At 46.1% G+C, this 56,094-nt stretch carries 64 protein-coding genes, 1 tRNA gene, 2 riboswitches and 1 other annotated feature (1 of these 68 running past the window's edge); of the genes, 22 read left to right on the top strand and 43 right to left on the bottom strand.

All coding sequences use genetic code 11. From position 1 onward, the window contains the following. The first annotated feature begins 167 nt into the window (after window positions 1-167). Window positions 168-524 carry a tRNA-Val4 gene (locus tag J6600_RS06010; RefSeq protein WP_095272963.1) on the top strand — a complete coding sequence of 119 codons (357 nt, stop codon included), beginning with the start codon at window positions 168-170 and terminating at the stop codon, window positions 522-524. Between the two features lie 242 nt (window positions 525-766). Here J6600_RS06010 and J6600_RS06005 read toward each other — a convergent pair. The 3 genes from J6600_RS06005 to J6600_RS05995 form a co-directional block, all read right to left on the bottom strand. Beyond that, window positions 767-839 (bottom strand) — tRNA-Val (locus tag J6600_RS06005). A 137-nt stretch (window positions 840-976) separates the two neighbouring features. Continuing rightward, a complete protein-coding gene (metC, locus tag J6600_RS06000) occupies window positions 977-2,152 on the bottom strand; it encodes a cystathionine beta-lyase (RefSeq protein ID WP_209388109.1) in 1,176 nt (391 codons plus the stop codon). Further along, window positions 2,145-3,266 carry a methionine biosynthesis PLP-dependent protein gene (locus tag J6600_RS05995; RefSeq protein ID WP_021495000.1) on the bottom strand — a complete coding sequence of 374 codons (1,122 nt, stop codon included), beginning with the start codon at window positions 3,264-3,266 and terminating at the stop codon, window positions 2,145-2,147. Before J6600_RS05995 ends, metC begins: the two co-directional genes overlap by 8 nt. Window positions 3,267-3,335: 69 nt before the next feature. After that, window positions 3,336-3,461, bottom strand: a riboswitch (SAM riboswitch). A 174-nt stretch (window positions 3,462-3,635) separates the two neighbouring features. Between J6600_RS05995 and J6600_RS05990 the strand changes: the two genes are divergently transcribed. From J6600_RS05990 to J6600_RS05965, 6 genes are all read left to right on the top strand, one after another. Then, window positions 3,636-4,358, top strand: a complete 723-nt coding sequence (locus J6600_RS05990; protein WP_007409075.1) for an esterase family protein — start codon at window positions 3,636-3,638, stop codon at window positions 4,356-4,358. Window positions 4,359-4,383: 25 nt separating this feature from the next. After that, window positions 4,384-4,899: a YjcG family protein gene (locus J6600_RS05985; protein ID WP_209388108.1), complete on the top strand. Its 516-nt coding sequence runs from the start codon at window positions 4,384-4,386 to the stop codon at window positions 4,897-4,899. A 4-nt stretch (window positions 4,900-4,903) separates the two neighbouring features. Then, window positions 4,904-5,335: a GNAT family N-acetyltransferase gene (locus tag J6600_RS05980; protein WP_209388107.1), complete on the top strand. Its 432-nt coding sequence runs from the start codon at window positions 4,904-4,906 to the stop codon at window positions 5,333-5,335. A gap of 160 nt (window positions 5,336-5,495) precedes the next feature. Further along, window positions 5,496-5,729, top strand: coding sequence for an AbrB/MazE/SpoVT family DNA-binding domain-containing protein (locus J6600_RS05975; RefSeq protein ID WP_007409078.1), 234 nt, complete (start codon window positions 5,496-5,498; stop codon window positions 5,727-5,729). Further along, entirely contained in the window at window positions 5,730-6,467 is a 738-nt protein-coding gene (locus J6600_RS05970; RefSeq protein ID WP_209388106.1) for an ABC transporter ATP-binding protein, read from the top strand. Next, window positions 6,460-7,182, top strand: coding sequence for an ABC transporter permease (locus J6600_RS05965; RefSeq protein ID WP_022553543.1), 723 nt, complete (start codon window positions 6,460-6,462; stop codon window positions 7,180-7,182). The genes J6600_RS05970 and J6600_RS05965 overlap by 8 nt, the downstream gene beginning before the upstream one ends. A gap of 41 nt (window positions 7,183-7,223) precedes the next feature. Here J6600_RS05965 and bla read toward each other — a convergent pair whose 3' ends face one another. Together bla and J6600_RS05955 are read right to left on the bottom strand one after the other, a co-directional pair. Beyond that, window positions 7,224-7,973, bottom strand: a complete 750-nt coding sequence (bla, locus tag J6600_RS05960) for a subclass B1 metallo-beta-lactamase (protein ID WP_209388105.1) — start codon at window positions 7,971-7,973, stop codon at window positions 7,224-7,226. A 68-nt stretch (window positions 7,974-8,041) separates the two neighbouring features. Further along, a complete protein-coding gene (locus J6600_RS05955; RefSeq protein WP_014417440.1) occupies window positions 8,042-8,296 on the bottom strand; it encodes a hypothetical protein in 255 nt (84 codons plus the stop codon). Between the two features lie 120 nt (window positions 8,297-8,416). Here J6600_RS05955 and J6600_RS05950 point away from each other — a divergent pair, with 120 nt between their 5' ends. Beyond that, window positions 8,417-10,702 carry an ATP-dependent helicase gene (locus J6600_RS05950; RefSeq protein ID WP_209388104.1) on the top strand — a complete coding sequence of 762 codons (2,286 nt, stop codon included), beginning with the start codon at window positions 8,417-8,419 and terminating at the stop codon, window positions 10,700-10,702. Between the two features lie 68 nt (window positions 10,703-10,770). Here J6600_RS05950 and spoVIF read toward each other — a convergent pair whose 3' ends face one another. The 4 genes from spoVIF to J6600_RS05930 all read right to left on the bottom strand — a co-directional run bounded on the left by spoVIF (window position 10,771) and on the right by J6600_RS05930 (window position 12,285). Continuing rightward, window positions 10,771-11,025 (bottom strand): sporulation-specific transcription regulator SpoVIF, encoded by a 255-nt coding sequence (gene spoVIF, locus J6600_RS05945; RefSeq protein WP_003154986.1) that lies wholly within the window; start codon window positions 11,023-11,025, stop codon window positions 10,771-10,773. A 166-nt stretch (window positions 11,026-11,191) separates the two neighbouring features. Then, window positions 11,192-11,353 (bottom strand): YjcZ family sporulation protein, encoded by a 162-nt coding sequence (locus J6600_RS05940; RefSeq protein ID WP_007610678.1) that lies wholly within the window; start codon window positions 11,351-11,353, stop codon window positions 11,192-11,194. Window positions 11,354-11,444: 91 nt separating this feature from the next. Next, window positions 11,445-11,642: a hypothetical protein gene (locus tag J6600_RS05935; RefSeq protein ID WP_012117306.1), complete on the bottom strand. Its 198-nt coding sequence runs from the start codon at window positions 11,640-11,642 to the stop codon at window positions 11,445-11,447. Window positions 11,643-11,928: 286 nt separating this feature from the next. Next, entirely contained in the window at window positions 11,929-12,285 is a 357-nt protein-coding gene (locus J6600_RS05930) for a DUF1360 domain-containing protein (RefSeq protein ID WP_014417437.1), read from the bottom strand. 170 nt (window positions 12,286-12,455) lie between these two features. Here J6600_RS05930 and J6600_RS05925 point away from each other — a divergent pair, with 170 nt between their 5' ends. The 5 genes from J6600_RS05925 to cotZ all read left to right on the top strand — a co-directional run bounded on the left by J6600_RS05925 (window position 12,456) and on the right by cotZ (window position 15,009). Next, window positions 12,456-12,842 carry a spore coat protein gene (locus J6600_RS05925; protein ID WP_022553545.1) on the top strand — a complete coding sequence of 129 codons (387 nt, stop codon included), beginning with the start codon at window positions 12,456-12,458 and terminating at the stop codon, window positions 12,840-12,842. Between the two features lie 37 nt (window positions 12,843-12,879). After that, window positions 12,880-13,194 carry a hypothetical protein gene (locus J6600_RS05920; RefSeq protein ID WP_014417435.1) on the top strand — a complete coding sequence of 105 codons (315 nt, stop codon included), beginning with the start codon at window positions 12,880-12,882 and terminating at the stop codon, window positions 13,192-13,194. Between the two features lie 92 nt (window positions 13,195-13,286). Beyond that, window positions 13,287-13,787 (top strand): spore coat protein CotX, encoded by a 501-nt coding sequence (cotX, locus tag J6600_RS05915; protein ID WP_014417434.1) that lies wholly within the window; start codon window positions 13,287-13,289, stop codon window positions 13,785-13,787. A gap of 150 nt (window positions 13,788-13,937) precedes the next feature. Then, window positions 13,938-14,420, top strand: a complete 483-nt coding sequence (locus J6600_RS05910) for a CotY/CotZ family spore coat protein (RefSeq protein WP_003154995.1) — start codon at window positions 13,938-13,940, stop codon at window positions 14,418-14,420. Between the two features lie 145 nt (window positions 14,421-14,565). Continuing rightward, window positions 14,566-15,009 carry a spore coat protein CotZ gene (cotZ, locus tag J6600_RS05905; RefSeq protein WP_003154997.1) on the top strand — a complete coding sequence of 148 codons (444 nt, stop codon included), beginning with the start codon at window positions 14,566-14,568 and terminating at the stop codon, window positions 15,007-15,009. A gap of 56 nt (window positions 15,010-15,065) precedes the next feature. Here cotZ and J6600_RS05900 read toward each other — a convergent pair whose 3' ends face one another. From J6600_RS05900 to J6600_RS05855, 10 genes are all read right to left on the bottom strand, one after another. Then, window positions 15,066-15,674: a CotO family spore coat protein gene (locus J6600_RS05900; RefSeq protein ID WP_280879240.1), complete on the bottom strand. Its 609-nt coding sequence runs from the start codon at window positions 15,672-15,674 to the stop codon at window positions 15,066-15,068. Between the two features lie 97 nt (window positions 15,675-15,771). Then, window positions 15,772-16,548, bottom strand: a complete 777-nt coding sequence (fabI, locus tag J6600_RS05895) for an enoyl-ACP reductase FabI (protein WP_003155001.1) — start codon at window positions 16,546-16,548, stop codon at window positions 15,772-15,774. A gap of 130 nt (window positions 16,549-16,678) precedes the next feature. After that, a complete protein-coding gene (thiD, locus tag J6600_RS05890) occupies window positions 16,679-17,491 on the bottom strand; it encodes a bifunctional hydroxymethylpyrimidine kinase/phosphomethylpyrimidine kinase (protein WP_014417432.1) in 813 nt (270 codons plus the stop codon). 22 nt (window positions 17,492-17,513) lie between these two features. After that, complete coding sequence (gene thiF, locus J6600_RS05885) at window positions 17,514-18,524, bottom strand: thiazole biosynthesis adenylyltransferase ThiF (RefSeq protein ID WP_209388102.1); 1,011 nt, start codon at window positions 18,522-18,524, stop codon at window positions 17,514-17,516. Then, complete coding sequence (gene thiG / locus J6600_RS05880; RefSeq protein WP_007610655.1) at window positions 18,521-19,291, bottom strand: thiazole synthase; 771 nt, start codon at window positions 19,289-19,291, stop codon at window positions 18,521-18,523. The genes thiF and thiG overlap by 4 nt, the downstream gene beginning before the upstream one ends. After that, window positions 19,288-19,491 carry a sulfur carrier protein ThiS gene (thiS, locus tag J6600_RS05875; protein ID WP_007409096.1) on the bottom strand — a complete coding sequence of 68 codons (204 nt, stop codon included), beginning with the start codon at window positions 19,489-19,491 and terminating at the stop codon, window positions 19,288-19,290. The genes thiG and thiS overlap by 4 nt, the downstream gene beginning before the upstream one ends. After that, entirely contained in the window at window positions 19,488-20,597 is a 1,110-nt protein-coding gene (gene thiO / locus J6600_RS05870) for a glycine oxidase ThiO (protein WP_209388101.1), read from the bottom strand. The genes thiS and thiO overlap by 4 nt, the downstream gene beginning before the upstream one ends. Next, window positions 20,581-21,198, bottom strand: coding sequence for a thiazole tautomerase TenI (tenI, locus tag J6600_RS05865; RefSeq protein ID WP_012117296.1), 618 nt, complete (start codon window positions 21,196-21,198; stop codon window positions 20,581-20,583). Before tenI ends, thiO begins: the two co-directional genes overlap by 17 nt. Beyond that, window positions 21,176-21,883, bottom strand: a complete 708-nt coding sequence (gene tenA, locus J6600_RS05860; RefSeq protein ID WP_015417218.1) for a thiaminase II — start codon at window positions 21,881-21,883, stop codon at window positions 21,176-21,178. The genes tenI and tenA overlap by 23 nt, the downstream gene beginning before the upstream one ends. Before the next feature lie 87 nt (window positions 21,884-21,970). Continuing rightward, window positions 21,971-22,079: riboswitch (TPP riboswitch) on the bottom strand. A 53-nt stretch (window positions 22,080-22,132) separates the two neighbouring features. Then, window positions 22,133-23,977 (bottom strand): monovalent cation:proton antiporter family protein, encoded by a 1,845-nt coding sequence (locus J6600_RS05855; protein WP_029973137.1) that lies wholly within the window; start codon window positions 23,975-23,977, stop codon window positions 22,133-22,135. Between the two features lie 227 nt (window positions 23,978-24,204). Between J6600_RS05855 and prpE the strand changes: the two genes are divergently transcribed. Beyond that, window positions 24,205-24,954 (top strand): bis(5'-nucleosyl)-tetraphosphatase PrpE, encoded by a 750-nt coding sequence (prpE, locus tag J6600_RS05850; protein WP_209388100.1) that lies wholly within the window; start codon window positions 24,205-24,207, stop codon window positions 24,952-24,954. Window positions 24,955-24,986: 32 nt separating this feature from the next. Here the strand turns inward: prpE and J6600_RS05845 are convergent, their stop codons facing one another. From J6600_RS05845 to J6600_RS05830, 4 genes are read right to left on the bottom strand one after another with little or no spacing between them, the layout of a single operon-like run. Next, entirely contained in the window at window positions 24,987-25,880 is an 894-nt protein-coding gene (locus J6600_RS05845; RefSeq protein WP_209388099.1) for an RluA family pseudouridine synthase, read from the bottom strand. Between the two features lie 14 nt (window positions 25,881-25,894). Further along, complete coding sequence (locus J6600_RS05840; protein ID WP_003155018.1) at window positions 25,895-26,695, bottom strand: NAD kinase; 801 nt, start codon at window positions 26,693-26,695, stop codon at window positions 25,895-25,897. Between the two features lie 17 nt (window positions 26,696-26,712). Continuing rightward, window positions 26,713-27,348: a GTP diphosphokinase gene (gene yjbM / locus J6600_RS05835; protein WP_003155019.1), complete on the bottom strand. Its 636-nt coding sequence runs from the start codon at window positions 27,346-27,348 to the stop codon at window positions 26,713-26,715. Between the two features lie 27 nt (window positions 27,349-27,375). Beyond that, window positions 27,376-27,741: a UPF0738 family protein gene (locus J6600_RS05830; protein ID WP_012117290.1), complete on the bottom strand. Its 366-nt coding sequence runs from the start codon at window positions 27,739-27,741 to the stop codon at window positions 27,376-27,378. A 124-nt stretch (window positions 27,742-27,865) separates the two neighbouring features. Here J6600_RS05830 and J6600_RS05825 point away from each other — a divergent pair, with 124 nt between their 5' ends. The 5 genes from J6600_RS05825 to J6600_RS05805 all read left to right on the top strand — a co-directional run bounded on the left by J6600_RS05825 (window position 27,866) and on the right by J6600_RS05805 (window position 31,124). After that, window positions 27,866-28,438, top strand: coding sequence for a CYTH domain-containing protein (locus tag J6600_RS05825; RefSeq protein WP_021494986.1), 573 nt, complete (start codon window positions 27,866-27,868; stop codon window positions 28,436-28,438). 4 nt (window positions 28,439-28,442) lie between these two features. After that, a complete protein-coding gene (locus J6600_RS05820; protein ID WP_022553553.1) occupies window positions 28,443-29,129 on the top strand; it encodes a lytic transglycosylase domain-containing protein in 687 nt (228 codons plus the stop codon). Between the two features lie 242 nt (window positions 29,130-29,371). Further along, a complete protein-coding gene (locus tag J6600_RS05815) occupies window positions 29,372-29,770 on the top strand; it encodes a globin domain-containing protein (RefSeq protein ID WP_003155023.1) in 399 nt (132 codons plus the stop codon). Next, window positions 29,767-30,669: a protease adaptor protein SpxH gene (gene spxH, locus J6600_RS05810; protein ID WP_003155024.1), complete on the top strand. Its 903-nt coding sequence runs from the start codon at window positions 29,767-29,769 to the stop codon at window positions 30,667-30,669. The genes J6600_RS05815 and spxH overlap by 4 nt, the downstream gene beginning before the upstream one ends. Before the next feature lie 287 nt (window positions 30,670-30,956). Next, complete coding sequence (locus J6600_RS05805; protein ID WP_003155026.1) at window positions 30,957-31,124, top strand: hypothetical protein; 168 nt, start codon at window positions 30,957-30,959, stop codon at window positions 31,122-31,124. Between the two features lie 35 nt (window positions 31,125-31,159). On the opposite strand, the gene pepF is transcribed toward J6600_RS05805, so the two are convergent. The 3 genes from pepF to mecA form a co-directional block, all read right to left on the bottom strand. After that, window positions 31,160-32,989, bottom strand: coding sequence for an oligoendopeptidase F (pepF, locus tag J6600_RS05800; RefSeq protein WP_103527241.1), 1,830 nt, complete (start codon window positions 32,987-32,989; stop codon window positions 31,160-31,162). 227 nt (window positions 32,990-33,216) lie between these two features. Continuing rightward, on the bottom strand, window positions 33,217-34,377 hold the full coding sequence (locus J6600_RS05795; protein WP_209388098.1) for a competence protein CoiA family protein: 1,161 nt from the start codon (window positions 34,375-34,377) through the stop codon (window positions 33,217-33,219). Window positions 34,378-34,527: 150 nt separating this feature from the next. Next, window positions 34,528-35,184 (bottom strand): adaptor protein MecA, encoded by a 657-nt coding sequence (mecA, locus tag J6600_RS05790; protein ID WP_003155032.1) that lies wholly within the window; start codon window positions 35,182-35,184, stop codon window positions 34,528-34,530. Between the two features lie 275 nt (window positions 35,185-35,459). On the opposite strand from mecA, the gene J6600_RS05785 reads away from it, so the two are divergent. Then, window positions 35,460-36,116: a TerC family protein gene (locus tag J6600_RS05785; protein ID WP_014417421.1), complete on the top strand. Its 657-nt coding sequence runs from the start codon at window positions 35,460-35,462 to the stop codon at window positions 36,114-36,116. Window positions 36,117-36,170: 54 nt separating this feature from the next. Here J6600_RS05785 and spx read toward each other — a convergent pair whose 3' ends face one another. The 8 genes from spx to J6600_RS05745 all read right to left on the bottom strand — a co-directional run bounded on the left by spx (window position 36,171) and on the right by J6600_RS05745 (window position 44,331). Further along, the gene (gene spx / locus J6600_RS05780; protein WP_003155034.1) at window positions 36,171-36,566 is read right to left on the bottom strand and encodes a transcriptional regulator Spx; all 396 of its coding nucleotides are present in this window, start codon (window positions 36,564-36,566) and stop codon (window positions 36,171-36,173) included. A 178-nt stretch (window positions 36,567-36,744) separates the two neighbouring features. Further along, entirely contained in the window at window positions 36,745-37,323 is a 579-nt protein-coding gene (locus tag J6600_RS05775) for a GNAT family N-acetyltransferase (RefSeq protein ID WP_007409110.1), read from the bottom strand. A 117-nt stretch (window positions 37,324-37,440) separates the two neighbouring features. Then, the gene (locus tag J6600_RS05770; protein ID WP_121984166.1) at window positions 37,441-38,628 is read right to left on the bottom strand and encodes a putative glycoside hydrolase; all 1,188 of its coding nucleotides are present in this window, start codon (window positions 38,626-38,628) and stop codon (window positions 37,441-37,443) included. Window positions 38,629-38,734: 106 nt separating this feature from the next. Beyond that, window positions 38,735-39,652 carry an oligopeptide ABC transporter ATP-binding protein OppF gene (gene oppF, locus J6600_RS05765; RefSeq protein ID WP_017417453.1) on the bottom strand — a complete coding sequence of 306 codons (918 nt, stop codon included), beginning with the start codon at window positions 39,650-39,652 and terminating at the stop codon, window positions 38,735-38,737. Next, on the bottom strand, window positions 39,645-40,721 hold the full coding sequence (locus J6600_RS05760; protein ID WP_003155039.1) for an ABC transporter ATP-binding protein: 1,077 nt from the start codon (window positions 40,719-40,721) through the stop codon (window positions 39,645-39,647). Before J6600_RS05760 ends, oppF begins: the two co-directional genes overlap by 8 nt. 12 nt (window positions 40,722-40,733) lie before the next feature. After that, a complete protein-coding gene (gene oppC / locus J6600_RS05755; RefSeq protein ID WP_007409113.1) occupies window positions 40,734-41,651 on the bottom strand; it encodes an oligopeptide ABC transporter permease OppC in 918 nt (305 codons plus the stop codon). Between the two features lie 3 nt (window positions 41,652-41,654). Next, complete coding sequence (locus tag J6600_RS05750) at window positions 41,655-42,590, bottom strand: ABC transporter permease (RefSeq protein ID WP_003155043.1); 936 nt, start codon at window positions 42,588-42,590, stop codon at window positions 41,655-41,657. A 106-nt stretch (window positions 42,591-42,696) separates the two neighbouring features. Continuing rightward, on the bottom strand, window positions 42,697-44,331 hold the full coding sequence (locus tag J6600_RS05745) for a peptide ABC transporter substrate-binding protein (protein WP_209388097.1): 1,635 nt from the start codon (window positions 44,329-44,331) through the stop codon (window positions 42,697-42,699). A gap of 475 nt (window positions 44,332-44,806) precedes the next feature. Next, window positions 44,807-45,018, top strand: a binding site (T-box leader). 55 nt (window positions 45,019-45,073) lie between these two features. Between J6600_RS05745 and trpS the strand changes: the two genes are divergently transcribed. Next, the gene (gene trpS / locus J6600_RS05740) at window positions 45,074-46,066 is read left to right on the top strand and encodes a tryptophan--tRNA ligase (protein ID WP_014417415.1); all 993 of its coding nucleotides are present in this window, start codon (window positions 45,074-45,076) and stop codon (window positions 46,064-46,066) included. Between the two features lie 31 nt (window positions 46,067-46,097). On the opposite strand, the gene J6600_RS05735 is transcribed toward trpS, so the two are convergent. From J6600_RS05735 to J6600_RS05695, 9 genes are all read right to left on the bottom strand, one after another. After that, on the bottom strand, window positions 46,098-46,850 hold the full coding sequence (locus tag J6600_RS05735) for a YjbA family protein (RefSeq protein ID WP_007409116.1): 753 nt from the start codon (window positions 46,848-46,850) through the stop codon (window positions 46,098-46,100). Window positions 46,851-46,997: 147 nt separating this feature from the next. After that, the gene (gene opp4C, locus J6600_RS05730; protein ID WP_072177127.1) at window positions 46,998-47,909 is read right to left on the bottom strand and encodes an oligopeptide ABC transporter permease; all 912 of its coding nucleotides are present in this window, start codon (window positions 47,907-47,909) and stop codon (window positions 46,998-47,000) included. Between the two features lie 14 nt (window positions 47,910-47,923). Then, window positions 47,924-48,874 carry an oligopeptide ABC transporter permease AppB gene (appB, locus tag J6600_RS05725; RefSeq protein WP_007610596.1) on the bottom strand — a complete coding sequence of 317 codons (951 nt, stop codon included), beginning with the start codon at window positions 48,872-48,874 and terminating at the stop codon, window positions 47,924-47,926. A 74-nt stretch (window positions 48,875-48,948) separates the two neighbouring features. Beyond that, window positions 48,949-50,577: a peptide-binding protein gene (locus J6600_RS05720; RefSeq protein ID WP_209388096.1), complete on the bottom strand. Its 1,629-nt coding sequence runs from the start codon at window positions 50,575-50,577 to the stop codon at window positions 48,949-48,951. A 77-nt stretch (window positions 50,578-50,654) separates the two neighbouring features. Next, entirely contained in the window at window positions 50,655-51,644 is a 990-nt protein-coding gene (locus tag J6600_RS05715; protein ID WP_007610590.1) for an ABC transporter ATP-binding protein, read from the bottom strand. Further along, window positions 51,641-52,627, bottom strand: a complete 987-nt coding sequence (locus J6600_RS05710) for an ABC transporter ATP-binding protein (protein ID WP_209388095.1) — start codon at window positions 52,625-52,627, stop codon at window positions 51,641-51,643. The genes J6600_RS05715 and J6600_RS05710 overlap by 4 nt, the downstream gene beginning before the upstream one ends. A 173-nt stretch (window positions 52,628-52,800) precedes the next feature. Then, on the bottom strand, window positions 52,801-53,586 hold the full coding sequence (locus J6600_RS05705) for a DUF2268 domain-containing putative Zn-dependent protease (RefSeq protein ID WP_209388094.1): 786 nt from the start codon (window positions 53,584-53,586) through the stop codon (window positions 52,801-52,803). Between the two features lie 82 nt (window positions 53,587-53,668). Further along, entirely contained in the window at window positions 53,669-54,907 is a 1,239-nt protein-coding gene (fabF, locus tag J6600_RS05700; protein ID WP_021494977.1) for a beta-ketoacyl-ACP synthase II, read from the bottom strand. Between the two features lie 22 nt (window positions 54,908-54,929). Beyond that, on the bottom strand, window positions 54,930-55,868 hold the full coding sequence (locus tag J6600_RS05695; RefSeq protein WP_007409122.1) for a beta-ketoacyl-ACP synthase III: 939 nt from the start codon (window positions 55,866-55,868) through the stop codon (window positions 54,930-54,932). A 166-nt stretch (window positions 55,869-56,034) separates the two neighbouring features. Here J6600_RS05695 and J6600_RS05690 point away from each other — a divergent pair, with 166 nt between their 5' ends. Next, window positions 56,035-56,094 carry the 5' portion of a hypothetical protein gene (locus J6600_RS05690; RefSeq protein WP_007409123.1) on the top strand. Its footprint extends 159 nt past the window's final position, so only the first 60 of its 219 coding nucleotides appear in the window; its start codon is at window positions 56,035-56,037; its stop codon lies off the right edge, out of view.

Raw genomic sequence — 56,094 nt, 5'->3', positions numbered from 1 at the left:
TAATGGACTTAATTTATATTCTTCTAATCTCATTTTATGGGATTTTCCCCATCTCTCTGATGAACAAAAAGTCGCTAAACCATATCGGCTGTATTAGATGTAGAGATGTATATTAATAAAGATGGCTCAATAGCTACTGCATATCCTTTATATAAAAAACCAAGGGAATGATTGATTTTATTATGAAATATTCATTTGAATGTAAAAGAGCCCGTTTAGGGTACTTACGAGTAGTTCTCCCCGCAGAGTTAGAATACTTTTCTGATTTCATTGAAGACATTGTTTCGGTAGATGAAGCTGATGAATACTTGAAAATGATTCAAGATGTATTGGATGGTTCTTCTGAAGAATATGAGATTCAACTAAATACAACCATTGCATATATAAAAGAAGATCAAACAGTCATAGAACACCTTTATACAGAAAATGAAAACGATAGAAGCTCCATGGAAACAGAAAAATTCAAAAAACTTATACTCGACTGGAGAGACAAGATCCCCCAAAGGTATAAGAGTGATGATTGAAACTTTAGGTCCCTTGAAATTCAAGGGACCTTTTACTTTAATACCGCTCCAAGTTTCACTTTGTTTTCGATCCACAGTTACTATCTGAAGAACTCATTAGGAACCGTCTGACCAATTTTTTGGTTTTCAGTGCATAATAGCTATCAATACCATATCCTTGCCCTTCTTACTGGAATAATGTAAGCCTCTAGAGCTGTTTCAATAAAAAGTAAAAAACCCTTGCTACGCAAGGGTTTTGGCTATGATTCCGACTGGGCTCGAACCAGCGACCTCTACCCTGTCAAGGTAGCGCTCTCCCAGCTGAGCTACGGAATCATGATATGTATGTGTTGCTGGGTATGTTGTTTTCTCTCTGACATTTATAATTATATATCCTGATTTCTCATTCGTCAACACTTTTTTTATCTAAAATAAAAAAGGGCGCGTCACAAAATTGACGGCGCCCTTTTCGTTTATGATCTCACTTGGGCGGGGGTTATTTTTTTCAATGCCTGTTCGAAGTCCCGTTCTAAATCTTCGGCGTTTTCGACTCCGACGCTCAGGCGCAGAAGGCCGTCTGTGATGCCGCGTTTCTCCCTCTCTGCTTTCGGCATGGCGGCATGCGACATGGCTGCAGGGTATGAGAGAATGGACTCGACGGCGCCGAGGCTGACGGCAAATACCGGAAGCGATACGTTTTCGACCAGCTTTTTGACGGCTTCTTTGCTTTCCAATTCAAAAGACAGGACGGCGCCCGCTCCGCTCGCTTGACGTTTATGGGTATCGGCTCCCGGGTGTCCGGCAAGGCCGGGATAGTAAACGTTTTTGACGGCGGGATGCCCGTCAAAATAGGCAGCCAGCCGCTCAGCCGTCCGGCTCGCTTTTTCCAGTCTGACCTGCAATGTTTTTAAGCCGCGCAGCACGAGCCAGCAATCTTGCGCGCCAAGGACGGCGCCGAACGAGTTTTGCAGCTTATACAGCTGATTGCCGAGCTCTTCATCTTTTACGGCGGCAAGGCCTGACAGCACATCACTGTGTCCGCTCAGGAATTTTGTTGCGCTGTGAAGCACAATATCAACGCCGAGATCAAGCGGACGCTGCAGTGCAGGTGTCATGAATGTATTATCCAGAAAGGTCAGACAGCCGTTTTCTTTTGCAAGCTGGACAACCGCTTTAATATCAGTAATTCCAAGTGTCGGATTTGACGGTGTTTCCATATAAATGACCTTTGTGTTCGGCTGGATATTCCGCGCCACTTCGTTGATATCCGTCATATCAACAAAGGTATGTTCGATTCCGAAACGGGACAGAACCTCAGTCACCATGCGGAATGTTCCGCCGTACACATCCTCCGTGACGAGGACATGGTCGCCTTGGGATAAGAGCAGAAATGCCGTCGAAATCGCCGCCATACCGGAGCTGAAAGCAAAACCTCTCGTTCCGCCTTCAAGACCTGCGATCGTTTCTTCAAGCGCTGTTCTTGTCGGTGTGCCTGAGCGGCTGTAGTCATATGTCCCGAATTCTTCAAATGAAGACTGATGGAATGTGGAAGCATGCTGGATCGGCACGCTGACGGCTCCGGTGGCTCCGTCTGTTTTAAATGGATTGTGCACAAGCTGGGTTTCCAGCGTCCAATTGTGATTACTCATATGATACGGCCCCCTCTTTTACTTGCTGTAATGCCTGCTTGACATCCCGCTTCAAATCTTCTGCATGTTCAATGCCCACTGAAAAACGCAGCAGACGGTTGCAGACGCCGTTTGCGATACGGATGTCTTCCGGAATGTCCATGTGCGTCTGCGTCGCGGGATATGTAATAAAGCTTTCCACCCCGCCGAGACTTTCTGCGAAACAGATCGTTTTCAGCGCCTTTAAAAACGGATTGACCCACTCCTCTTTTTGCAGCCGGAAAGACAGCATTCCGCCTTTTCCGGGATATAATACGTCGGCGATTTCTTCTTCCTGTTCTAAAAATTCTGCAAGTTCACGGGCGTTTTCTTCATGACGGCGCATTCTGAGTGCGAGTGTTTTCATCCCTCTCATTAAAAGCCACGAATCAAACGGCGAAAGAACGGCGCCGATCGCATTTTGGTGATTAAACATGATCTCGCCGAGCTCTTCATCCTTAACGACAGCCAGACCGGCAAGAAGATCATTGTGCCCGGCTAAATATTTTGTGGCGCTGTGAATGACGATGTCCGCTCCCAGTTCAAGCGGGCGCTGGAGCACCGGGGTATAAAACGTATTATCCACAATTAAAAGCAGGCCGGCTTCTTTCGTAATCCGGGCGATTTTTTCAATGTCCGCCTCCTGCATTAACGGGTTTGTCGGCGTTTCAACAAATACCGCTTTTGTGTTTTCCGTTATTTTGGAGCGTAAACAGTCTTCATCGCTGAAATCATCGTAAATAAAGCTTAAGCCGTATTTTCTCCATTCGTTTTCAAACAAACGATACGTGCCTCCGTATAAATCGGAGGATACAATCAATTCATCCCCGCTTTTAAACAAAGCCATAATGGTTTGAATGGCTGCCATTCCCGAGCTGAAGGCAAATCCTCTCGCACCGTTTTCCAACACGGCGATGGCGTCTTCGACGAGCTGGCGTGTCGGGTTTTTCGTGCGCACGTAATCAAAACCTGTAGATTCTCCTATTCCTCTATGGCGGTAAGCGGTGGACAGATAAATCGGCGGACTGACCGTTCCCGTTGCTTCTTCGCTTCTATTTCCGATTTGGGCTAATTTTGTATCAACATGCTGCGTCATCAGTAAGCACCATCCTTTTTCAAAAATAAAAAAGCCCCCTCTTCATAAGAAGAAGGAGCTTTTCTCTTCCTCTTATCTTCCAAGCATGTGAATCGCTTGCTGGATTTAGCACCTTGGCACTTTGCCTTCCCGCGGCAAAGCAAACCGGTTGCTGAGGTTTCAAAGGGCCAGTCCCTCCACCTCTCGTGATAAGAATATTGTTTTGTATTTTCTGATTGTTCTATATTAACGCACAATAAAATGGATTTCAACAACTTTTTATTTATCTGAACTCTCGCAAGAAGTGCATCTGAAGAAAGAAATTTCTAATAATTCATGGTACAATAGGAAAAAACCATCAAGACAAGAAGCGGCCTGGAGGAATGCGAAGTGGCATCGAAAAACGGAATCATTCATGAGAAAAAACTTTTCTCCCATGAGCTTGAAGAGGAAATGACCGTTTTGGTCTACCTGCCCGCCACCTTCTCCCCCCTGTATAAATATCATACGGTCATCGCTCAGGACGGCCATGATTATTTCAGATTAGGGAGAATCGGGCGGCAGGCGGAAGAGCTTATGTCAAAAGGGGAAATTGACCGCTGCATCATTATCGGCGTCCCTTATAAAAATGTGCGGGAGCGAAGAAACACATACCATCCAGAAGGCTCTAAGTTCGCCTCATATAAGCGGTTTATCGCAAATGAGCTCGTTCCTTTTATCGACAAAGAATACCCGACTTATCAAGTCGGATACGGCCGCACCATGATCGGGGATTCCCTCGGCGGAACCGTTTCGCTCATGACGGCGATTGACTATCCGAACATGTTTGGAAACGTCATCATGCAGTCTCCGTATGTTGACGGGCACGTGCTGGATGCCGTCCGGCAGTCGGAGGATCTCAAACAGATTTCCGTTTATCATCAAATCGGAGAAAAAGAAACCGGCGTTCACACGACGGACGGCCAGGTTCTTGATTTCACCGCGCCGAACGAAGAGCTCAAACAGCTGCTGGAAAGCAAACAGTCCGAATACACGTATGAAACCTTCGACGGGGATCATAAATGGACCTACTGGCAGCCGCTCATCACGCCGGCGCTGAAAAAAATGCTGTAACCATTCATTTAAGGAGGGAACTTTCATGAAATACGGTATTGTTTTATTTCCATCAAAAAAATTACAGGATCTCGCAAATTCGTACCGGAAACGCTACGACCCGAGCTATGCGCTCATTCCGCCGCATCTGACGGTAAGAGATCCGTTTGAAGCGACAGAACAGGAAATCGAGCAGGTCGTATCACAGCTGAGAAAGACGGCGAAAGAGTCGCATCCGCTCGTTCTGAAAATCACAAAATACAGCTCGTTTTCTCCTGTGAATAATGTGATATATATGAAAGCAGAACCGACGGAGGAATTAAAATCTCTGAGTGAGAAATGCTACTCAGGAGCATTATCCGGCGAGCCGGAATACAGCTTCGTTCCGCATGTCACGGTCGGCCAGAAGCTGTCGTCAGATGAACATTCCGACGTACTCGGACAGCTGAAAATGCAGGACATTTCCCACGAAGAAGTCATCGACCGTTTTCACCTGCTCTATCAGCTGGATAACGGCTCATGGACTGTGTACGAAACATTTTTATTAGGCGGAGGAGAATAACTGCTTGGAATCCATCATCGCAAAAACTGAAAAACAGCTAAATGACGCTTTTTTCGTCAGAAAAGAGGTCTTTGTTAAAGAACAGCACGTTCCGGAAGAAGAAGAGATTGATCAATTCGAGGACACGTCAGAACATATAGTCATATATGACGGCGGCCAGCCGGTCGGAGCCGGCAGATGGCGCATAAAAGACGGGCATGGAAAATTAGAACGCATCTGCGTGATGAAAAGCCATCGTTCTTTAGGCGTCGGAGCCGTCATTATGCAGGCGCTTGAAAAAGCGGCGGCAGTCAAGGGCGCCGACAGCTTTCTCTTACATGCGCAGACGCAGGCGGTTCCGTTTTACGAAAAACAAGGATACCGCGTCACATCCGGCGAAGAATTTCTCGATGCGGGCATCCCCCATCTGGAAATGGTAAAGGAACACAAACGATAAAATCAAAAGCACTCCTGTTGATATGGCAGGAGTGCTTTTTTTATGAAAATAATACTATTTCATGAATTTTATTGAATTTTATGGAAGGTTAATGTATGTTTAGTATACGAAGTATTACAATTCATACAAAAAATACAATTCATATTTCGGAGGGATAAACATGACGGCACCAAAAGGAAAACACATATTCGGGACTGTTAAAGTGGGCACAAAAGGACAGATTGTCATTCCTAAAGAAGCAAGAGATGTTTTCGATATAAATCCGGGGGATTCTCTGCTTATGCTTGGGGATGACCAGCAAGGTATCGCACTTGTTAAACAAGAACTCTTTTTCGAGTTTGCAAAAGATATTTTAAACGCTAAGCAAATCGATGAAGATAGCGAGGATGAGTAAATGCATGCGATTGAGCTGAAGCAATTAACGAAACATTATAAAGAAACCGCCGCCGTTGACCGTCTTAAGTTCTCAGTTGAGAAAGGGGAATTTTTCGCTTTACTCGGTGAGAACGGAGCCGGAAAAACGACATTAATCAGTATGCTTTGCGGACTTCTTTCTCCGGATGAGGGTGATGCATCAGTGCTTGGACACAGTATTTTGACTGATTTGGATAAAATAAAACCGAAATTGAATATGTCCCCGCAGGAAACAGCCATCGCTCCTCATCTAACCGTACGGGAAAACTTAGAGTTTATAGCCGGAGTCTACGGAATTCCGAAAAAAGAAGCAAAAAAAAGAACGGATGAGATGCTCGAATTGTTTCAATTAAAAGAGAAAGAAAGAGCAAAAACAAAAACATTATCAGGAGGAATGCAGCGCCGCCTCAGCATCGCAATGGGAATGATCACCAAGCCGGATATTTATTTCTTAGATGAACCGACATTAGGGCTGGACGTCCGTTCACGCCGCGAGTTGTGGAAAAATCTTGAGGCATTAAAGGGAGACATGACGATTATATTAACGACACACTATTTAGAAGAGGCTGAAGCCCTGGCAGATCGTATTTGCATTTTAGAAAATGGGACTTTAAAAGCACTGGGCACGGCGGAGGCTCTGAAAAAGCAAACTCATTCAGCTACATTTGAAGATGCCTTTTTAGCGATTTGTGACGGGGAGGCGGGTCTTTATGCTTGATTTCGCCATTCGCAACCGCAAAGAAATTTTTCGTGACCCCCTGTCTATTATCCTTGGAATCGCACTGCCTGTTATTCTATTGTTTCTGTTTACGGCGATTGAAAAAAATGCGCCGCTTGATACCTTTAAAATTCAGCACTTAGCACCCGGACTCATTGTTTTCGGTTTCGCTTTCCTTACAATGTTCTCTGCATTGCTGATCGCAAAAGACAAACAGACCGCCCTTTTGACCCGTTTGTTTGCTTCCCCTTTAAAAACAGCCGATTATGTCATCGGTTATGCAATGCCGATGCTGCCGTTAGCCATTTTACAAATCGTCATTTGTTTTATCGCAGCAGCAGCTGCCGGTTTATCCGCCGAGTGGATGAATCTTCTCGCAGGTATCGCTGTCTTGCTGCCGATTGCGATGATGTCCGTTTTCTTCGGTTTATGTTTAGGGGCTGTGTTTACGGACAAACAAATTTCAGGTATCGGAACGATTTATATTACACTCGTGCAATTTCTGGGCGGGGCTTGGATGGAGGTGAGCCTGCTCGGTGACACATTCAAACATATCGCTTATGCCTTACCGTTTATTCACTCGATCGAGCTGGCCCAGGAAGTCATATCCGGAGATTATTCTTCCTTTCATCAGCATATTTGGCCGATAGCGGGATATACCGTTTTGGCGCTTGCACTTGCTTTCCTCAGTTTTATGAAAATCAGGAAGAAATAAAAAAAGCCGGCACTCCGTAATGGGAGCGCCGGTCTTCTTTATTACGTTTCTTTCAGAAGGCTTATCGTATGCGGCAGCAGACGGTCATCCCCCGGACTGCCATGGCCCGGAACGACAATGCTGATGTCCTGATATCTTTTCATGACTTTGCGGACGGCGCGCGGCCACTGATCCGGATAAAAGCCCGGAGTAGGCACGATTTCCTTTGTTTCTAAAGCCTTGATTAAGCATCCGCCGAATAAGAGCTTATCCTCAGGCATCCAGACGGTCATATTGTCTTCCGTATGCCCTTTTCCCGGATAAAACGTTTCAATTTTCATATCGCCAAACTGCAGCTTTGTCACGTTTTTCAAATCTCCGAGCGGCCGGTCATATCCCTGCTGTCGGGCGAAGTCGGCGGTCAGTTTCGTGCTGTGCACCTTTACACCGTATTTGTACAGGGTGTTCAGACCGCCGATACGATCATCATGGGCGTGTGTCACAATGGCATCGGTCATCCTTTTTCCTGGAAACCGCTTTTTTATTTGTGTCATTAATTGCTCTGTGAGACTGTCATTCCACGGAGTATCAATCAGTACGATTCCTTTGGAAGTCTCAAGAAGCAATCCGTTCGCAGGGACGGGACTTCCGTCTGCCGTACCGGTGCTTGTATGCATCCAAACATGCGGCGCCAGCTGTGTGAGAGTGACATCTTTTGCTGCGGAGCCCTCCGCCGCGTCTGCCGGTTTCATTCCGGCAGTAAAGAAGCCGAATAGAAATAACCCCGCAATTAATAATGAAAGCTTTCTCAAATTGGATCATTCCTTTCCGCATCTTTCATATATACGACTCAAAAAAACCCGGATATATCCGGGCTTTTTCACACGTATTGATTTATTAACCGGCCTTTTCCCATGATTTGCGGCAGACGGGAAAGAGAGCGCTTACGTTTTTCCTCAAGTACTTTCTTTTCTGCGGCTGCGGTGTTTTCCTGGCGGCGTTCCACCTCTCTGTACACCCTGTCATTGGCGAGGGCGGCTGCTTTCGTAATGCCGGCGTAATCAGGCTTATAACCCGCTGCCCGGTTTGCGTATTGAGAATACTGCTGGTTTTGAATCCGTCCCGCATAAATCATATGTACCCCTCCCCTTCGCTTTTCATTTCCCTTAATCTTACTTTTTGAAACGCGGTTCTTTTGTTATGATATTCTTTGTCTATCAAATGGATGAACACCTTTTAATGGGAGGACCCCTTTTTGAAATGCGCCCGACTGAGTAACCGAACGATACATTTACATAAATATTCTAGAGAACATTACCAATTCCTTTTTGAAGAAGCTCAGAAAGGAAATATTTTTTGCGCACATTGTGAGCATCCCGTCTTGATGCGGCTTTCGATTTTAGAGCAGCCGGCATTTTATCACCGGCAAAAGGGAGACTTCACCGCCTGTGAAAAAGCATGCGCGGCCGAGGAACCGCAAGCGGAGAAAGAAAAAGAAGAGTATAAGGAAGCCGGCATGTTCCGCCTGCCGAAAGGAAAAGCGATTTCAGAGAATCAGAAACCGATCGTCTCAGAATGGAAAAGCCCGAAAAAAGTGCCTGCGGCCGAACCGTTTTCACCAACATCAGAGGCGGCTGACATATCTTTGTTCCCCGGCATCGGCCTGAACCGTGAACAGATGAAGGCAGTTACTGAAACGGACGGGCCTTTGTTAGTGCTTGCCGGAGCGGGAAGCGGAAAAACAAGGGTGCTGACAGCACGCGCCGCCCATATGATTGAACACCTCGGCATTTCACCTGAGAATATGCTGCTTGTGACCTTTACGACAAAAGCCGTCGCCGAAATGAAAGAGCGAATGGCAAATGAGTACGGTCTGGCAGCCGGAAAAGTCTCCCGTCTCGTGACCGGAACATTCCACAGCTTTTTCTATAAAATACTCTATCATTATGATTCTTCAAAATGGAACGGCAGCCAGCTTTTAAAAATGGAGTGGCAAAAAGAGCAATATGTGAAAAAGGCGCTCTATGAAGAAAATTTGGATGAAAAAGAGTTTCCCGTCGACCAGGCGCTTCAGCTTATCGGCTGCTGGAAAAACACGTATCTCCCCCATGAGACCATTCCGCTTGCGGACGACTGGGAGAAAAAAGTGTACAGGCTCTACGAACATTACGAACGGCAAAAGCGGGAAAAACGGCAATTTGATTTTGATGACATGGCCCAAGGCTGTTATGAACTGTTTCAAAGCCGGCCTGATATTCTCGCACAGTACCAAAACAGATTTTCTCATATTTTGATTGATGAGTTTCAAGATATCAATCCTGTCCAGTACAACATTATGCAAATGATCGCAAGCCCTGAGAATAACCTGTGCTGCGTGGGTGATGACGACCAATCCATTTATGCATTCCGCGGCAGCAGCCCGTCTTTCATTTTAGATTTTCAAAAGGATTATCCGGCAGCAAAGACCATTTATTTAACGGCAAATTACCGATCGCCGCATCCGATCGTCTCAAGCGCTCATGCCGTCGTAAAGAAAAATAAAAAACGGTATGAAAAAACACTTTCTGCCGTCAAAGACGGCGTTCACAATCCCGTGCTGTTTTATCCTTACGATGAAGAAGAAGAAGCGACCATGATCGTTTCGGATATGAAAGAGAAAATTCAAAACGGGGCGAGTCCTGACGATTTTGCCGTGCTTTACCGGACAAACAGCGCCGGACGGGCCATTTATGAAAGACTGCACCAATCATCGATTCCTTATCATGCCGACAGGGGTGTGCAGACGTTCTACAGCCGCAGAATCGTACGCCAGATCCTCGCCTACTTATATGCGAGTCAGAATGAAGATGATCCGGATGCGGTGAAAGACCTGCTGCCCGCCTTATTTTTAAAGCAATCCGCCCTGCAAACGTTAAAGGCGCTGTCAATCACGGAAGATTGCACGATGATTAAGGCACTGACGAAACTGCCTGACCTGAAGCCTTTTCAAATAGGGAAGATCAAGCAGATCGTTCCGTTTTTCGCAAGCATCCGGACAATGAAGCCGGTTGAAGCCATCACCTTTGCAGAAAGCAAAATGGGTTTTTCCGAGTATTTAAAAAAACGGGGCAATGAGGGGAACAAACTGGAAAAAGGCTCTGATGATCTCAGGGATGTCAAAGTGGCCGCCAAAAAATTCAAAACGATTCCCGATTTTCTTGCGCATGTCGATCATATGCGCGCCGCTGAGAATCTGAAAACCGATGAAAACGGCGTCGAACTGCTGACCATTCACCGCTCTAAAGGTCTTGAATTCAATACGGTCTATATTTTAGGCGCGGCTGACGGCTCGATCCCCCATGACTTCGCGCTTGAGACGGCGAGACAGGGCGATCCCGCTCCGCTCGAAGAAGAAAGACGGCTTCTGTATGTCGCAATGACAAGGGCCATGCAGCATTTATATGTATCTTGTCCCGCGTACAGGCGGGGAAAAACAGCGCGCAGCTCAAGATTTCTCGAGCCCCTTCTTCGGACGGACAGACGGAGCGCACTCAGGATATAAAGAACCCGGCAGATCGCTGCCGGGTTCTTCTCACATAAAAAGGCCTTTTTAGCAAGGCCGGCTGATGCCTATTTATTGTTCAGCATTTTAGAAATGGTGCCAAAATCAAGTTTCTCTTTACCGCTTGTAATAGATTGAACGATTTTGTCTTCCAATTCTTTCGGAACACGCTTGTTAGCCAGCTGGGACACCTTCTGAATGACGCCTCTCACCGTGTTTTCATCTTTGAAATTGGCATTTTGCAATGATCCTGCAAGGTTCATGACATCCTTCATGCTGACGCCTGTTTTCTTCTCAATATTTTTGAAAAATTGATTATCCATGGTGTGCCTCCTTTTGTGGAGTAATACGATATTGTATGAATAAAGAGCGGAACATGTGCCCGTAAGACAAGGAAAAAATTCCAAGTGCCCCGTCTCTATACTCCTTCATACATCAGGGAAGCACGGGACTGAACGGTCCCGCGCTTATCCAAGGTCTTGCTAAGGTTTAGCCAAAAAAGGATGCACCGACAATGATCAGAAGGATGAACAATACGACAACAAGAACAAATGTTGAGCCGTATCCGCCTCCGACATAGCCGCCTCCGTATCCGCCGCAGCCGCCATAACCGCCGTAGCCGCCGCCGAATCCGCCATATCCGAATCCCATATCTAAGCACCTCCTTTACTCTCTATACTCTATGTGAGCCGACTTGTTTGGCTTGGATAAATGCATAGGGCCGGTGCGGATTTCATTCATTTTAGTGAGAATGCTCATTTTTCTTCAGTTTTGCTTCTGTTTCGGCGGCAAACACATCTATCCATTCCTCAAAGCGCGATCCCGCTTCATCAAACTCAGACAGCTGTTTTTCAATAGATAAGATATATTTGTCATGCTCCCGCTGGTTTTGATTGTGCCGGCGGTATTTACCGTTTATGAATGATTCAAATATATTCATAACATCCCCTCCTTCTATGATCTATGCCGAACAGAGGCCGGCGTTCGGCAAAAAACAAAAAAACCGGAAGTTCCGGTTTTTTAGAAAACGGCTATTTCGGTTTTTTCTTTTGGCCGCAGCCGCAGCCTTTTTTCTTAATTTTTTTTTCGTAAGGCTGATGCACAGTTGACTTGTATGGAGAATGTTGGGAAGGTTTGCTTGATTGATTCATGGTGATCCTTCCTTTCCTTATGTCATATATGCCAGTTTATGCCGAAAGTGACGGTAAGTTGCTGGTGGAACCGCCTTATTCCTGCAGAAGACGAGAAACCGCAGCTTCAATGATCCCGGCCGCGCCGGCGATGGCTAACAGCAAAATCAGCCATTGCGCAGCCTCGGGTACCACAATCTGGGCCGCAATTAAAAAGGCGGCGCACCACACGCCCGTACACCAGTAGCAGCTGAGAAGTTCACCGATAAATGCCCTGATGCCTTTTCCTTTTATGACAATGTAGGTTTCTGTCGTGCCGTCTGGTGCGGTTTCTGTTTTTTCCTCGTGAAAAAGGCTCCGAAGCGGCGCCATAATGGTGTCAAATACGAAAAGCCTGGCCAGCCGGAAAACGGCAAACGATAACAGAATAAATGAAAGCCAATTGATAACCACCTGTTCACTCCTTTTCAAAACTTGACCTCTTTATACATATGCGAAAACCCTGATCTTCATGAATCGCACCTTGTCCGATAAAAAAATAGGTGCGATTTAGTTGTTTTTCTTATTCCGCTCGGCGTTTCATTTGCATTATATAAAGTATGAATGAGAAAGGAGTGAAGGTTATGTCGTTTGAAGAAAAAGTCGAAACACTGCAGCCGCAAATATTCGAACAATTATCCAACGAATTCGAGCAGAAGATCGAAGTGATTGATTGCGAAAATGTCACAATAGATACAACACTTATAACGGCCGCTCTTTCAATACAAGCTTCAGTTACTGCGGCGATTATCCTTGCGACACAGCTCGCGATCGCAGATGAAGACACAGCCGACCAAATGGCAACCGAACTGCTGATCCTCGATGATTGCCAAATAAAAAAGCGAACCCTCATTCAAGTCATTAACAGCCGCAATGTCAAAATCACACTGACTGCAGACGATATCATGGCCTTTGTACAAACTTTGTTTCAATTATTAAATATACTTTTTGCTGAACTAGACATCCTTTAACCTTTCTTTTCAAATATTTAAATAGAGGTGAGAACAAATGGCAGATAACGAAAAATTAAAAAAAGAACTCGAAAGTCTACCAGAAGTGGATCCGCTTTTAAAAGTGCTTGTCAGCAATGTCTTCAAAAAACACGGCGTGACAAAGGATAAAATGCGGGATATCCCTGATGAAGAAAAAGAAATGCTGATCGCATTAGTCAAAGACATGCAGGCGAAATCAGAAGCTTTTCTTGAAAGCCAGAAACAGAAAAAAGAGCAGGAAAAAGCGCAAGAACAGCAGACAAATCCGCAAACCCGCAGAGAACAATTAATCGAACAGCTCCGGCAAAGACGTCAAAATCCCGGTCAATAACTAAAAAATAGTGATTTTTATCAGGATAGATGCCTGAGTCAAAGTAAGGGGCCGGCTCATTTAATATTAGTAAAAGAAAAGGAGGAATAGATATGGAAAGCAGACCATACTCTTGGGTTGCACTTGATCCTGAATGCGAACATCCGCGAGAAGAAAAAGAAGAAAAAGAAGGCAGAAGATGCAGTGTTTGCTGTAACGGAAACGGATTCGGCGAAGATAATGCCTTCATCGACCAGGACCTGGCTCAAGCGAATCTCAACAAACAAGTTTCTGAAGAAGCGATTATTATCAGAGACTCTTGTGATATTAACGTAACGTCAACAGACGTTCAGGCAGTCGCTTCAGTCATGACAGCTCTTAATGCAGCAGTCGTAACGGCCACTCTCACTTCAATCGCTGACGGAGTCATCGCTGAATTGGTCGCACAAGACTTATTGCAGCTAACAGCTAACAAACAAATCAACCGTCAAAAACTGCTCATCGAAAACTCCCGCGGCGTAAACGTGACAACAGTAGATGCCGATATCGCAGTGTTGATCTCAACAGCGACAAATACACTGGTTGCCATCTTAGTCATCACCCTGATCCTCTAAAAAGAAAAAGCAGAGCTAAAAATGCTCTGCTTTTTCTTATTTTCTCCGCATATGATGAATATATAGACGTTCACCCACACCAAGTGAGGCTCGCGTACATATGTTGTTAAAGACAAAAGTCAAATACCCTAAAAGAAGGAGCTGAAATCCATGAGCTGCGGAAAACACCATGGCCGAGATGAAAGTTGTGTATGCGATGCAGTCGAGAAGATTTTAGCAGAACAAGAGGCTGTTGAAGAACAATGCCCGACTGGATGCTATACCAATCTGTTAAGCCCGACGGTTACCGGTAAAGATACCATCCCGTTTCTCTTGTTTGATAAAAAAGGCGGTTTGTTCTCCACATTCGGGAACGTCGGAGGATTTGCGGATGACAGCCAGTGCTTCGAGTCTATTTTCTTCCGGGCAGAAAGAGTTTGTGATTGCTGCGCAACGCTTTCAGTATTGCGCCCCGTAGATGTGCACGGCGACACCCTCAGCGTCTGCCATCCTTGTGACCCGGATTTCTTCGGTTTAGAAAAAACAGATTTTTGCATTGAAGTTGATCTGAGCTGCTTCAGCGCCATTCAATGCCTTTCACCGGAGCTTGTTGACCGGCCTGAGCCGCACAAAGAGAAAAAGCATCACGGATAGTCATTGATTCGCATCTTTCCTAAAGAAGAATCCCCTTCCAACCTTCTATTACAGATGCAATCATCAGCCCGCCCGGACTTCCGGGCGGCTGACTCTCCGATATCGTTTAATCCGGTATATAAAACGTGAAGTCAGGAGGGATATTATGAGCAAGCATACAACATACTGTGTGCGTGAAGCGGTAGAAAATATTGAAGACCTGCAAAATGCGGTTGAGGAAGATTGCCCGGCCGGATGCTATTCCAACCTTTTATCGCCGGGTTTTTCATTAGGCGATACAGTGCCGTTTGTGCTTTTCACTTCTAAATCATCACCGTTTACCGCATTCGGAAATGTCGGCGAGCTGGATAACGGTCCGTGTTTTAACACCGTTTTTTTCAGAGTTGAAAGGGTCTGTGACGGCTGTGCCACATTAAGCCTGCTTATTGCTTTTGACGAGCATAAGCACATTCTTGATTTTACAGATAAAGACTCTCTCTGCGATGTATTCCGTTTAGAAAAAACGAACTATTGCGTTGAAGTCGATCTCCATAGCTTCTGCGCCATCAATTGCCTGAACCCGAGACTGATCAACCGCACACATTCTTAAATCAAAAAGCATAAAAATAAGCTGCCGGATTAAAGTTCAGGCAGCTTTTTGTATGGTTAAAATCCAAGCGGATGCAGCGAGGTAATATCGTCTATCGCGAGTTCTGCCGGCGCTCCGTTGCTTGTCGTCCGCAGGAAGATCGCATTATTTTTTCTGCCGACGATTACGCCTCTGTAGGTTTTCCCGTTGGCTTCTATCAGACAAAGGGTCCGCGGCATATTATGCGGCAGCTTCGTTAAGAAATCAATTTTTTCAAGAATGGACATTCTGCTCATCGGCTTTTTCACGCGCTTTGGCGGAACCTTTTCCTCTGGGGCGGCATTGTGAACCGCTTCAGGCTCTTTTTCAGCGGTATCAGGCTCTTTTTTAGCGGCGTCAGGCTTGGCAGTGTCCTGCTCCGCTTGCGCCGGAACTTCTTGAACGGCTTCTTCTGCGCGGCTGTGCTGTTCAGGCACTTGCTTTTCTGGTTCGACAGCCACTGCTCCTTCAGGCTGAGTTTTACATTCTTCCTCCCGCTTTTCATGCATCGGCTCTTCTTCCGGCTGCTGAGGCGCTTTCCTTTTTTTGATTAATATGTCCTGCATTGATGATTGCGTGTCTGAATAATCCGCCTGAACAATATACATGAGCGGTTTTTTTTCCGCGTTTCTGTTTTGTTTTGACATCTTCATCCCTCCGATTCTGTCATGTTTTATTTATATGACGGAATGATTAAAATCAGAAGAAAGAAAAAAGCAATCCCTGAAAGGGACTGCTTGTTATTTAACGAGCGGTAATATGGAATCCTGAATCAACGTGAAGATTTTCGCCCGTGATGCCTCTTGACAGGTCACTGAACAAGAATGCAGCCGTGTCGCCCACTTCTTCAGGTGTTGTCGTGCGGCGCAGCGGCGCGCGCTCTTCAATTTCTTTCAGGATAGAGTTGAAATCACTGATTCCTTTTGCAGACAGCGTACGGATCGGTCCTGCTGAAATGCTGTTGACGCGGATGTTTTCTTTTCCTAAGTCAGCGGCTAAATATCTGACGCTCGCATCAAGAGACGCTTTTGCCACACCCATTACGTTATAGTTTGAAACGACGCGCTCTCCGCCGAGGTAAGTGAGTGTAACGATGCTTCCGCCTTCAGTCATAATCGGACGCGCCGCTTTTGCGACCGCTGTCAGAGAGTAAGAACTGATGTTATGCGCAAGCAGGAATCCTTCGCGGTTCGTATTTAAATATTCGCCGACAAGCTCTTCTTTGTTTGCGAACGCGATGCAGTGCGCGATGCCGTGAATCACGCCGACCTGCTCTTTAATGCTCGCAAAGCAAGTTTCGATCTCAGCGTCATTTGTCACATCACACGGAAGGATGATGGAATCATTTCTTTCTAATGTAGCCGCAAGGTCATGAACTGATTTTTCCAAGCGCTCTCCCGCGTAAGTGAAAATGAGGCGCGCTCCGGCTTCATGCAGCGAACGGGCGATTCCCCATGCGATACTGCGTTTATTGGCAACGCCCATCACAACGATGTTGCGGCCTTCAAGTGAGAAATTCATATGTATAAAGCCTCCTGTAATCGTCTTAAAGACATAGTTTTAGTACCTGATCTTAATTTTTATCATATCATAACCTTGTCCAGATTGAAAGCATGGGAAAAAGACCGCGGATGTTGAAGCGGTCTCTTTTTTATCTCGTCTGCAGACTGTTCCTTTTAAAGGCAAAATGATTGGTCGGGCCGTGTCCCTCTCCGATGCCGAGCGTATGTTCCACGGCTTCCCGCACAAAATTGACGGCTGTCTCAAACGCGGTCTGAATGTTTTTCCCCTTTGCCGTTTCCGCCGTCAGCGCGGCTGCGAACGTGCAGCCTGTTCCGTGGGTGTGTTTGGTGTCAATATAAGCGTGGCTGATTTGGGTAAAAGACGAACCGTCAAATAATAAATCAACGATTCTCCCCTGTTCAGGCTGATGTCCGCCTTTTATGATGACATGCTTTGCACCAAGCTTGCAAAGGCATTCGGCCGCTTTTTTCCGGTCCTCAAACGTTCGGATTTCCATTCCCGTCAATACCTCAGCTTCCGGAACATTCGGCGTCACCGCATAGCTGCGCGGAATTAACAGCTCTTTTAACGCGGCCTGAGATTCCTCACGCAGCAGGGAAGCGCCTCCTTTGGCAATCATGACGGGGTCGGTGATGACATGATCAAGCCCGTACTGATCCGTTTTTTCCGCAATTTCCGCAATCATTTCCGCGCTCCACAGCATTCCCGTTTTTACAGCGTCAGGCCGCAAATCTTCCGCCACCGCGTCAATCTGGCTGCCCAGCGCTTCCCGGGTGAGCGGATAAATGCCGTGAACGCCCAAAGTGTTCTGGGCGGTTACCGCTGTAATGGCTGACATCCCGAAAACGCCGAGCTCCTGAAAGGTTTTGAGATCCGCCTGTATACCGGCACCGCCTCCTGAATCTGATCCGGCAATCGTCAATGCTTTGCATATGCTCATGATGTTTTTCTCTCCTTTCGCATTATCCGATCCATTTATGATAAAAGGATTTCGCCCTGCTGATATCACTTGTGCCGTGTATTAATGCTCTGCCGTCACGAAACAGTACCATCTTGAAATTGTCTGTGCAAAACGAAATCAAATACGGGTTGGCTGAAACATCAAGCCCTGTCCGTCTGAGCTGTCCCGCAAGTTTTTGCAGATCAAACTGTTCGGAGATCCCCGTTCTGATCTGCACCGTGTTCCGCCCACACAGAACCGCCGCTTTTGTCTGATTTTCATAGGATAAAAACGGATAATCGTTTGTGCCGCAGCTTGGGCAATCAGCCGACTTAAGACGGGCGACGTTTATTTCTGACCGTTCATTTTTCCATAAATCAAAGGAACGGAGAACATGCTCGATAGATCCGCCCGTTAACAGCTTCAGCGCATCTGCTGCCTGAAAAACGGCCGTCTGCAATACAGCCGGGCTGATGATTCCCGCCGTATCGCATGTCATACCGCCTAAAGGCAATGTCTCAAGCAGACAGTGAAGGCACGGCGTGACACCGGGAATGACGGTAAAAGAGAGCCCGTAGCTGCCGACACAGGCGCCGTACAGAAAGGGAATCCCTTTCTGCACAGCCGCATCATTCACAATCAGCCTCGTTTCAAAGTTGTCGGCGGCATCCACGATTAGAGAGGCGTCACGAATCAATCCGGGTGCGTTTTCCGCAGTGACATCCATGACAAATCCCTCGACCTCTACATCACTATTTATAGATCGAAGCCGTTTTTCAGCCGCCGCGGCTTTCGGCATTTCCTGTCTGACATCGTCTTCGGTATAAAGCTGCTGGCGCTGGAGATTACTCCACTCCACATAATCTCTGTCAGCGATCGTTACCTTCCCGACTCCTGCTCTGACAAGCATCTCCGCACTTGCCGTCCCAAGCGCACCCGCGCCGATAATCACGGCATGAGACGACCGGAGCTTCTCTTGGCCGGAGGGACCGATCGGCTGAAACAGCTCCTGTCTGGAATATCTGTCCGTCATACCGGAAGACCGTCTCGCGGACTGCTTGCAGTTCCGTAATCTTTCACCGGAATTCTCCCGGCTTCATAAGAAAGGCGGCCCGCTTCTACGGCAAGCTTCATCGCCCTGGCCATCTTGACCGGATCATCAGCGCCTGACACAGCGGTATTTAACAGCACGCCGTCAGCCCCGAGCTCCATCGCGTAGGCGGCGTCTTTTGAAGATCCGACGCCGGCATCGACAATGACCGGCACCTTCGCCTGTTCAATGATAAAGGAAAGATTCAGCGGATTTAAAATTCCCTGACCGGAACCGATCGGAGAAGCGCCCGGCATAATGGCATGCACTCCGAGCTCCTCAAGACGTCTTGCGAGCACGACATCGTCTGACGTATACGGAAGCACGATAAATCCCTCTTCGAGCAGCTGTTCTGATGCTTTCAGCGTTTCAACCGGATCAGGCAAAAGTGACCGGCTGCATCCGATGACTTCTACTTTTATCATGTCACAAAGCCCTGAAGCTTTGGCAAGCCTTGCGATTCGGACCGCCTCTTCAGCCGTTGCGGCACCGGCCGTATTCGGCAGAAGCGTGTATTTAGACAAATCAAGCTGTTCGAGAAAGTTAGGCTGAGACTCTTCAAAGATGTTCATCCGCCGCACCGCAAAGGTTAAAATATCTGATTCCGAGACAGCCACCGCCTCTTTCTGAATCTCAAAACTCGGATATTTTCCCGTTCCTAACAGCAATCTTGACTGAAACTGTTTTCCGCCTATTGTTAACATCCTCATCCGCCTCCTACAAAATGGACAATTTCTATGACATCGCGGTCACACAAACTTGTATTTTCATAATTCTTTTTTTCAATGATTTCTTTATTTCTCTCCACAACTACGATTCTTTGATCAAGCTGGTACGATTCAAGCAAATCCTGAACCGTCCCCTCATTTCGATTCCAATCAATTTGTTTTCCGTTCAGCTGAAGGATCATATATGAACAGCCTCCTTGCGATCAATTCGAAACGCTTCTTCCCATTCCTGTTTAATCTGTCTTTCCAGGATCATATCCCGCACCATTTCAGCCGTTGCCGGCGCCAACAGGATGCCGTTCCGAAAATGGCCGGCGGCGAAGATGATGCCGCTGTCTTCAGGATGCCGCCCGATAAACGGCTTTCCGTCTCTTGTTCCCGGCCTGAGTCCCGCCCAAAACCGGTCTATTTTCATATGTTCGATGGCGGGAAGCATTGTTTTCGCTTTTGCAATGACGGCCTCAATTCCTCCGATGTCAGGCGTATCGCTCCAGTCGCCCTGTTTCATCGTGGCGCCGATGACAAGCCGGCCGCTTTTTCTCGGGACGACATAACAATGATCATGGTAAAGGGTTTTGGTCAGCGGGGTATCGTCATTCCACACGGAAAGGCATTCTCCCTTCACAGGAAAAAAAGGCTGTCCCAAGCCGAGCTGGCTGAAAAACCGGCCGCTCCATACACCGCTTGCAACTGCGACTTTGTCAGCATAGACATCCCCGCCGGATGTTGTGATGCAATATTCTCCGTTCACCCGTTTTACGGAGGTGACTTGTGTATGCTCATATATGTCAGCGCCATAGCGCCGCGCTCCTTTTGCATACGCTTTGCAGACATAGTACGGTTCGACATGGACATCGTCTTTTATAAAACTTGCGCCGAGAATGTCTTTTGAAGCGTAAGGCTCTTTTTCAAGGGCATCTTCCGCTGAAAGCCAGGTGACGGAAGGCAGATCATCCATCTTCCGTAGACGGGCGATATCTTCTTCGGTATACGCCAGTTTAAGCATTCCGCCGTTATGGCGCCTGATGTCAATGCCGCAAGCTTCCTCAAGCTCTTGCCCCGCCGCTTCATACAGCCTTTGACTGTGCATGGCAAAATCAAAAAACGCATCCCGGTTTTCACATTCCGCATGAGCGCCCAGCATTCCCGCGGCAGCGCTTGTCGTTTTTCGGCCGACTTCTCCGGCTTCAAACAAGACAACGTTCTGCTGCGTCTTCACCAGCTCATAAGAAATGGCGCACCCGATAATTCCGCCGCCGATCACCGCCGTATCATAGTGCTTCTTCATAATCGGCCTCCCTTACCGCGCGTGCATACCGTTTTGCCGCCTCCTCAGGATTTTCAGCTGAGAATATACCTGACATGACGGCAATTCCGTCCGGTTTCGCCTGCTTTGTGTGTCCGATCGTCTGCAGTGTCATTCCGCCAATTGCGATGACGGGGATGGAAAGCGTGCGTTTGATCTCTGAAAGCAGGCTGATGCCTCTTGCTTCAAGTCCTTGTTTACATTCGGTTTCAAATACATGGCCGAACACCACATAATCCGCATCTTCCTTTTCAGCTTGGATGGCTTCTTTCAGCGAATGAACCGAACGTCCGATATGAAGATGGGGAAATCTGCTTCGCACCTGCTTTACGGAAAAGCTGCGGGACGGAAGCTGAACACGGTGTATGTTGGCAAAAAGCGCGATATCCGCCCTGTCATTGATAATCAATTTGTCCTTATCCGCACCGCCCTTTTTCAAAAGGGACAAAAGCTGCATGATCTCTCCCGCTGTTTTATCCCGCTCACGGATATGGATAAAGCTTACTTCGCGCTGAATCGAAAGAATATCCTCGGCAAGCTCGGCAACGGGTTTGCGATTATCAGTTACCGCGTGCAGCTCCAAAAGATTCCACCTCTTTTCCGCCCTTCTCGGACCAGCCTTCTTTTTGATAGGCCATTCCCCAAAATTGATATTCATAATAGCTTGAAATCACAAAATTCTCTTTCATTTTCGCGCGGATGTCCTCTGTGCTGTTTTCAGCAATCTCGTCGAAACGGCTGATTTGTTCTTCGACTTGCTGTCTGAACCAGTCTCCGCCATATGTACCGATCCATTTTTCATAAATCGGATGCTCCGGTTTGCACTCTTTTAAGTGTTCGCCGACTTCATAATAAAGCCAATAACAGGGCAGAAGCGCAGCTAATATTTCTCCAAAATTGCCGCTCATCACCGATCTGTACATATGAGACGTATAAGAATAGGCGGTCGGTGCCGGTTTAAATGCCGCACGCTCTTCTTCCGTAATCCCTAAAAGCTCCGTAAACTCGCGGTGCAGCGCCATTTCCGCTTCATATGTCCCTTGAGCGTGGCCCGCCATCCTGCCCGTCGTAAACAAGTCTTCGGCATATGCGGCGCCGAACGCCTGAACTTTTGCAAAATGCGTCAAATAGTAGGAATCTTGCAGCACGTAATAGCTGAAACGGTCTATCGGCAGGCTTCCGTCACCGATTCCCGTTACAAACGGATGAACAAAACTTCCGTCCCACCATTCGGCAGCCGCCTGTCTGCATTCTTCAGAAAATGTCATCATGTCTTCCCCCCTGATAAAATAAAAAAACCACTTTCCCGCATCGGAAAAGTGGTTTGGAATTTAAATGGATAAAAGGAACCCCCAAAAAATACCGCTCCACTTCCCTACGCAGGTCTGAACCTGTTCAAGTTATGAGGGTCTAAAAGTCTCACTTTTATCTCAGCCCTTATGAAGGACACCCCTAGTGGTCATACGATTAATGATTTAATTGTTATGCCTTCTATATTATCACGAATTGCAATTTGGTCAAGCTTCAAGGATTTTTCTCAGTTCCGACACGTAGTTGCGCGAGCCCGTGACGATGAGGCGGTCTCCTGTTTTCAGCCGCGTGTCTCCGTGCGGAACGATGCTGTCCACACCTCTGAAAATCCGGACGAAAATCACATCGCCCATCAGCGGAAATTCCCGCAGAATGATGCCGTTATACGCCGGGTTTTCCAGATTGATCTGATATAACGAAGACTCCTCATTCGTCAGGAGGCTCATCACGCCCGGCGCCTCAATTAATGCGCGCAAGAGCGTCTTTGTAGACAGAAGGATAGAAAAAATACTGATGCCCTCTTCTTTCAGTTTTGTTTCATGCTCAACCGAGCCGACGCTTGCGATGATACGCTCAGTCCCTTTCTCTTTCGCTATTAAGGCGATTTCGGCGTTCACATCTTCATTTCCCGTCGCCACGACAAGAATATCCGTTTTGAAAATACCGTGCGACTCAAGCGTACCGGGCTCGTAATCAGAAATCGTGTCAACCGAAAAAACCGATTCCGCAAGCGTTTCCCCGGCATTTTCCTGATACACATGGACGACCCGTACTTCATATTCCTCCTCAGGCAATTCCAGCGTAACCGGAAGTGTCATTTGGTTGGCGCCGATAAATGTAATGCGCTTTTTTTCCTGCGGCGCGCTTTGCCGTTTGTATAATTTCTTAAAGCCGATCGGCGTGATGATGCTGGCAATAACCGCAACTAAAGTCAGCGCGCCGGACATATTGGCGCTGATAATGTGGAGCCTTTCTCCGATCGTAGCCGCCGCGATAACAAGCGACAGCGTGGACGTCAGCAAAAAGCCCGAAGCAAACACGGTTCTTTTGTCATACCATTTCTTTAAATAAAACACCGGGAACATTTTGCTGATAAACAGCGCAAGCAGAAGCAGCGGAATCATCGTTACTGTTTTCGGATCTTGGAAAAGTGTCCAAATGTCCAATTTCACCCCGACCATGACGAAAAAGATCGGAATTAAAAACCCGTAGCCGAATGAATCCAGCTGTTCCACCATTTCTTTATTCGGAGACAGAAGCGATACCAGAACGCCTGCCAAAAACGCGCCGAGAATATTTTCCGCCCCGAGAGATTCCGATAAAGCGACAAGCACGATAATCAGTGTGAAAATGGCCCGCGTGCCGATCTGCACGGTGCCTTTAGACATCGACTGCACAAATGAACGGTGTTTAAAGATCCTGCCGAAGAAATACAGCACGACCCCCGCGGCAAAAAGAATCAACAGAAGCCACATATTTCCGCTGTCTTCTCCGTAAAGAGAAGAGAAAAAAGCGAGCAGAATCATCGTAGCCAAGTCCGCGATAACGGCGACAAGCAGGATGATCTGGCCGATATTGGAGTTCATGATCCGTTCTTCCTTTAAAGTCGGGACCACCACGCCGAGTGATATCGTCGAAATAATAAGCGTCATTAAAAATGCGTTTTGTATAAAACCGGCTAATACAAAAGCATAGGACAGCAGCAATGATAAAATAAAGATGCCGAAAAAGATAATCAGTGCGGCAGAAAACGTGTTGGGCGCTTCCTTGCCATTCGGAAGGAATTGTTTTTTCTTCCCTTTCTCAAATGAAGAAAAATCAATTTCCAAGCCGCTTAAAAACATTAAAAAGATAAAGCCGAGAACAGACAGCGTCTCCAGCCACGTGTCTCCCTGAACGACAAGATTCAGGCCGCTTTTTCCGATAATAAGCCCCATGATGATCTCCGCGACGACGACGGGGATGCTGAGCTTAAACCGATGTAAAAGGAGCGGCGTCAAAAAAGCGACGATCAGAACGACGACTAAAGATGCGACTGATGTGTGTTCCATTCGTAAATACCTCCTTAAAACAAGGGTTATAAAAGCCCGCTTAAAGCGGGCGAAACCTTACTTTTTTTTAAAAACATAACGCATATTCTAACAAGGCTGAACGCGAAAAAAAAGTGATAAGGCTTTATTTCTTTAATTCTTTTTTAATTTGTGCAAAAACAGCGTAATTAGGTATAGGAATTAGCCCCATAATAAATAAAAAACCGTTAATAAGGAGGCTGACACGAATGGCTTATGACATCATCAGCGATATACACGGATGTTATGACGAAATGATCGCGTTAATGCAAAAGCTCGGATATGAAGTGAAAGACGGAACGCCCGTTCATTCTGAAGGCAGGACGCTTGTCTTTGCGGGGGATTTAACGGACAGAGGCCCAAAATCCGTAGAAGTGATGCGTTTTGTGGCAAAAGCATATGAAAAAGGAGCCGTCCGTTATGTCCCGGGAAATCATTGCAACAAACTGTATCGTTACTTAAAAGGAAACCCCGTAAAAGTGATGCACGGACTGGAAACGACGGCAGCCGAACTGAAAGAGCTGTCTCCCGCCGACAGAACGGAAGTCTCCAGACAATTCATCCGATTATATGAGTCAGCGCCGCTTTATGACATTTTACATAATGGCGATCTCGTTGTCGCCCACGCCGGCATAAAAGCTGACGATATCGGTAAATACTCGCGTAAGGTAAAAGAATTTGTTCTGTACGGCGATATCACGGGTGAAACGTATCCCGACGGCAGACCCGTCAGAAGAGACTGGGCCGCCGCTTACGAAGGCAAGGCATGGATTGTTTACGGCCATACCCCGGTAAAACGCCCCCGGATCGTCAACCGTACGATCAACATTGATACAGGCTGCGTCTTCGGCAATCAACTGACAGGCTTTCGCTTTCCGGAGCATGAAACCGTCTCTGTGGAAAGCTCAATGCCGTATGATGCTTCACGATTTCGCGAGGATCACAGCAGGCAGGCATGAAAAAAGCCCGAAACCGGCACACGGTTCGGGCTTTACATGTGTTCAATTAATGTTCTCATATCGTCAGGCACCGGAGCGTGAAAAACGAGCGTTTCTCCGGTCATGGGGTGTACGAATGAAAGCCGCTCACTGTGAAGAGCCTGCCGCGCAATTCCCTCATTTTTTCCGCCGTACAGTGTATCACCGACTAACGGATGGCCGAGGTAGCTCATGTGCACCCGGATTTGATGCGTCCGCCCCGTTTCCAGCCGCAGGGCTGCAAGCGTAAACGCATGTCCCGCTTTTTCCGTTTGAAAATGCGTCACCGCTCGTTGTCCCTCCGGCGTTACCATCCGCTCAATAATACTGTCGTGTTTTCTTCCGATGGGCGCGTCCACCGTTCCTTCCTTCTGCGGCATGATGCCGTGTACGACAGCGAGATACCGCCTGCTGACAAGCCCCTTCTTCTGCGCTGCTGACAAAAGAGAATGGGAAAGCCGATGTTTGGCGATCAGCATCGCCCCCGATGTATCCCTGTCAAGGCGGGTGACAAGATGAACCGTTGATTGCACGCCGCTTTTTCGGTAGTGGCTGATCACTCCGTTAGCGATGCTCTCCGACGGATGTTCTCTTGATGGAATTGAGGAGACATACGGCTGTTTATTGACCACAAGCACATGGTCATCTTCATAAAGAATATCAAGCGGAACCGGCTCAGGCAAAAGCGTTTCACTCACATGCTCCTTCGGAAATTCAATCTTAAGCACGTCTCCGTCCGCTAACACGGTGCGGACGGTTACATGCTCTCCGTTCACAAGCAGGTCTCCCCCGCCGAATTTAATGTCAGCGAGTAGCCGCTTTGAAATGCCGAGCTGCGCCGTATATTCTTTTACCGTCATGCCGGCTTCCCGGGCAGTCATGTTCTTTTGGATAAAAAAGTTGTCCAATCCGTTTCCTCTTTCTATTCGCCTTTTCCGATAAAGGAGTCCTGCACCCTTTTCCAAAATGGAAAAGGGCGGAATCTTGCAAATCTGACTTTTTCATTTGCCACACGGCATAGAATGGACTTGACATCCTTATGCAGCAAGGTTAAATGATCAATTGTGACTTGAAAGTCGACGTCGTTTCTCGGTTTGATGACACAGTTATGATGATCGGGAAGCAAAAGCGGCGAGCCGACAGTCCTGAACACTCTGTTGTTAATGGATGCCATTTCCGCAAGCTGAATCGCTCTGATGGAAGGGTGGATGATTGCGCCGCCTAACGCCTTATTATAAGCCGTGCTTCCGGAAGGCGTGGACAGACATAAACCGTCTCCCCTGAACGTTTCAAACAGCTGGCCTTTAATTTCCACGTCAGCGACGAGACTGCCTTCTATGCTTTTGATCGTACATTCGTTCAAAGCCAGATACCGCTCCTCACGCTCTTCATCATGATAAGTGACAATCACCTCAAGAAGGGGATACTCCACGGTATGATACGGCGTTTTGGCGATGGCCAGAACGAGCTTTTCTATCTCCTGCGGAACCCAATCGGCATAAAAACCCAAATGCCCCGTGTGAACTCCGACAAACGCCGTTTTATCGAGACGGTCGCTGTACCTGTGAAATGCGTAAAGAAGCGTTCCGTCACCGCCGACGGAAATAACGATTTCCGGCTCTTTTTCATCCAAGGTCATATCAAAATCGAGTAAATACGCCTGTATTTTGCTTTTCAGTGTATCTGAAACCTCGTCTCCTTTTGAAGAAACGGCAAATTTCATGCCATTCCCCTCCTTTCCTACTGGCGGTCTCCCGCTTTTTTCTTTCGCGAGAACGCGGCTTGGGCTTCCTGGATTTCTCCGCGGATTTCTGACATTTCTTCATCGAGCCGGGATGCGGCTTCTGAGGCCCGCTGCAGCCTCAGCTTTACTTTTTCGGGAATGTTCCCGCTGTATTTGTAATTCAGTGAATGCTCAATGGTTGCCCAAAAGTTCATGGCAAGCGTCCGAATCTGTATTTCCACAAGAACGTGCTTTTCTCCGGACGTTGTTTGTAAAGGATATAAAACGACAAGGTGGTAAGACCGATATCCGCTTTCCTTATGCTCTGCTATGTAATCCCGCTTATCGACAACGGTAAAATCTTTTCTGGCAAACAGCATATTTTTGACGATCTGGATATCATCGACAAATTGGCACATAATACGCAGCCCCGCGATATCCTGCATCGTTTCAATCTGATGAAGCGGTATGCTTTTTCGTCTCGCTTTTTCAAGTATGCTCGCCACCGGCTTCACGCGGCCTGTCACAAACTCAATCGGTGAGTGGTCATCTTCATACTCATAAAGGGTTCTGACGCCTTTCAGCTTCACCTTTAATTCTTCAACAGCCTGGCGGTATGGCGCTAGAAATTGCTCCCATTGTTTGTCATCCATCGTACATCCCCCAATTCCGAACCTGTTCTAAAGAAATACGTTTTTCACTTTTTCTTCCATATCTCCGTAGTTTGCATTATCTTTAATATTTTCAAGAAGATAATCGAGTTCTTCATGCAGCCCTGAAAGTTCAACCGTTTTTCCGCCGGCCTCAAGGACCGCCGGTTTTCTTTGGTCTAAGGCTTCTTTCAGATCCGGCCAGATATGTTCTTTTATAATGACATATTCAAAAGAGTCAGCTGATTCAAGTATGTATACAAAAGCAAAGTGATCGGAATCAACAAGCATTTGACCTGAGGCTTTGCGTTCCGCTCCGCTTAAGTCCTCTCCGCACTTCAAGCGGAGCGCGTCTTCTGTTAATGATGCATTTTGGATTTCAATTCTCTTTTGCATAATGTTCTCCTTTTTTAACAAAGTACAGCATTTATTTTATCATATCAAGGTCGATATTGATAAACGTAACCTCTAAAGAGATAATGGGAATTATACAATTTTTCGTCCTGAAAGGAAGACTGTCATGACCCAAGAAATAGAAATTGAATTCAAAAACCTGCTGACAAAATCAGAATTTCTGAAGCTGAGTGAAGCACTCTGCATGAAAGAACATGATTTTAAACAGCAGGTCAATCATTATTTCGACACGAAAGATTTTTCCCTGAAACAAAAAAAATCAGCACTCCGCATCCGAGAAAAAGACGGCGCGTTCGTTCTGACTTTAAAAGAGCCTGCCGCGGTCGGTCTGCTGGAAACCCACCAAGAGCTTGCGGCACCTGATCTTGACGTCTTCAAGATTCCGGAAGGCCCCGTCAAACGTCAGCTGGAAGGTCTCGGAATCAACTCAGAACACATTTGCTATTTCGGAACGCTGTCGACCGCACGCGCGGAAAAAGAATCAGAAAAAGGCTTAATCATTTTAGATCACAGCCGATATTTAGAGAAAGAAGACTTTGAATTGGAATTCGAAGCTGCTGACTGGGATGAAGGAAAACGGGCGTTTGAACAATTGCTCAAGCAATTCGGCATCCCAGAGCGGATCACGAAAAATAAAATCCAGCGTTTTTATGAACAGAAACAAAAAAAGGTGGAATGACACAGTGAATATAACGAATTGGGCGGCCCTTCTCCAGCTGCAATCAATGGCGCTGCAATCAATCTCTCATACAAGCACGGCTTCAGGCGGACAATCTTCAGAAAGCCCGCTTGCCAATTTCAGCGCGCTTCTCAGCCAGTATACGGACACAGCCGTCCGGCAGCAGCCGGAATCAGGAATTTTAAACGGAGTGCGGACCGCTCACGCTTCTTATTCACCGAGAATTCCCGTTTCATCCGGTTCCGCGGCAGCTTCACAGACCGCTTCCCCAAGCATAAAGTCTGCGAATGCGGCTTCTGACATCAGCACCGGAAACTTTTCAATAGACAGCGCCATTCAGAAAGCGGCCGAAAAATACGGTGTGGACGAAAAGCTGATCCGCGCGGTTATTAAACAGGAATCAGGCTTTAATCCGAAAGCGGTCAGCGGTGCGGGGGCAATGGGACTGATGCAGCTCATGCCTTCCACGGCAGAATCACTCGGGGTGTCAAACCCGCTTGATCCCGTCCAGAACGCTGAGGGCGGCACGAAGTACTTAAAGCAGATGCTCACGAAATACGACGGAAATGTATCTCTCGCGTTAGCCGCCTACAACGCAGGCCCCGGCAACGTAGATCGGTACGGAGGCATTCCGCCGTTTAAGGAAACACAGCAATATGTCAAAAACATAACCAAACAGTATTACGCATAAACCAGAGAGGCTTCCTTCGCCCTCTGGTTTTTTTGCGGAGTGAAATCTTACACATGAATGAAGGCGATGTGATATGATATGAAATACAAGCGCCTGACAGAAAGGCACTTTGTTTGTAGAAATAAAATGTTATTGCTAAAATATACAGTAACTGAAGATAGTAAAACAAAAAGATAAATTCGCAAAGATAAATTCGCAATGGGAATTATGATTCCTATTAGCCATATAAAGGAGTAGTCAACATGGGACAATCGTTTAACGCACCATATGAAGCGATTGGAGAGGAACTTCTATCGCAACTTGTTGATACTTTTTATGAGCGTGTCTCGTCTCATCCCTTGCTGAAGCCGATATTTCCAAGTGATTTGACTGAAACGGCCAGAAAACAAAAGCAATTTTTAACCCAGTATTTGGGCGGACCTCCTCTTTATACTGAAGAGCACGGACATCCCATGCTCAGGGCAAGGCATCTCCCCTTTCCGATTACGGACGAGAGGGCTGATGCGTGGCTAAGCTGTATGAGCAAAGCGATGGATCAGGTCGGGCTGGAGGGCGATATTCGTGAATTTCTGTACGGGCGTCTGGAACTGACGGCCAGGCATATGGTAAACCAGTCAGAAGCGGAGGATCGATCATATTGACGAATTATCAGCATGAGCAATACTTCGCCCATTGCCACGGACATCCAAAAAAACCGCTCGAAATTTACATGTTTGTCGACCCTTTATGTCCTGAATGCTGGTCGCTGGAGCCCGCCATAAAAAAATTAAAAATCAAATACGGACGTTTTTTTACGCTGCGGATCATTGTTTCCGCGAGCATTACATCGCTGAATAAGCAAAAGCGGAAAAAACACCTTCTTGCCGAAGCTTGGGAAAAAATTGCGAACCGTTCCGGGATGCCCTGTGACGGAAGCCTTTGGCTCGAGCAGGATCAGCCTCTTTCATCGCCCTACCTTGCCGCACTCGCTTTAAAAGCGGCCGAACTGCAGGGAAGAAAAGCGGGCATTCTGTTTCTCCGCAGCATGCAGGAAAGCCTGTTTGTCTCCAAGCAGAATATTACAGATGAAGACGTTCTTTTAGAAATTGCCGAAAAGACGAAATTGGATGTTGAAGAATTCAAGCGTGACCTCCATTCGCAAAGCGCGGTAAAAGCGCTTCAGTGCGATATGAAAATCGCGGCGGAAATGGACGTCACCGTCAACCCGACATTGACGTTCTTTAACAGCCTGCATGATGATGAAGGGCTGAAGGTTCCCGGCAACTATTCTTATGACGTATACGAAGAGATCTTATTCGAAATGCTCGGGGATGAACCGAAGCCTTCTGAAACGCCGCCTTTGGAATGTTTCATTGAATATTTCCGGTTTGTCGCATCGAAAGAAATCGCACTCGTTTATGATTTGAGTCTAGAAGAAGTTGAAAAAGAAATGAAAAAACTGGCATTCGCCAAAAAGGTCGCCAGAGTGGAAGCAAAGCACGGTCTGTTTTGGAAATCTCTGGCCGGCACCCAGGAGGATGTCACCTGTTGTGATCATTAAAAAAAGCTGATTCCATACGGAGCCGGCTTTTTTTTTGTGCAAATAAAGAAACCGCGCCGGGATAAGCGCGGTTTCATATGTCTTAACGACAACAAAGGGGATGGGAGAAATTTTTCACGGTCAAACAAAGGGGTAATGTTTGTTTGTGATCAATTTCACATCCTTATCATATCAAATCTTGTCGAGTTTTGACAAGCCATAAGATTAATGTTCATATTTTTGTCACAAAACATAACTGACTGCTTGTTTTCATAGAATATATCAATGAAAAACAAGGAGGGAAATCAATGCTCCGCACCGTATTGATCATCGGAATGATTGTGTTTTTCTTCTTTTTAAATCTGCTGGCCATGATGCACATGCTGCCGATTTACATTACATCTCCCCTGCTGTTTCTGTCCATATTGTTTGCCTTGTACCGGCTGAACCACAGAAAAACGTTTAAAGGGTTTTAAAAAGCCTGCGCATCATATGCACAGGCTTTTTTGAATTACGAAGGGTTCACTTTCGAAAGAAGCTCTTCCATTTCATTCAGTTTCTCTTCAAACATTTTGCAGGCCGCCTCGATCGGTTCAGGCGATGTCATATCGACTCCCGCTTTTTTCAGTATGTCAATCGGATATTCCGAGCTTCCCGCTTTTAAGAATTCGGTATAGCGCTCCACCGCAGGCTGGCCTTCTTTTAAGATCTGGCTGCTCAGCGCTTGGGCCGCACTGTAGCCTGTCGCATATTGATACACATAATAATTGTAATAGAAGTGCGGAATTCTTGACCATTCCAGACTGATTTCTTTATCAATCACCATGTTGTCACCGAAATACTTTTTATTCAGATCATAATAAAGTTCGTTCAGCAGTTCAGGCGTCAGCGGCTCGCCTTCCTGCGCTTTCGTATGAATCAGATGCTCAAATTCAGCGAACATCGTCTGTCTGAACACTGTGCCTCTGAATCCTTCAAGCATATGGTTGAGCAGGTACAGACGCTGTTTTTCATCCTTTAAGCTGTTCAGCATATATTCACCGAGCAGCGCTTCATTAGTCGTTGAAGCGACTTCAGCGACAAAAATGCTGTAGTTACCGTATGGATACGGCTGATATTTTCTCGTATAGTAGCTGTGCACGGAATGGCCGAACTCGTGAACGAGCGTAAACAGATTATTGACATTGTCATGCCAGTTCATCAAGATGTACGGATTCGTGCCGTATGTACCGGACGAATAAGCACCGCTGCGTTTTCCTTTGTTTTCGTATACATCGACCCAGCGGTTTTCAAGTCCTTCTTTTAAAATAGACGCGTATTCCTCGCCCAGCGGAGCAAGTCCTTTGAGCATATAATCTTTCGCTTCCTCATATGTGACCTTCATTCCCGAATCTTTTACAAGGGGTGTGTAAAGGTCATAAATATGGACTTCATCAAGGCCGAGAACCTTTTTCCGCAGGTCAATGTAACGGTGTAATAACGGAAGATGTTTATTGATCGTTTTAATCAGGTTATCGTAAACTTCTTCAGGGATGCTGTTATTGGATAAAGCCGCTTCCCGTGCTGATTTATATTTTTTCACACGGGCGTAAAAATTATCTTTTTTCACAGTGCCGCTGAGTGTAGTCGCCATCGTGTTTTTATACTGTCCGTATGTTTTATATACGGCTTCAAATGCGTTTTTGCGGACTTCACGATTGCTGCTTTCCAGGAAATTAATAAAGTTGCCGTGTGTGATTTGAGTTTCCTTGCCGTTTTCATCTTTAATCGACGGAAACGTAATATCGGCGTTATTTAAAACACTGAATGTATTGGAAGGCGACGACAGCGCTTCTGAGGCTTCCGCAAGCAGGGCCTCTTCTTGTTCGCTCAGCACGTGCGGACGCTGTTTTGTAATTTCTTCAATTGCATGGGAGTAAAGCTTAAGCTCTTCTTTTTCCAGAATGAACTGGTGCAGCTTGTCCTCCTGAATCGCCAGAATTTCCGGTTCAATGTAAGCAGTCGCGCTGGCAGCCTGGGAATACAGGCTTGCGGCTTTGTCGTTCAGCCCTTGGTAGAAAGAATTTCCCGTATCCTGGTCTGAGCGCATATGCGCGTATGCATAAAGTTTCCCAAGGCGGTTCGTCACTTCATCCTGTGCCGTAAGCGCCGCGTATAAATTATCAGCCGAATGAGCAAGCGTGCCTTTAAAAGAAGATAAATTCGGGATTAATTCTTTAACTGCTTGAAATTCTTTATTCCAGGCCTCATCACTAGGAAAAATATCCTCTAGTCTCCATGTATGCTCTGCCTTTACTTCACTTCTGTCAGGCAGCTGTGCTGCTTTATTTTCCTCAGTCATGGTGATCCCCCTCGTTTTCTTTACTTCAAGCCAATTGAAAAAACGATTGTTTCTCCAAAAACTTGTGTTGTGATTATCTTCCGGCTTTTCACTGCCTTTTGTCAAATCATATGCGGCATATAAGACCGAGCATACCAATAATACAGTGAAAAAACGAAAACAAAATGCTTGTACGCCCCTCACATTCGCCACCACCTTGACGTTAGGGTGAACGAAATGAAGCATTCTCATTCCCCAAAAAAGAGCATATCCCGCCGGCGCAGCTCTTCTGCCGTTTGAGGGCGCTTCCGTTGAGATGAGGGCATATATACTTCATTCTCAATTTCCCTTAAAAAATCCTGCAAGCATAAGAAATCAGCATATTGTTTTACCGCCATTCCGATAAGGCTGTCTTGTGAACCATACCTCATCCGGATCTCCTTACCCCTGATTTTTTGCCGTAAATCATGAACCATGCTGGATAATCGGATCGGCGCGCCTTTTTTAGAAAGTTCCGCAAGCCGCAAGTATAAATGGCCCTGCCACACAAAAACGGGACTTGCAAACACAAAGCCCGCTGAAACGGGAATAAACACTTCAGAGGGGAGAAATGGAAATGCAACCTGATGTCTTTCGTAAAAAAGACGCCGGATAAGACCGGCATCTTCAGATAAAAACCGCCCGCTTTTGTTGCGGAAGCCGGCTACGGCACGTCCCCACGAGGGAAGTCTGACGCTGTGCGGCCCCTCGGGATGACAAATGTCTTTCAGGTTTGCTTTGTGAAGAGGGATTGCGGTTAAGCCGGCATAAGAATAGCCGGTGTAAAACGGAGTGATGGAATGCAGCCTGTAAAAGGAGCGGGCGTCGGGGCAGTAAAACAGTAAGGAGGAAAATGAATGGACTTCAAAGAACTGCCAGTGAAAAGCAGAAAGCCGGAAAAATTGCGCGGCTATCCGTTTTAACCGTTTTGCCCCGATGATCCAGACCGGCCGGTACCCGGCGTTTTTCAGGCCTGCCGTCCGGCTCTTTAAAGAGTCCGCCGAAAGGTTCGCACATTGAAATTCAAAAGCCAGCCTCTCTTCTCCGCTTACTGCCGTCAAGTCAGGCCGCTGTCCAGCGGAAGTCAGATACGGTTCCAGGCTGACGCTGCACCCTTGTGTCTTTAGCCAGAGAAAAAGCTGTCTTTTTCCTTCCAGATGGTATTCGCTTTCAGGTTCGGATTCCCCCGGACACAGCCTGCTTTTTTTATGAGCGAAGTGCGGCAGTTTCTCCCGTCCCAGTTTGATATCAAGCTCACTTTCGCAAACGGGGCAGAACCAGCGTTTCTTTCTCAGCTCCGCCGCTTTTTCCTTTGAATAGCTTCCGGCCAGCTGAATGAGCCTTCCGTCGGCAGTCACAGCACTGAACATGTTGCATCTTCTCCTTTCCTGAATCTTGTTGTATTCAGCAGGAAGAAGATATAATCCTGTTTGCGGATGAGAGCCGTTATACGGTTTTCAGCCGTTCATCGTGTCATTCAGAACAAAAAAAACCGATTTCTGCTGAGAGAAATCGGTTTGTTATGATGCAAAGTGTTTTTTTATTGTATATAACGCATGATCAGCGATCACCAATTTGCCGTATTCTTCAAGACGGTGAATGCTGACTGATGATTCGTGCGCGTACTCCAACAGGATGCTTAGCTGATTTTCAACCTCTTCATCAGTTTGCTCATAAAAATCTGCATATAAATAATATCGGTCTTCAAACGAATACAGGGTCGTTTTGATTCCGTTAAGATTCAATTTTGATAGCGAGATGAGATCCTCAAAATCATCGAACCGCAAAGTGAACTGAAGCTTTTGCTCCTTATCTTCCCGGCTCTCGGCCTGCTCTTCTTTCTGGAAATCATCAAGTAAAGCATCGAGATTTTCATCTGCCGGCTCTTGTTTTTTATCTTCCGGGATCGGCAGTTCGAGTTTTTGTCCGTCCTTGGAAAGCTGGGCTTTTGTTACGATTATTTCCAGTCCTTTGTCCAATGCCTGAACCTGAATCCAAAGAGGACCCTCGACAGCGAATTCTTCTTCATCATGCACTTCATCCATGACTTCCCAGAACAGTTCTTCACTGCGCTCGCGATTGTACCAGATTTCTTCTCTGTCAAAACCGCGATCTTCAATATCACCATAAGACATATAAAATTTTACAGTATGCTCATTAATTCTTTCTATTTCCATTTTGCCAACCTTCCCTTCTTTATAAGATGTTGAAGGGACATCTAAGCTCCCGATGAATAGTACTTTACTACACTTTACCCATTCCGTCCACATCTTAACCTTATAGAGGACAGCGCAAATTCTTTATATTTCTATTTTATGATAAAACAGTTATAAAAGAAATAAAAAAGCATTTTCACACCGAAAAACAGGCTTTCTCCCGGTTCCCATCATAAATAGCACACTGCTTCATATATTAGCTGTACAAGCAATCGATCTATAAGCGAGGTGTTATCATGCCGCACGATTACCTGCTGTCCCTTCTGCTTATTATCGGGATTGACCTTATTCTCGGCGGTGACAATGCCGTCGTCATCGCGATGGCCAGCCGGAATCTGGCTCATAAACAAAGACAGCAAGCGATCATCTTCGGAACGTTTATCGCAGTCGTCTTGAGAATCGTTCTGACGAGCGCTGCGGTCTATTTATTGAATGTTCCTTTTTTACAATGCGCAGGCGGGGTATTTTTATTGTATCTCGGCTATCAGCTTCTGATTGAGAAGAAAGATGCGCAGCATGTGAAAAGCAGTTCTTCTCTTTGGAAAGCCATCCGCACAATCGTTCTGGCTGATATCTTTATGTCGCTTGACAATGTCATCGCAGTAGCCGGCGCTTCTCACGGTGAGCTGACACTTGTAGTGATCGGCCTCTTCATCTCGGTGCCGATTATCATTTGGGGCAGCAAGCTCGTTCATGCCGCCATGGACAAAATGCCTTTATTGATGTACGCCGGGAGCGGTCTTCTCGCATTTACCGGCGGTGAAATGATTGCCGGAGACAGCAAGCTGTCATTTTTCATGGCAGAACACGGCATTATACAAATGATGCTGCCGATTTTGACCGTCGTATTTGTTATCCTCGCCAGTATGATTTACCAGCAGACTGAAAAATAAAAAAGCCCAAACCGCGATGGTTTTGGGCTTTTTCCATGCTTATCGTAACTTATATCAGTTGGCAAGACGCTGTGCTTCTCTTAATTGGAAAGAACGCACTTTTCTTGGCAGGAATCGTCTGATTTCATCTTCGTTATAGCCGACTTGCAGACGTTTTTCATCAATGATGATCGGACGGCGGAGCAGTCCCGGATGCTCATTGATCAAAGTATATAAGTCTTGAAGCGGCATAGATTCAACATTTACGTTCAGTTTCTGGAATACTTTAGAACGGGTAGAGATAATTTCATCCGTACCGTCTTCAGTCATACGCAGAATCTGCTTGATCTCATCAATTGATAACGGCTCGGAGAAAATGTTTCTCTCTACAAACGGAATCTCGTGCTCTTCAAGCCAAGCTCTTGCTTTTCTGCATGACGTACAGCTAGGTGATGTGTATAATGTAACCATTAATCTTCACTCCTCTAATTAGTAGGATGAACATGTTTGTATTCTCAAATTGAAATGACTTTAAAAAAGGAATCTTTATAGGTATTATACTATAAAAAAGTAAGTGTGAACAGTCTCCTGAGAAAAAAATGTGTCAATCCGGCAAATTTACGGCTGGCGGATTTTTCCCCATTCTCAATTAGCTCAGCTGATCGAAAATGTTTTTTCGTTTTTTCTCATCAATGACTTTGAGAACTTCATCCGTTTTTTCGTATGATTCTCCGTACCATTTTTCATCTTTATAAGTGTGAATGTTTTCATATGTCTGTTTCATCGCTTCAAACATTTCTTCTTCTGATTCCGTCTTAGGTGACCAGTACAGAATCTCCATTTTGTTCACTTCATTCGTAGCCAATGACCGGCGCCGATACCCGATTGACTGCGCGTGCTTGAAATGCTCTCTTTGATAAAAACGCAAGCGTTTCTGTGTATCCGTGTCATCCTCGTCAACAGGCTCCACCTCAAGCAGAATCGGCTTGTTTTTCTTTTTCAGCCTGCCGATCAGCTTGCTTCCGAGGCCTTGTCCTCTGGATTTCTTTGACACAAACAGGTAATCAATAAAGATGAAAGAGTCAAATTCCGCATACATCAGCACGTGGTACTGCCCCTCTTCTTTATGATAAACATCGCTTTGCTCCTTTAACAGAGCTTCCATATGCGCTTTTGATTTCATTTCTTCAATCGGAAAATATTCACTCAGCTTTTCGTACCAGTTCATTCATTTGCTCCTTATGGGTTCGTTGTCTTCACACTTTTAGATATACCCCATTTCCGATTGTTTAAACAATCTTACATCTATTAAGACGTGTGATCCTTTAACATGGTTTCAATTTTTTTAAAATGGTGTGTAATCGACGTTTTTGGTATAACGGTTTGCCGCGTCCCACAATAAAAATTCGTCAATTCCTTCATCATGCAGCGCTTTAACCTGGTCTTCTACCTGGCGTTTTCCGTACTTTTGATAATTTCCGCTGCCGAGATATGATGCCGTGAAGTCCTGAAGCCACGGACGCGATACAGGCGGGTGTTTCAGCTTAGACAGTTTTTTATTTTCCACCTTCGCGTATTCTTTGACGACATTGTAAGGCTCAAGATCCGGTTTATCAATGCCGAAATAGCTTGTCCAATGGCTCGGATAAATCATGGATGAAATGACATCGACCTGTTCTGAAATCTTGCTGAAATTCTGGCCGATCCCCGGCGCTTCCGGCAGCGTGGCAGAATAGCCGAAAATATCAACCGACACATCCGCGCCGTACGGCTTGAGTTTTTTCTTCGCATAACCGACAAAATCGGTGACGGCGTGAACGCGTTTTTGCACATTGCTGTCTGCTGTTTTCCCGTAATCTCCGTGTCCGTATGTCAGTTCGTCATCACGTTTTTCAAATCCTTCAGGAAAACGGACATAATCAAACTGAATTTCTTGAAACCCCATCTTTACGGCTTGTTTTGCAATCTTTACATTGTAATCCCATACTTCTTTCATAAACGGATTAACGAACGATTCGCCGCGGCCGTTTTTCCAGACACTTCCGTTTTTTTCTTTAAAAGACCATTCCGGCTTTTCGTTCGCAAGTTCGCTGTCTTTAAATACGACAATACGCGCGATCGGATAGATCTTTTTTTCCTCCAGCTTTTTCATCATCTTTTTTGGATCTTTGATGTACGGCTTGGCGATTTTGGCATACTCAGAATGGCCGTCCGGCTTAAAGGTGAGGTTTCCGTTGTCGTCCTTGACATCAATCACCATTGTATTGAGCTCCGTTTTGTCCACAAAGTCTGTCAGCTCCCCGAATTTGCTTCCTCCCGCCGAATGCCCTGTGACGTAAATGCCCCGCACCTTATCAGGATGTGTAAAATGCAGCCCTGACGGATAAGCGAACCGTGCATTTGATTTCGGCAGTTCTTTTTCAGCCAGCGCTATTTTTACAAGCGGCTGCTCCTCTTTCGCAGCGGCGTGGGCCGGATATGCGGCTGCACTGATAAACAGTCCCGCACAAATGGCGCACAAAATGGTTTTCATACTGATCTCCCCCTTTTTTTCCATTATAGAAAAACGGGAGCAGGCTTAATAAACTTGAATGTGCGCAAAAAAATCCTCCAAGACTGAGTCTTGGAGGATGATACTTTTATAGATAGGTTTTAAATTCAGCTTCTGTGCACATGACAAAATGTCCCGGTTTCACTTCTCTGAATTCCATTTTTTCTCCTTCTTGGAGCTGATGAACTGCCGGATCGTATTTCTTTCGCATGCGATTTCTTTCATAGTCCGGATCAGGGAGCGGGATAGCGGACAGCAATGATTTCGTATATGGATGAAGCGGGTTTTCGTAAAGCTCATCCGCCGGCGCAAGCTCCACCAATTTTCCGAAATACATGACGCCGATGCGGTCGCTGATGTATTTGACCATTGATAAATCATGGGCGATAAACAGGTAAGTGAGCCCTTTTTCTTTCTGCAATTCTTTCATTAAATTGACGACTTGCGCCTGAATGGAGACATCAAGCGCCGAAATCGGTTCGTCCGCGATAATAAACTCCGGATCAACCGCCAGCGCTCTGGCGATTCCGATACGCTGGCGCTGTCCGCCCGAAAATTCATGCGGGTAGCGGTTGGCGTGCTCTTTATTTAAACCGACCGTTTCCAGCAGTTCGTGAACCCGCTGCATCCGCTCTTTTTTCGTTTTTGCCAGGCGGTGAATATCTATTCCCTCGGCAATAATGTCGGCGACTGTCATTCTCGGATTTAAAGATGCGTACGGATCCTGGAAAATCATCTGCATTTTCCGGTTAAATTCCAGCAGCTTCTTGCGGGATTTTTTCCCGTGGACATTTTCCCCGTTAAAGAGAACTTCCCCGCCGGTTGCCTCATACAGCCGGATAATACTGCGGCCCGTCGTTGATTTACCGCAGCCCGATTCTCCGACAAGGCCGAGCGTTTCGCCTTTATAAATATCAAATGACAAATCATCTACGGCTTTTACCGTTCCTTTCTGCGTGAAAAAATGCTGTTTTAAATGTTTGATTTCGAGAAGTTTCTCAGTCATTTTTTTCACCTTCCTTCATTAAAACAGGATGCTGATACGTATTCGGAAGCTGACGGATTTTAGCCTTCACCGCTTCAGGGGGCTCGACCTTAGGCGCATCAGGATGCAGAAGCCACGATTTCACAAAATGCGTATCAGACACTTTATACATCGGCGGTTCCTGTTCAAAGTCAATTTTCATCGCATATGAGCTGCGGAGCGCAAATGCATCCCCTTTCGGAGGATTCGTCAGATCAGGCGGCGTGCCCGGGATGGCCGTCAGTTTTTCCTGATCGGTGCTGTCCAGGCTAGGCATTGAGGCAAGCAGCCCCCACGTATACGGATGGCGCGGATCATAAAAGATTTCATCCACCGTGCCCGATTCGACGACCTGACCTGCGTACATGACGGCGACCCGGTCGGCGACATTGGCGACAACGCCAAGATCATGCGTGATAAAAATGATAGACGTATCAATTTTCTTTTGCAGATCTTTCATCAGCTCAAGGATCTGTGCCTGAATCGTCACATCAAGCGCTGTTGTCGGTTCATCGGCAATTAACAGTTTCGGATTTGCCGCAAGCGCCATCGCGATGACGACACGCTGTCTCATCCCGCCTGAAAATTCATGGGGGAATTGGCCGATCCGTTTTTCGGGCATCGGAATCCCGACGAGATCAAGCAGCTCTATGGCGCGCTTTTTCGCCGCTTCACTTGAGATTTTTTCATGTTTGAAAAGCACTTCCGTAATTTGTTTGCCGACTCTCATCGTCGGGTTCAGAGAGGTCATCGGGTCTTGGAAAATCATTCCGATGTCCTTTCCTCTGATGGCCTGCATTTCTTTTTCAGACATCGGCACGATATCGCGTCCGTCAAAAAGAATCTGTCCTCTTTTAAAGTAGCCCGGCGGCATCGGGATCAGCTTCATAATCGCTTGGGAGGTCACACTTTTTCCGGAACCCGACTCCCCCACGATCGCAAGCGTCTCTCCTTTATTCAAATGGAAATTCACGCCGCGGATTGCCTGTACCTCTCCGCCGTATGTTTTAAATGAAATGGCTAAGTCTTTTACTTCTAGCAAACGTGTCACTCATATCACTCCTTATTTGCGTAACTTAGGATCCAGCGCGTCTCTTAACCCGTCGCCGACAACGTTAAAGCCGAACATCGCCAGGCAGATAAAGCCGGCAGGGAAGAACAGACGCCAAGGGTAATAGGTTAATGCAGGCAATCCGTCTGAGGCCATCGTTCCCCAGCTCGCAAGCGGCGCAGGTACGCCGAGGCCCAAATAACTTAAAAACGCTTCTGTAAAAATCGCCGTCGGAACCGTCAGTGTCATCGTTACGAGGATAGATCCCATCGCGTTCGGGACGATATGTTTAAACAAAAGCCGGCCGGTTTTGGCACCGAGTGTCTGTGAAGCAAGCACATACTCCTGATTCTTTAATTGCAGCACCTGTCCGCGGACGATTCTCGCCATATTGATCCAGCCCGTGATTGTCATGGCGACGATAATGGTGAGCAATCCTTTCGGCAGGACAACCATCAGCAAAATAACCATTAATAATGAAGGAACAGCCCACAGAATGTCGGCGATGCGCATCATCACTTCATCTGTGCGTCCGCCGCGGAATCCGGAAATGCTGCCCCAGATTACGCCGATTAATAAATCAAGCACGGCAGCTGCGACACCGATAAAGATAGAAATCCGCGCGCCCACCCATGTCCGGACGAATATATCCCTTCCAAGGTCATCCGTGCCGAACCAATGATCTTTCGACGGCGCTTTATCCGCATTTAATAGATTGGTAGTCGCATAATCATACCTTGAAAAGACAGGCGCAAAAATCGCCATCAGAATAATAAGAACGATCAGTACGAACCCGACCATCGCAAGCTTATTGCTGCGGAAGCGGAGCATGGCGTCTTTCCAAAGGGAAAGGCTTTTTTTATTTATTTTTTCGGCATCGCCGGCATTAGCTGAAGCTGGTTCAAACATATTTTTAGGAATGTTCTGCATGGTCTAGGCTCCTTTCTTTGCTTTAGAAAGCTTGATTCTCGGATCGATTAATCCGTACAGCACGTCTACAATTAATACGCATAAAAGCAGGAGCACGCTGAAGAACACGGTAACTCCCATAATGACCGTATAATCACGGTTTGTAATGCTGTTTACAAAATGCGCGCCTAAACCGGGAATTCCGAAAATGGATTCAATGATGAAACTTCCCGTTAAAATGGATGCCGCCATCGGCCCCATATATGTCACGACCGGCAAAAGCGCGTTTCGAAGCGCATGGCGCACGGTGACTGACGGACGGGAAAGTCCTTTAGCTTTTGCAGTCCGTATGTAATCGCTGTTTAACACTTCAATCATGCTTGAACGGGAGAGTCTGGCAATGAACGCCATCGGCATGGAAGCGAGCGCAATAGAGGGCAGAAAGGTGTATGCCCAGGATTCCCACCCTGCGACCGGGAACAGTTCTAATTTAATTGAGAAAATATATTGCAAAATCGTCGCCAATATAAAGCTCGGAACTGAGATCCCAAAGATCGTTAAAATCGCAATGGTATAATCCTGCCATTTATTATGGTACAGGGCAGCAAGCACCCCGAAAAGCACACCGAACGCTAAAGCGAGGAGAATAGCTTCTGCACCGAGAGTGAATGAGACGGGGAAGCCTGAATTGATTAAATCATTAACACTTTGGCCTTTATATTTAAAAGAAGGTCCGAAGTCCCACATCGCCACAGATTTTAAGTAGCTGACATATTGAACGAAAAGAGGCTTGTCCAGGCCATAGTGTTCGTTTAAGTTTGCCTCAATTTCAGGCGGCAGCTTTCTTTCGCCGGAAAATGGTCCGCCCGGCGCTGCCTGCATTAAGAAGAATGTGGCGGTCACAATCACAAACAATGTGATGATCATGTAAATGAATCGTTTACCGATATATTTCAGCAAGGTGAACACCTCCATGTTTTTTACAATTTTATACGTAATCAGTAAGAAAGGTATATGGGGACATCCTCCCCATATACCTTGGGTCTTTTGTTTTCAGAACCGTCTTTTATTCAAAAGAAGCGTTTCTGAAGTAAACTTCGCCTGTTCCTGTCAAGATCACATTTTTGAGGTTTTTATCCTGTACCCAAGGATCTGTATAGAAATAAACTGGCGCGACCGGCATTGCGTCAATAAAGATCTTTTCTGCTTTTTTCAGCTCTTCGATACGTTTATCCGGATCCGTTTCAAGCTGAGATTGGTTCAGCAGCTTTTTAAACTCAGGATCTTCCCATCCCGTATCATTGTTTCCGCCTTCTTTATCTCGGAACATTTCAAGGAAGTTGATCGCATCGTTGAAATCTGCGAGCCAGCCCATACGCGCGATTTGGTAATCCTGGCTGTGCAGCTTGTCGATGTACACATTCCATTCGGAGTTATCAAGCTCAACTTTGACGCCCAAGTTCTTTTTCCACATTTCCTGTACGGCCTGAGCCATTTTCGCATGCGCATCGTCCGTATTGAAGGACAGTTTGATCGCCGGGAGGTCAGAGGCATTCTTGACGCCTAATTCCTTCAGTCCTTTATCCAAGAATTCTTTAGCTGATTTGACGTCATTGTCTTTGAAATAACCTTTTTTGTTATCCTCGAATCCCTTCATTGACGGCGGCACTGCAGCCATGGCCGGGATTTGTTCACCCTGCGTCACATTTTTCACGATGGACGAGCGGTCGATCGCATAAGCAAGGGCTTTACGGATGTTCACATTGTTCAGCGGTTTCACTTCTGTGTTGAATTTGTACCAATACACGCCTGCGATCGGTTCAACGTGAAGCGATCCGTCTTTTTTCAATGCCGGCAATGATTCAGTCGGAAGCTGGCCGAGCGGCATCCCTGCCCAGTCAAGCTCACCCGCTTGGAATTTTTTCAGTTCGGTGTTGTTATTGATAATCATCACCATGTTGATTTTCTTCAATTTCACAGCGTCTTTATCCCAATATTGATCGTTCTTTTCGAGCGTGATGGAACCGCTGTGTTTCCAGGCCGTCATTTTGAACGGGCCGTTTGACACGTAATTTTCGCCTGCGTTTGTGTTCCAGTTTTTATGTTTTTCAGCAATTTTCTTGTTGACCGGCATATACGTATAGAATGAAGTTAATTGCGTGAAATAAGGTGTCGGGTTATTCAGTTCAACCTTTAATGTTTTGTCATTTACGGCTTTTACGCCTACATCATCAATCTTGCCTTTTCCTGTATTGGCAGCTTCAGCGCCTTTGATGTAGTAGAGCTGATAAGCGTATTGTGATTCGTTGTTCGGGTCAAGCGCCCATTTCCATGCATATTCAAAATCCTGCGCCGTCACGGGGTCGCCGTTAGACCATTTCGCATCGTCACGAATCGTAAATGTATAGGTCTTTCCGTCTTTGCTTGTTTCAATTTTTGATGCCATTCCTTCTTCAGGCTCACCTTTAGAGTTTACACGTGTCAAGCCTTCATAAATCTGGCGGATTACGCCTCCTGAAACGGAATCATTCGCTAATCCCGGATGCAGTGAAAACGGCTCGGTTTTAATATTGATATTAAGTGTAGTCTGTCCTTTGGTGTCTTTTTTACCGCCGCCTGATCCGCCGCTGAATCCGCCGCACGCACTTAATATAAGCGAGAAGATAAGCATCAAACCTACAATAGACCAACGCTTTTTCATGCACTAACCCCCTAATCAATTTTTCAGCCTTTACTACTAAATACTCAGAAATATCAGACAAAATAACTTAATATTTTTCTAAACTTTAATTGTGTTCCGTCTTTTCTGATTATTTTATGTAAAGAAGCTGTAACAATAGAGTGAACAAGTTCATTATAATGAAATGAATAATTTATTGCAATACTATTTTCTCAATTTAAAATATTTAAATTTGGTCAGTTTTTCTGTCAAAAAGGTGATACACTTCTATAGTTTAAAGCATGACCTAACTAAATTTTTTTATTGCAATTTCCAGTTCATATTGCTTTTTACATATAATATTCGTTATACGAAATGTTGATATACGTTATCATTTAAGCATTTTCAGTTCTTTTTGAGGATTTTCAGCCCTTTAGCAAACTGGAAATAATCTTGTATTCCTCTGATGACATTTGGCTATAATTGATTTATAATAGATCAATCAAATACATTTGTTGTGATTGCGATGATGAAGAGTAGTACACATTTTCATCCGTTTGAAGAGAGTCTGCGGTGCTGGGAGCAGGTAACGGGCGATGTGGAATGGACTTCTGAGCAGCTGACCGAACGTTAGTAGGCCCAGCCGGAGCAGCCTCCGTTACCAACGTCTCGAGCGATTCCATTGTAATGGAATAATCAGGGTGGCACCACGGTTCATTCGTCCCTTTTTTCTACGGGAAGAATGGGCTTTTTTTATTATGTTTTAAGAAATGAGGTAAGAAATATGAAGAAAACGATTTTTTCAGGCATTCAGCCGAGCGGTTCCGTTACCCTCGGCAACTATATCGGCGCAATGAAGCAATTTGTCGATTTGCAGCATGACTACAACGGCTACTTCTGCATTGTCGATCAGCATGCGATTACGGTTCCGCAGGATCGGCTTGAACTGCGGAAGAACATCCGCAATCTCGCGGCCCTTTACGTGGCCGTCGGACTTGATCCTGAGAAAGCGACCCTCTTTATCCAGTCGGAGGTTCCCGCTCATGCCCAGGCGGGGTGGATGCTCCAATGCGTCGCATATATCGGCGAGCTTGAGCGGATGACGCAATTTAAGGATAAGTCAAAGGGCAAAGAAGCCGTCGTGTCAGGACTGTTAACCTATCCGCCGCTGATGGCCGGCGATATTTTACTGTACGGAACGGATCTTGTTCCGGTCGGAGAAGACCAAAAACAGCACCTTGAACTGACCCGCAACCTGGCGGAACGCTTCAATAAAAAATATAATGACATCTTCACGATTCCTGAGGTGAAAATTCCTGAATCAGGCGCGCGCATCATGTCACTGGCTGATCCGCTCAAAAAAATGAGCAAATCAGATCCGAACCAAAAGGCATACATCACGCTGCTTGATGAGCCGAAGCAGCTCGAAAAGAAAATCAAGAGCGCCGTGACTGATTCTGAAGGCATTGTAAAGTATGATAAAGAAAACAAACCGGGCGTTTCTAATCTTTTGACGATCTATTCTATTTTAGGAAACACATCAATTGAAGATTTAGAGGCTAAATATGAAGGCAAAGGGTACGGTGAATTCAAAAGCGATTTAGCCGAAGTCGTTATCGGCGCATTGACACCGATCCAAGAACGCTACCGTGAATTAATTGAGAGCGACGAGCTTGACCGCATTCTCGACGAAGGAGCGGCGCGCGCAAACAAAACGGCCGGCAAAATGGTGAAAAAAATGGAAAACGCCATGGGTCTCGGACGGAAAAGAAGATAAAGAAAAGAGGCGGGAGAATCCCGCCTCTTTTTTAGTTCACTTTTGATTCCTGCTCCATTTCCCAAAGCTTTTCGAAAAACGGCTGCCCTTTAATCAAATTTTCACAGAACGCAAGATGTTTATCTGACCAGCCTTCAATTGTTTCATTGTAAAGCATGTCCCAAATCTCTTCAAAGCTCATCCGTTTGATCTGCTCATACATATGCGGATTCCATTCCGTGTACCAATACACAATTTCCGCACGGTTTTTCAGCCCTTTCAGCTGGTCGAGCGCCATAAACATCAGCTGCTTGATCTGCCGCTCTTTTCTCGTCAGCCCTCTGACATGCTCCGGCGCCAATGACAAAATGTGATATTCCTTTGAAGACTCCAATTGCGCCGGCTCAAATTGAAACGATTCCGGTTCTACATCCTTTACCATTTCATAAACAAGCTGCTCCTGTCTCGGAATCAGGCGGCTCTTTCTGACCGGAATGGTATATCCGATCGTATCCACGGCAATGATGCCGATCCCGTCTGTCACGACAAAACAATACTCCAGCTTTGTCCGCTCATGATTTTTTCGCACGTATGACTTTTGGTGGACTTGGTCAAGCAGTTCTTTCGGAAGCTCTGATAAGTCGTTTTCTATGTAATGAAATAATACCGACGGCACTCTGAGCAGCGGCGTCTGATCCAAAAGCTCAACCGTGTCTTCCTTCCGCCATTCGTGAAAATGGCATACATTGTAGCCGTTCTCTTCCCCTTCAAACCAATTGACCCATACATCATGAAGAAATAACATATTCGACCCCTCACTTTATAAAAACTGTTGTCCACAGTATAGGCAAGGGATAGATAAATTATTCCATTTCGATATGAGATTTCCGCAATACGGAACTGGATTTCTGACTGCATTGCAACAAAAAAATCTCCCGTTCCGTCCGGGAGATCATTTCACATTTTTCGGATCAAGCGCATCACGCAGCCCGTCTCCGACAAAGTTGAAGCACAATACGGTAAGAAGAATGAACAGTCCCGGAAATAACGGGTACCACCAAGCCTGAATCATAATCGTAAAGTTCTGTGCATCCTGAAGCATATTGCCCCAGCTTGCGATCGGCGGCTGAATCCCGAAACCGAGATAACTTAGCGCCGATTCGGCCAGAATAACCGATCCGACTTTTAAAGTGGCTGACACAATAATCGGTCCCAGCGCATTGGGCAGGATATGTGAAAAAATAATTTTATGTGTTTTTGTTCCGATTGTTTTAGCGGCTAACACATATTCTCTTGATCGCAAGGATAAAAATTCCCCCCTGACCAAACGCGCGGTTGTCGTCCAGCCTGTCAGGCAGAAAATTAAAATTAATTTGTCCACGCCTGGCTTAAAGATTGTAACAAGCGTAATCAATAAGAAAATATCAGGAATGGAAAGAACAATATCCACTAACCGCATAATAACAGCATCTGCGAAACCTTTAAAATAGCCCGCTACCGCTCCTAAAATCGTCCCGATAAAAATAGAGCCGACAACAGAGGCAAATCCGACTAGTAAAGAGATTCGCGCGCCGTACAGAATCCGGCTGAAGATGTCACGCCCGAATTTATCCGTCCCCATCAAATGTTCAAGACCCGGCGCTTTAAATTTATCAAGCAGGCTTTGCTGCTCTTGAGAATAAGGAGCAATCACCGGCGCAAAAATCGCTGACATAATAATCACGAACAGAATAACAGCACCTGCAACCGCCAGTTTATTTTTCGAAAACTTTTCCCAAAAGATTTTTGTCATGGTTTCCGGTTTTTCAGCAATATTTTCTTTCAGCCCGATCTCCGGTGACGGAGATGTGTTCAGCTCAGCCATCGATGTCCCCCCTTTTAATATTCAATTCTCGGATCAACCACTGCGTATAAAATATCAGCGACAAGGTTGCCAATGACCACAAGAACAGCTGAAATGACGGTCATCGCCATAATGACGGGATAATCACGCTGAAACGCTGAATCAACAAACAGCTTTCCTAACCCCGGCCATGTGAAAATTTGTTCGACAACGACAGATCCTCCGATAAACGAAGGAATCATCAAACCGAAAATTGTAATGACGGGTAATAATGCATTTCTCAATCCATGTTTAAATAATACACGGTTCTCCTTGAACCCTTTCGCTCTCGCTGTACGGATATAATCCTGATTTAATACATCAAGCATATTGGATCTCGTATATCTCGTCAGTCCGGCCATGTCAGCTGTAGCTAATACGAATGCAGGCAGAATTAAATGATGAATCCGGTCAAATATATTGAAATCGGCATTCAGCGTCTCGACACCGCCGGTCGGAAACCAGCCAAGATTTACTGATAAAATCATAATCAAAATTAATCCAAACCAAAAGTTTGGAATGGCCAGACCTATAAATGAGGTAAACGTAATGCCATAGTCGAGCTTTGAATAAGGCCGCTTTGCCGACAGGACACCGAACGGAATAGAAATCATAAGAGCCAAAATCGTTGAAACGAGCATCAGCAGCAGCGTATTGGGCATTCGGGCCATAATCAATTCTGAAACAGGCGTTCCTTTTCTGACAATTGACGTTCCGAAATCCCCCTGCACCATGTTGCCGAGCCACTTTAAATATTGAACGTACTGAGGATCATTCAGACCGTATTTTTCAATAAACTGCTCTCTGTCAGCCTGGCTGATTTTCGGGTCCATCATTAATGTCATCGGATCTCCGGGCGCGGCTTTCATAATAACAAATGATAAAATCGTAATTCCCAATAAAATCGGGATAGACATTAAGGTTCTTCTGATAATATATGCAGCCATATACTTGTCCCCTTTACTTTCCTTATTAAAAACAGAAGAGGGAGAACACGCTCTCCCTCCCCTTTAAGGGATAATTATTTTGCAAGCCACCATTTTTCGATATTATATAAATCACGTTTCGGATGGTATTTGTATCCTTCAAGATTTTGCGGCATTGCCATATGGTTGTTAGGGTAATACAAGAACGTATACGGCTGATCTTCCGCAATTTTTTGATAAATCTGCTCATATTCTTTTGAATACTGCTTTCTGTCACTGATTGATTTTGCATCTTTCATGAGCTTATCCGCTTCGGCATTTTTATACCAAACGAAGTTTAAGCCCTTTTTAATCTGACTTGAATGGAAAGTGTCATACTGATCCGGGAATGTGGATAAACTCCATGCCATGACCATTGCATCAAAATCCCAATTCGGAGGATTCATTTGTTCAACGAGAGCGCTCCATTCAACGATTTGGGTCTTCACTTCAATTCCGATTTTTTTCAGCTGTTCCTGAACGACAACAGCGATGTCTTCACGGACTTTGTTACCTTGGTTCGTTTTAAGCGTAAACGAGAATTTCTTTCCGTCTTTATCCAGGATGCCGTCACCGTTCGTATCTTTCCATCCGGCTTCTGCAAGCATCTGTTTCGCTTTTTTCTCGTTGTACGCAAATTTCGGAACTTCTATATCTTTAGGATAGTTCCAAGATAAAGGGGATTCCGGAATGTAGGCTACCTTGCCGTCTCCGTCTAATACTTGGCTGACGATTGACTCGCGGTCAAGAGCGGTTGTCAGCGCCTGACGGACCTTTTTATCTTTAAATAATTCATTTTTTTCATTCCACCCGATGTACACGTAACTTAATGCCAAATCAGTAACGACTTTCAGATTATTAAATTTTTCAGCTGTTTTGTAGTCAGTGGCGGGCACATTAAAGAAATTAATATCGCCTGCCTGCAGCTGAGCAACGGCAGCATTTGCGTCAGGAATGACTTTATACGTCACAGTATCTAAATACGGTCTTCCTTCAGAGTAATCATCATTCGCTTCGAGCTTAATATATTGACCCTGCTTCCATTCTTTAAACTTAAATGGTCCTGAACCGATCGGTTTCTTTCTGTTAAATTCGTTTTCTTCTAAATCAGCAATCGGAACATTACCGAGAATGTGCTTCGGCAGAATGGCTGTGCTGTCTAACGCATTATTGTAAAAATTACCGTCTTTATATTTCAGCTTGAACAATACTTCGTAATCGCCTTTTTTCTCTACGGATTTCAGCATTTCATATGTTGAGCCGCGTTCTCCCTTGTAATCTTTGCTTAAAGGGACACTGTACGTAAATACGACGTCATCTGCAGTCAGTTCTTTCCCGTCATGAAACTTAACGCCTTTCTTGATTTTCACATCATATGCAAGGCCGCCGTCTAATTCTTTAATGCTTTCAGCGAGCGCCAATTTCACGTTCAGTTTTTCATCCGTTGTCGTTAAAAAGCTGTACAGCATATTTTCAATATCCGTACTTGCATTATCTGTAGAATAAAGCGAGTTAAAAAGTGTGGGTTCCGCGATTGACCCGACAACCAAATCTCCGCCTTTTTGCGGTTTTCCTGCCGGTTTGGATTCGGTGCTTGTGGATTTTGAGCCGGAGCAGGCTGACAGGAAGATGGCGAGCGCCATAAAAACACTTAGCATCATCAGTGCGCTTTTACGTAATTTCATATCAATTCCCCCTTTGTGATATATATGCAGCAAACTGGTTATGTAATCCGGCATACCCCCTCTCGATGCTTGTCATTTCAGGCATATAAATGGCAGGCGACGTAATGGCCGGGAGCGGCTTCTTCAAATGCCGGGATTTGTTCCTTGCAGATCGGTTTGGCCATCGGGCACCGCGTGTGGAACACGCAGCCTTTCGGCGGGTTTGCCGGGCTTGGCAGTTCTCCTTTCAGGATGATTCGTTCCCGCTTGACGGCGTCTTTTTTTCTCGTGACGGGCACTGAAGACAAAAGCGCCTGCGTATAAGGGTGAAGCGGATTGCCGTACAGCTCGTGTTTATCGGTCAGCTCCATCATTTTTCCCAGATACATGACGCCGACTCTGTCGCTGATATGGCGGACAACACTCAAATCATGAGAAATAAACAAATAGGTCAGGTTGAATTCTTCCTGCAGTTCTTCCATCAGATTGATGACTTGGGCCTGAATGGAGACATCGAGTGCGGAAACGGGTTCATCCGCAATAATCAGCTCGGGATTCAATGTCAGAGCCCGCGCAATCCCGATCCGCTGGCGCTGTCCCCCGGAAAATTCGTGCGGATAGCGGTTTGCAAAGCTCGGATGAAGGCCGACTTTCGCCAGCAGCTCCTCCACTCGCTCGTTCCGCTCGCTCATGCTGTACATATGGTGAGTCTGGAACGGTTCTTTAATAATGGAACGCAGCGTTTTCCTCGGGTTAAGGGATGCGAAGGGATCTTGGAAGACCATCTGGATGTTTTTGCGGACGCTTTTTCTCAGCTTTTCTTCTGATAAGCCGGAGATATCCTGACCCTTAAAAAGAATCCGGCCGTCTGTCGGCTTGTATAAACGGATCATCGTCCTTCCCGCCGTTGATTTGCCGCATCCTGATTCACCGACGATGCCGAGCGTCTCCCCGCGCTTCAGTGAAAAAGAAACGCCGTCAACAGCCTTTATATCACCGACTTTCCTTTGAAAAAAACCGGAGCGGATCGGGAAATATTTTTTTACGTCTTTCAGCTCTAAAATCGTTTCTTGGCCTGCAGCTGTCATTTTGATTGGGCACCCTCTTCCTCATATAAAAAACATCTTACAGAACGGCCGCTTTCATGCGTTATCAGCTCCGGCTGCCCTGTTTTGCATTTGTCCATCGCTTTTGAACACCTCGGGGCGAATCGGCAGCCTTCCGGAAGATTATCCGGTGTCGGGACACTGCCTTTGATCGCTTTTAATGTATCAATCTCTCCATCTATCACCGGTATGGAGTTTAACAGCCCTTCGGTATACGGATGAAGAGGGTTTAAAAATAAGTCCTCCACACTCGCGCTCTCTACGACTTGTCCGCAGTACATCACGATCACCCTGTCGGCGGCTTCGGAAACCACACCTAAATCGTGAGTGATCAGCAGAATGGAAGTATCGAATTTTTTGCAGAGGTCTTTCATCAGCTCCAATACTTGGGCTTGTATCGTCACATCAAGCGCCGTCGTCGGCTCATCAGCGATCAGAAGCTTCGGATTGCAGCTGAGCGCGATGGCGATCATCACCCTCTGTCTCATCCCTCCGGAAAGACGGTGCGGATATTCTTTCATCACTTGTTCCGCTCTGGAGAATCCGACGAGTTCCAGAAGCTCAACGGCTTTTTTGGACGCTTCTTTTTTATTCATTTTTTTATGGTATTCAAGCACTTCGGTAATTTGTTCGCCGATAGTCAGCACCGGATTCAGGGAAGTCATGGGCTCCTGAAAGATCATAGAGACGTCATTTCCGCGGATTTTGCAATATTCGTTTTCGTTGAAGGAGGCCAGGTCTCTGCCTTCAAGCTTAATCGAGCCGTCCATAATTTTTCCGCCCGAGCCTTGGACAAGTCCCATAATAGAAAGCGAGGTAATGCTTTTGCCCGAGCCGGATTCTCCTACAAGAGCGACGGTTTCGCCTTTGTTAATGTGAAAATCAACCCCGTCGACTGCGGGGATCGGCTGTTTCTTTCTGAAAAAATAGGTCTTTAAATTATTCACTTCTAATAGTGTGCTCATGATACGCCCCTTTCTCATTCCGCTGAAGCAGAGGGAAACATACGTTTCGCTATCACAAAATATAGAATAGTCGAAAAATTTTATAGTTGTATATTATTACATCATTATTACAAAAGCAAGAATTTTTTAGGATAAATGTAATATCCTTAAATAATTTCCATTCTTTTAATCTATTAAAGCGTTGCCTCCAGAAAGGTTTTTGAAGGGATGGCCAATGCTTCTTTTACTGTTTTTTGATGGTCGGTTAAATATTTTTTTACTATATTGAATCCGACGGCATAGCCGAGCATTGAGGGGAAGTATCCTTTTCCGTATAACAGCTGGGAAAACATTCTGCTGTCTCTCGTTAAGCGGAGGTTCGGCTTGACTCTTTTTTCAAACAGAAAATCAAGCTGCTCAGGCGTATAGTAGGACGTCCATTCCGCCGTAAGACTTGAGCCGAACCGCTCATATACAGCATATTCTGCCAGCCCCTCCATCATGATTGTATCAAGAAATGTCTCATCTTTTTCGTCCTTTGTCACATGTTCTAACCGGCAGACGTGATTATATTCATGTGTCATAAGGGCGGATACAGCTGAATTGGAACTATCCGACGATAGAAAGAGGAACATTTTGTCCCGAAAGGCCAGACCGGATTTTGATCCGAATTGCTGACGGATTTTCCGGTTTCGTTCATCGACGGGCAAAACTACGATCGGCACGTCCGGCCCGTTCCACTTCTCCTTTAAATAGGCTTCCTCCTTTTGAATATGGCTGTAGCATCCTTTTTCTTTCAGCCGTTTACTGGTCCTAACGCCGTCCTTCAGATGACGGAACATGCCGTGGTTTTGCAGCATCCCGAGTATCGGCTTCCACTCTTTCTTATCGGCCCCTGAAAAAAGCGGCAAAAGATGCGGGGCCAGATCATTTACGGATGCCGCCTTTTCCATCCATTGATATGTCTGCTTGACGCTCATACCGGTTCGCCTCCTCTTGTTGTTATCATATGCACGCACAAAAAAACCGGCCACCTTTTTCAGGCAGCCGGTCAGAACTGTATTATTGATATTTTTTAAAGATCAAAGTGGCATTATGTCCGCCGAAGCCGAGCGAGTTGCTGAGAACGACGTTGACATCCTGCTCGCGCGCTTTGTCCGGTACATAATCTAAATCACACTCTTCATCAGGTGTTTCGATGTTAATCGTCGGCGGGATAATGCTGTCTTTAATGGCCATGACGGAGAAGATTGCTTCAATTCCTCCGGCAGCGCCTAACAAATGACCCGTCATTGATTTTGTCGAACTGACGGCAAGCTTGTACGCATGATCACCGAAAACGGTCTTAATGGCTTTTGTCTCGTATTTATCATTGTAGTACGTGCTTGTGCCGTGAGCGTTGATGTAATCAATTTCTTCAGGCTTGATGCCCGCATCTTTGATTGCTTCCTGCATCGCTCTCGCACCGCCTTCCCCGTCTTGGGCAGGCGCGGTAATGTGGTAGGCATCACCCGTTGAGCCGTAGCCGACAATTTCCCCGTAGATTTTCGCACCGCGGGCAAGCGCGTGCTCAAGCTCTTCAAGCACGACGATCCCCGCGCCTTCTCCCATGACAAAGCCGTCACGGTTTTTATCAAACGGGCGGCTTGCCGTTTTCGGATCAGGATTTGTAGAAAGGGCTTTGTTTGCACTGAAGCCCGCAAATGACATTCTTGTCAGCGGCGCTTCCGTTCCGCCCGTAATCATCGCATCGGCATCGCCGCGCTGAATGACTTTAAACGCGTCACCGATAGAGTTCGTTCCCGTCGCACATGCCGTCACCGTACAGGAGTTGACTCCTTTTGCTCCGAGAGCGATTGAGATTTGGCCTGTCGCCATATCCGGAATCATCATCGGAACAAAGAACGGGCTGACCCTTCTCGGCCCTTTAGTCAGGAAGATTTCGAATTGGGATTCAAGCGTTTCAAGGCCGCCGATTCCGGACCCGACCCAAACGCCGACTCTCGGCGCGATCTCGTCTGTGATGTTCAGACCGGCATCTTGAACGGCCATTTTCGCGGCTACGACAGCGTATTGCGTGAAGCGGTCCATTTTTCGCGCTTCTTTTTTATCCATGTAATTTTCAATATTGAAATCTTTCAGTTCAGCAGCTACTTTCGCCGGATACTCGTCCGATTCCACACGTGTGATCGGTCCGATTCCGGATACGCCGCCGATTGCATTTTTCCAGCTTGTTTCGGCGTCGTTTCCAAGCGGAGACAGGGCTCCAAGCCCTGTAACGACTACTCTTTTTTTACTCATCTTGTGTGCACCTCACCTTTTTTTATCGTCCCCAGCGTATTGCTATGGCGCCCCATGTCAATCCTCCGCCGAAACCGACCATGACGATGACGTCGCCGTCTTTAATTTTGCCTGCTTCCAGTTCCTCTACTAATGAAATCGGAATGGATGCTGCGGATGTGTTTCCATATTTATGGACTGTTTTAGACATCTTTTCAACCGGAAGCTCCAAACGTTCCCGTGCCGCTTCCATGATACGGATGTTTGCCTGATGCGGAATCAAAAAGTCTACGTCCTCTTTGGAGAGGCCGGCTTTTTCAATGACATTTACACTCGATTCACCCATTTGCCGGACGGCGAATTTGAATACTTCTCTTCCATGCATGATTGTATGCCCTTTTTCATCTAAGTACAAGTGCTGACCGCCTGTACCGTCTGCTCCGAGCTCAAATGACAGTATGCCTCTGTCGTCGCTGACCGGTCCGATGACCGCCGCTCCGGCTCCGTCTCCGAACAGCACAGCTGTATTGCGGTCGTCCCAGTCGGTAATGCTTGAGAGCTTTTCCACGCCGACCACGAGGACATGTTTGTATGTTTGCGATTCAATGAATTGTTTGGCGGTTACGATACCGTACATAAAACCCGCACATGCGGCGCTGATATCCATCGCGCACGCTTTTTTGGCCCCGAGCTTCTCTTGTATCATACAGGAAACGGTAGGGAAAGACTGGTCAGGAGTAACCGTCGCCACGAGGATCATATCAAGCTCCTCAGCGGAAATGCCGGCCTGATCAAGCGCTTTTTGCGCTGCCTCAGCGGCCATGCCGGATGAATACATATCTTCCGCGGCGATTCTTCTTTCTTCTATACCTGTTCTCGTACGAATCCACTCGTCCGATGTATCTACCATTTGTTCAAGATCATGATTTGTCAGCACTTTTTCCGGGATGTAACGGCCGACGCCAAGAATTCCAGCTTTCATTGGAAAGACTCCTTTTTTATAATGAATTTAAAACTAATTAGTTATGATCAATTATTAGTATCAGGTACTAATTCTACCCTATTTTTTTTCTGTTGGCAATATATTCGTCTAAACTATCGGACGCTTCTCCTCATAGAATAAAAGGAAGACGAAAGGAGGCTTCACTATGGATATTTTCTCCAAAATGATGTTCGGCGATTCCAGAGACCGGGATAAAGAACCGGAA

The organism is Bacillus sp. LJBV19 (assembly GCF_017797845.1).
In the GTDB taxonomy this organism is placed as follows: domain Bacteria; phylum Bacillota; class Bacilli; order Bacillales; family Bacillaceae; genus Bacillus; species Bacillus velezensis.
The sequence above is the reverse complement of the archived record's forward strand: the minus strand, read 5'-3'. Positions and strand labels throughout refer to the sequence as shown.

Coding starts and splice junctions, on each gene's coding strand:
- J6600_RS05745 (WP_209388097.1), bottom strand. CDS start 44,331: ATGAAAAAGCGTTGGTCTATTGTAGGTTTGATGCTTATCTTCTCGCTT.
- J6600_RS05830 (WP_012117290.1), bottom strand. CDS start 27,741: ATGCAAAAGAGAATTGAAATCCAAAATGCATCATTAACAGAAGACGCG.
- thiS (WP_007409096.1), bottom strand. CDS start 19,491: ATGATCCTTCAGCTGAACGGAAAACAAATTGATTGGAATCGAAATGAG.
- J6600_RS05705 (WP_209388094.1), bottom strand. CDS start 53,586: ATGAGCGTCAAGCAGACATATCAATGGATGGAAAAGGCGGCATCCGTA.
- J6600_RS05955 (WP_014417440.1), bottom strand. CDS start 8,296: ATGATTTATGCGGGACGGATTCAAAACCAGCAGTATTCTCAATACGCA.
- J6600_RS05710 (WP_209388095.1), bottom strand. CDS start 52,627: ATGAGCACACTATTAGAAGTGAATAATTTAAAGACCTATTTTTTCAGA.
- spoVIF (WP_003154986.1), bottom strand. CDS start 11,025: ATGGATAATCAATTTTTCAAAAATATTGAGAAGAAAACAGGCGTCAGC.
- J6600_RS05925 (WP_022553545.1), top strand. CDS start 12,456: ATGTCGTTTGAAGAAAAAGTCGAAACACTGCAGCCGCAAATATTCGAA.
- J6600_RS05695 (WP_007409122.1), bottom strand. CDS start 55,868: ATGAAAGCTGGAATTCTTGGCGTCGGCCGTTACATCCCGGAAAAAGTG.
- metC (WP_209388109.1), bottom strand. CDS start 2,152: ATGAGTAATCACAATTGGACGCTGGAAACCCAGCTTGTGCACAATCCA.
- yjbM (WP_003155019.1), bottom strand. CDS start 27,348: ATGGATGACAAACAATGGGAGCAATTTCTAGCGCCATACCGCCAGGCT.
- oppC (WP_007409113.1), bottom strand. CDS start 41,651: ATGCAGAACATTCCTAAAAATATGTTTGAACCAGCTTCAGCTAATGCC.
- J6600_RS05815 (WP_003155023.1), top strand. CDS start 29,372: ATGGGACAATCGTTTAACGCACCATATGAAGCGATTGGAGAGGAACTT.
- opp4C (WP_072177127.1), bottom strand. CDS start 47,909: ATGGCTGAGCTGAACACATCTCCGTCACCGGAGATCGGGCTGAAAGAA.
- J6600_RS05775 (WP_007409110.1), bottom strand. CDS start 37,323: ATGAACTGGTACGAAAAGCTGAGTGAATATTTTCCGATTGAAGAAATG.
- pepF (WP_103527241.1), bottom strand. CDS start 32,989: ATGACTGAGGAAAATAAAGCAGCACAGCTGCCTGACAGAAGTGAAGTA.
- J6600_RS06010 (WP_095272963.1), top strand. CDS start 168: ATGATTGATTTTATTATGAAATATTCATTTGAATGTAAAAGAGCCCGT.
- J6600_RS05720 (WP_209388096.1), bottom strand. CDS start 50,577: ATGAAATTACGTAAAAGCGCACTGATGATGCTAAGTGTTTTTATGGCG.
- J6600_RS05970 (WP_209388106.1), top strand. CDS start 5,730: ATGCATGCGATTGAGCTGAAGCAATTAACGAAACATTATAAAGAAACC.
- J6600_RS05920 (WP_014417435.1), top strand. CDS start 12,880: ATGGCAGATAACGAAAAATTAAAAAAAGAACTCGAAAGTCTACCAGAA.
- J6600_RS05855 (WP_029973137.1), bottom strand. CDS start 23,977: ATGGAACACACATCAGTCGCATCTTTAGTCGTCGTTCTGATCGTCGCT.
- J6600_RS05900 (WP_280879240.1), bottom strand. CDS start 15,674: ATGTCAAAACAAAACAGAAACGCGGAAAAAAAACCGCTCATGTATATT.
- appB (WP_007610596.1), bottom strand. CDS start 48,874: ATGGCTGCATATATTATCAGAAGAACCTTAATGTCTATCCCGATTTTA.
- J6600_RS05995 (WP_021495000.1), bottom strand. CDS start 3,266: ATGACGCAGCATGTTGATACAAAATTAGCCCAAATCGGAAATAGAAGC.
- prpE (WP_209388100.1), top strand. CDS start 24,205: ATGGCTTATGACATCATCAGCGATATACACGGATGTTATGACGAAATG.
- fabF (WP_021494977.1), bottom strand. CDS start 54,907: ATGAGTAAAAAAAGAGTAGTCGTTACAGGGCTTGGAGCCCTGTCTCCG.
- oppF (WP_017417453.1), bottom strand. CDS start 39,652: ATGACTGAGAAACTTCTCGAAATCAAACATTTAAAACAGCATTTTTTC.
- J6600_RS05825 (WP_021494986.1), top strand. CDS start 27,866: ATGACCCAAGAAATAGAAATTGAATTCAAAAACCTGCTGACAAAATCA.
- mecA (WP_003155032.1), bottom strand. CDS start 35,184: ATGGAAATAGAAAGAATTAATGAGCATACTGTAAAATTTTATATGTCT.
- fabI (WP_003155001.1), bottom strand. CDS start 16,548: ATGAATTTCTCACTTGAAGGCCGCAACATCGTTGTGATGGGCGTTGCC.
- J6600_RS05785 (WP_014417421.1), top strand. CDS start 35,460: ATGCCGCACGATTACCTGCTGTCCCTTCTGCTTATTATCGGGATTGAC.
- tenA (WP_015417218.1), bottom strand. CDS start 21,883: ATGACATTTTCTGAAGAATGCAGACAGGCGGCTGCCGAATGGTGGGAC.
- thiG (WP_007610655.1), bottom strand. CDS start 19,291: ATGAGGATGTTAACAATAGGCGGAAAACAGTTTCAGTCAAGATTGCTG.
- J6600_RS05735 (WP_007409116.1), bottom strand. CDS start 46,850: ATGTTATTTCTTCATGATGTATGGGTCAATTGGTTTGAAGGGGAAGAG.
- J6600_RS05715 (WP_007610590.1), bottom strand. CDS start 51,644: ATGACAGCTGCAGGCCAAGAAACGATTTTAGAGCTGAAAGACGTAAAA.
- J6600_RS05935 (WP_012117306.1), bottom strand. CDS start 11,642: ATGAATATATTTGAATCATTCATAAACGGTAAATACCGCCGGCACAAT.
- cotX (WP_014417434.1), top strand. CDS start 13,287: ATGGAAAGCAGACCATACTCTTGGGTTGCACTTGATCCTGAATGCGAA.
- J6600_RS05770 (WP_121984166.1), bottom strand. CDS start 38,628: ATGAAAACCATTTTGTGCGCCATTTGTGCGGGACTGTTTATCAGTGCA.
- cotZ (WP_003154997.1), top strand. CDS start 14,566: ATGAGCAAGCATACAACATACTGTGTGCGTGAAGCGGTAGAAAATATT.
- J6600_RS05985 (WP_209388108.1), top strand. CDS start 4,384: ATGAAATACGGTATTGTTTTATTTCCATCAAAAAAATTACAGGATCTC.
- J6600_RS05975 (WP_007409078.1), top strand. CDS start 5,496: ATGACGGCACCAAAAGGAAAACACATATTCGGGACTGTTAAAGTGGGC.
- J6600_RS05795 (WP_209388098.1), bottom strand. CDS start 34,377: ATGTTCAGTGCTGTGACTGCCGACGGAAGGCTCATTCAGCTGGCCGGA.
- J6600_RS05965 (WP_022553543.1), top strand. CDS start 6,460: ATGCTTGATTTCGCCATTCGCAACCGCAAAGAAATTTTTCGTGACCCC.
- J6600_RS05910 (WP_003154995.1), top strand. CDS start 13,938: ATGAGCTGCGGAAAACACCATGGCCGAGATGAAAGTTGTGTATGCGAT.
- thiD (WP_014417432.1), bottom strand. CDS start 17,491: ATGAGCATATGCAAAGCATTGACGATTGCCGGATCAGATTCAGGAGGC.
- trpS (WP_014417415.1), top strand. CDS start 45,074: ATGAAGAAAACGATTTTTTCAGGCATTCAGCCGAGCGGTTCCGTTACC.
- thiF (WP_209388102.1), bottom strand. CDS start 18,524: ATGACGGACAGATATTCCAGACAGGAGCTGTTTCAGCCGATCGGTCCC.
- J6600_RS05940 (WP_007610678.1), bottom strand. CDS start 11,353: ATGGGATTCGGATATGGCGGATTCGGCGGCGGCTACGGCGGTTATGGC.
- thiO (WP_209388101.1), bottom strand. CDS start 20,597: ATGAAGAAGCACTATGATACGGCGGTGATCGGCGGCGGAATTATCGGG.
- spx (WP_003155034.1), bottom strand. CDS start 36,566: ATGGTTACATTATACACATCACCTAGCTGTACGTCATGCAGAAAAGCA.
- J6600_RS05840 (WP_003155018.1), bottom strand. CDS start 26,695: ATGAAATTTGCCGTTTCTTCAAAAGGAGACGAGGTTTCAGATACACTG.
- J6600_RS05805 (WP_003155026.1), top strand. CDS start 30,957: ATGCTCCGCACCGTATTGATCATCGGAATGATTGTGTTTTTCTTCTTT.